Raw genomic sequence first — 55,660 nt, 5'->3', positions numbered from 1 at the left:
TGCCCTCGGCGGTCAGCCGCAGCACCTCGTGTTCGCGCTCGGTGAGCGGACTTTCGAGGCTGTCCCAGGCCGCCAGCGCCAGCTGCGAGTCGATGGCCCGGTGGCCGGCCGCGATCCGGCGTACCGCCTCGGCCAGTTCCTGCGGCGGGGCGTCCTTGGGCAGATAGCCCGCGACCTTCGAGGCCAGCGCCCGGCGCAGGACCCCTGGACGGCTGAGGCTGGTGAGGATCAGGGTGCGGCAGCTGGGGAGTTCTTCGGCGAGGCGTTCCGCGGCGCTCAACCCGTCGAGCCCGGGAAGCCCTATGTCGAGGATGGCGACATCGGGGCGGTGCTCCAGCGCCGCCGGCACGATCTCGTCCCCGCGCTCGACCTGGGCGACGACTTCGAGGTCGTCCTCCATGGTCAGCAGGGCCACCAGGGCTCCGCGGACCATGTGCATGTCCTCGGCCAGCAGTATGCGTATCACTTCTCAGGCTCCCCCCGGAATCACAACAAACCCGGATTGATCCTTTCACGAACCGGCGGTTCCCGGCCGTGACGTAGACCGCGTGGCCGGATCGGTGGTGGTCCGAATCGGGTCAGGTCCGGGTCAAGGACCGGCCGGGACGCGTGCGGTTGTCCGGAACCAGCCGTCGTCGCCCAGCTCCGTGGTGAGGCTCCCGCCGATGCGGGTGAGCCGGTGGGCGAGGTTGTGCAGTCCGCTGCCGCTCGCGCCGTCGCCGGTGTGGTCGCCGTACGGGCCCGGCGCGTCGTCCCCCGTGGTCACTCCGTCGTTGCCGAGCGAGAGCGTGACCATCCCGTCCTTCTCGGTGGCACGGATGTGGCAGTGCCGTACATGACTGTGCCGCAGCGCGTTGGTGACACCCTCGCGGAGCACGGTGGCGAGCACCGTGTCGATCTCGGGGGCCAGCGGCCCGACCGCTATGTGTGTCTCGACCTTTATCTCGGCCGCCTCCAGCATGGAGCGGGTGACCTCCGCCTCCTGGCGCAGTGACATGTCCCGGTAGCCGATGGCCACTTTGCGGACGTCGGCGAGCGACTGTCGCGACAGGCACAGCACGGACTCCACCTCCTCCCGTGCCCGCTCGGGCAGGTCGGGGGCGAGCCGCCGGATCAGTTCGGTCCTGAGCGTGATCGCGGAGAGGTTGTAGCCCAGCAGGTCGTGCAGATCGCGGGAGAAGCGCAGCCGCTCGCCCGCGACGGCCAGCCGGGCCAGTTCGGCGCGGTGGGCGTGCAGCCGGTTCACCAGGCCGGTGAGGCTGCTCAGACCGAACACGACGAGGCCGGTGACGAGCGTCGACTCCGCGAGGTAGGCGCTGTCGAGCAGCGAGCGGTCCCCGAGGAGGCTGTACGAGAACATGGACAGGCCGATCATCCCGTACAGCGGCCAGGCGGCCCGGCCGGGCAGCAGCAGGAGGACCGAGCCGGCGAGGAATCCGCCCATCGCTCCCCATGCCGTGTGGAACAGCGCCAGCGGGCCGTAGGTGAGAGCGGCCTGGAGCGCCAGGGTCAACGCGCGCCGGTGGGCCGGGGCGTGGCGGGCGCCGGGTGCCGAGTGGGCGACCTGGAGGGCGAGGACACCGGCCAGGCCGGCGAGCGCCACGACGAGACCGGACGGAGGCAGGTCCTCGTTGATGATGTTGAGAACGGTGATCATGGAGTAGCCGGCCAGGGCGGCCAGCAGGACGATGCGTGCCAGTCGCGGAGCCGGTACGTCCGAGTCTTCGCGGACGACGGGCGGGGCCGGTGAATCCGACTCGTCGCCGGACCGATCACGTGCGTTCATCGGGCGTGATGGCCTCTCTGCGGAGACTGATCGAGCATACCGGGACGATACCTCAGCGAGAGGTGTCGACGTCAGCGGCACTCATGCCGAGCGTCCCTTACCGGCGCGATGCCCCGAGGGACGGTCGGCGAGGTCCCGGGTCAGATGAACAGCGGTACGGGATTGAGCTGTTCATACGGTGTGGGGCGGGGGAGCCGGCCCAGCTCGACGGGCACGTCGAAGAGCCTGCCGGGGGCGAACCGCGGCCAGAAGTGGCGCATGCCCGGCATGACGACCTTCACCACCGGCAGCCCGATGTCGGGCCGGGTCTGATCCAGTACGAGCACGTCGAGACCGCGCCCGCGCGCGAGGGCAGTGAGAGCGGCGACGTCGTCCGCGAGGTCGGGGCGGGGAGTGGAGGACCAGGTGCCGGGGGTGCTCGGCGGAAGGGCCGGATCGGGTGGGAGATAGGGCGTGTTGGCGAGGGTGGCCCCGGCCCACCAGGCCCGTGCGTCGGGGTCGTCGATGGCGTAGCCCGAGCCGTCGGACCGGACGGCGGCGACCGCCGGGAGCAGTTGCCCCATCTCGGTGAGCGCCCGGCGCAGGGCGATCCGGGGATCCAGGTGGGCGCCGAAGCCGAACACGATGTCCTCGGCGGGTTTGTCGGTCCGCCGGGACAGTGCCGCGACCACCGGGATGCCGAAGTCGGAGGTCAGGTCGAGCGCCCAGATCTCCCGGCCGACCGAGCGGTAGCCGGTGCGGAGGCGTTCGATCCACTCCTCGGCGAAGGAGTCGAGGTCGATGCCGGGCGCGCGGGTGCGGTTGTACCACCACATGGCGACGGCGTCGCGCTCCACCAGCTCCAGGAAGCCCTGGACGAAGGCGTCCTCCTTGCTGGAGCCCGCGGCGTTGCCGTTGGAGTCCGCGCGCAGCGGGGCGGCGGGATCGGCGTCGTAGTAGAGGAGGGAGGTCGGCAGGAGCCGGTGGACGCCCTCGGTCATCGACCAGAGCGGAGTCCAGTCGATGACCCGGTCCTCGTCGAAGGGGTGGCCGACGTACTGGAAGGGCGAGCCGGACGCGTTCCAGCGCTGCCGGTCCCGGAGTTGGCGCGGGTCGTACAGCCGGCAGGCGTCGGGGTGCACGGCGGAGGCGCCAAGCGCCCGGAAGGTGTCCCGGACCACCGGTTCGTCGCCGTGGCGGGAGCCGCTGTAGCGCTCCACGGCCTCGCAGAGGGCACTCACCCTGGCCTCGTCCGGGGTGAGGCCCTTGCCGCCGCTCAGCGCGCGCAGCCCGGCGCTGTGCCCGGCCAAGGTGTGCGAGCGGACGGCGAGGTTGTGGCCGGAGAGATAGCTCTCGGTGAAGGCGGGGCTGCGCGGGTCACGCCGCAGCTCGCGGACGACACCGGTGACGCCGCCCACCACGTGGCCGTACTTCCGGAGCATCTGGGCGGGCGTCAGGGCGCGGTGGCCGTTGCCCGCGTCCGCCGCCTTGGGACGGGAGACCGGCACGAAGGGCGAGCGGACCAGCTCGGCGACGAGACCCGGGTCGCCGCAGGCGGCGCACTGGGGGCGGCGGGTCACCGGGTGGTGTGCTCCGGACAAGGTGAGGGTGTCCAGGACGTGGACGGCGTCCTGGGTCCGGTGGCGCACCCCGGCCAGCCACTTGGCGGTCTCCAGGACGGCGGCGCTCAGCCCGATCGCCCGGCCGGCCGGGAGCGACGCCTCGGGGCGCGGCAGTGGGCCGTCGAGCCCCAGGGCCCGCCGCAGGGGGTCCTCACTGCCGCGGTGGTGGCGCAGCCGGTCGGCGAGACAGGACCAGCAGGGCCCCTCACCGGGCCGGAAGACGGGTCCCGTCCAGATGTCCGGGCCACCTGGCTTCGCCGGCAGCCACGGCCGCCCGGCGGCGCGCTGCCGGGCGTCGATCCCGGCCAGCCGGGGATCGAGGTAGTCCGCGCAGAGGACCAGCGTGAACGTGCTGTCCGCCTCGTCCTCCACGACGTTCAGACCTGAGGCGGCGCAGGCGGCGCGCGCCTCGTCGTGCGTGACGAGGCCGTCGTCGAGCACGGTGAGGTGGACGGTGGCGGGGCGCTCGTCGCCGATCCGCCCACCGGGCACGCCGGCCAGGTCCCAGAAGGCGTCGGTGGCCGGGTGGGAGCTGTCCTCGGTGGCCTCGGGCCCGGAGCCGTACGTCCTGATCAGCTGGGCGCCGGACAGGTCGCGCAGTGCCTGCCAGAGCAGGTCCGGGTCGCAGCCCGGTGCCTCGGCGGCCTCCCGCAGTACGGCGGGGAGGGTGCGGGTGCCGTCGAGGAGGGGGGCCAGCGCCTCGGCGGGCGCGCCGCGCACGGCGGACACCCCCCGGGCGGAGACCAGATAGACGGCCTCGCCCGGGACCACGACGCCGCGCAGATGGCTCTTGAAGCCGATGCGCGGGCCTTCGTCACCGGGGGAGTGCGCAGGCGTCCGGCCCCCCTGCTCGGTCACGCCGCGCAGAGCTCGCTGGGCTCCGGCGCCAGGATGCAGACGGTGAACAGGGCCGTGGCGTCGGCGGGCGCCGCGTCCAGGTCCTCGATGGTGAGGGTGGCCGCCGGGGCGGCGGTCGCGGCACCGCCCTCGGAAGACACCAGGCCCAGTTCGGCGAGCGCGGTGTACGGGTCCGCCGTGCGGACGTGCTGCATGTCGGTTCCTTCCCTGAAGCGATCCATGAGTGATCCACGAGTGGGGGCAAGGCTCTGCGACCCAGTGCCTTGTCTGGATTCTCAGGACGCGAGACGGCCCGTGACCAGTGATTTCTTCATGACTTGGGCATGAGGGATTCATGCCCCCGGTCAGGACTTGGCCCGTACCAACTCCTCAATGGCCAAGGTCACATCGTGCGGGCTCGGCAGGGCGGCGATCTCCCGGCTCAGCTCCTCGGTACGGGTCCGGTAGGACGCGTTCTCCAGCAGCTCCTGGCACGCCTTGACGACGTTCTCGGGGGAGTCGTCGACGTTCTGCGTGAGCATGATGGCCGCGCCGTACTCCGCCAGCCGCTCCGACATGCCGACCTGCTTGGGCATGGCGGGGATGACCAACTGCGGGACCCCGCACACGATGGCGTGCAGCATGGTGTTGCCGCCGGCCCGGTGGACCAGCAGATCGCAGGTGCGCAGCACGACGTCCAGCGGCAGCCAGCCGGCGCGTACGTTGTCGGGCAGCTCGCCCAGGGCGTCGGCCATCTCCTGCGGAGCCGCGACCAGCAGCTCGACGTCGAGCCCGGCGACCTTCCGCACCAGCGCCTTGAGCGCGTCGAACTCGTAGTCGGCGGTGATCCGGCTGCCCGCCGAGACCAGGACGCGCGGCCGATCGCCCTTGGTGTACATCCAGGGTTCCAGCGCGCGCTGGGTGTTGAACGGGATGTATCGCATGAACTGCGCCGGACCCGCGTCCGGGCGCCGGGCGCCGGGCGGGCAGATGTCCACGAACATGTCGGGCGCCGGCAGGGCGTCCAGGCCCAGCTCGGCCAGTTCCGGGGCGAGTTCGGCCGTGGCGGAGAGGTCGATGATGGCGGGCTCGCCCATGTTGAGGGCCTGCCGGACCCACGGAATGCCGAACCGGTGCGCCACCAGCGGCGCCGCGTAGGACAGCGCGCCGGCCACCAGTACGTCCGGCCGCCACCGCTCCACCAGCGGGACCAGGCCCTCCATGCTGCCGACGGCGAGCCGGGCCATGCCGCGCCCGTTGAACAGATTCCGCTCGTGGGGGTCCTTGGGGATCTCCAGCGGATTGCCCTGCCGGTCCCGCTGCATGAAGTCGAACATGGTCCGCGAGGTGATCGGCGCGCCGGGCAGTCCGGTCGCCGCGACCAGCGGCATGACGTTCTCCGTCGCCCCCACGATCACTTCGTGGCCGGCGTTGCGAGCCGCCAGGGCGAGCGGGGTGATCGGGAAGACCGCTCCCGCGCTTCCTCCGGATACGAAAAGGAATCTCATGGGCGCGGACGTTAGGGCGGCGGGGTCGAGCCGCCCTGGAGAGGTACTGGAGGAGGTGGGCTCGGGGGTGGTGCCACGCGCGGGTGCGGCCGCGGGTGGGGTGCGAGTCCGAGTCGAGCGCGAGTCGAGCCCTAGGAGGGGCGCCCACAATCCCGCTTGACCTCTATCGCACTCGAGGTTTCATCCTTGAACCGACCCAGTGGCCTGGACCTGTCATGGCACAGCCTCCACCGCCGTACTTAAGGGAAGAACTCCGATGACTGACACAGCGAAGCCGGACGCGTCCGCGCCCGGGTCCGGCCTCTCCGCGGACGACCGGCGCAGAATCCGGTTGATCATGACGGGTCTGCTGCTCGGCCTCTTCATGGCCGCACTCGACCAGACCATCATCTCCGCGGCGTTGCGCACCATCGCGGACGACCTCAACGGCCTCTCGGAACAGGCCTGGGCCAACACCTCGTACATGATCACGTCGGTGGTGACCACCGCGCTGTACGGCAAGCTCTCCGACATCTACGGGCGGCGGCCCGTCTACTGCACGGCCGTGGCCGTCTTCGTCCTCGGCTCGGTGCTCTGCGGCCTCGCGCAGTCGATGACCTCCCTCGCGGTGTTCCGGGGAATCCAGGGTCTCGGCGCCGGCGGTCTGATGAGCCTCGCCTTCGCGATCCTCACCGACCTGGTGCCGCTCACCGAACGCAGCCGCTACCAGGCCTGGTTCGGTGCCGTCTTCGGCGTCTCGGCCGTCATCGGGCCCGTCGCCGGCGGCTTCTTCGCCGGGCTCGACAGCTTCGCGGGCGCCTCCGGCTGGCGCTGGGCCTTCTACATCAACGTGCCGATCGGCCTCGCCGCGGCCCTGCTGATCGGCACACTGGTCCGCGTCCAGCCCAGCCGTACGCCGCAGAAGTTCGACGTCCTCGGCCTGCTGGCGCTCCTCGCCTGCCTGCTGCCGGCGCTCTTCGCGGTGGAGCAGGGCCCCAAGTGGGGCTGGGCGGACAGCGGAACGCTCGGGCTCTTCGCCCTGGGCGCGGTGGGCCTCGTGCTGTTCCTGCTGGCGCAGAGGCGGGCCGGCGGCGCCGCTCTGCTGCCCACCCCGATGTTCCGCAATCCGCTGTTCTCCGTCTACAACGGCGTCAACGTCCTGGTGGGCGCGGCCGTCTTCGGAGCGCTGTCCGTCCTGCCGCTGTACCTGCAGATGGTCAAGGGACTCTCGCCCACCCAGGCGGGTCTGATGATGCTGCCGCAGACGCTCGGCATCGTCGCCGCCGGGCGGCTGTGCGGCCCGTTCGTCACCAAGACCGGCCGTTACAAGGCGATTCTCGTCGGCGGTGTCCTGCTGATGGTGATCGGGACCTTCTGGTTCGGGACGCTCGCGGCCAGTACCCCGCTGTGGCAGACCGGCATCGCCGCCGGTGTGATGGGCCTCGGTATCGGACTGTGCTGGCAGGTCATGCTGATCGCCATCCAGAAGGGCGTCGCGCCGCAGTACATGGGCGCCGGCATGGGGTCGTTCACCTTCTTCCGGCAGATCGGCGGCACGGCGGGCATCGCGGTCTTCCTGTCGATGTTCTTCGGGGCGGTGGGCGAGAAGGTGGCCGCCGCGTACCGGGCCGCCGCCTCCGACCCCGCCTTCGCGGCGGCCGCCTCCGACCCCGCGGTGGCCGGCCAGGCGGCCAACAAGGTGCTGCTCGACGGCCGCGACGGATCGGTCCCGCTGGACAACAGCTCGTTCCTCGAGCACGCCGACCCGCGCCTGGCCAAGCCGTTCCTCGAGGGCATGGCCGAGGCGATGCAGACCGTGTTCGTGGTCAGCGGTGTGCTGCTGCTGCTCGCGCTGGTCCTGGCCGTCATCCCCCGGGAGAAGCGGCCCGGCGCGGCGCCCGCCGGCGGCCCGGGGGGAGCGGCCAAGCAGCCCGAGACGACGGGCGCGAAGGCCAAGGACTGACGAGCGGGGGGATCACTCCCCTGATCCCGCCCCTCGTCCCACCCGACCCGCTCTCGTACGCATTCCCGTACGACGCGTCCACGAGGCTCCCTGCCGAGACAGGGGGCCGGCTCCGAGCCGGCCCCCTGCCGGCGTTTCCGGCCCCGACTCACCGCCCCGCGGCCGCGATAGGGCCTCGGCGGGGGTCCAGCCGGATTGGACCGGCTCTCGAGCGCCCGCTCGCAGAATCGAGCCGTAACGGAGAACCCCCGGGCGAAGGCGAGTGAAGGGTTGCCATGAAGGCGCTGATTCTGTCTGGAGGGACGGGGACCAGGTTGCGTCCCTTCACCTACTCCATGCCCAAACAGTTGGTGCCCGTCGCCAACAAACCGATCCTCATCCACTGCCTGGAGAACATCCGGGACGCCGGCGTCCGGGACGTGGGCATCATCGTCGGCGACCGCGCGGCCGAGATCCAGGCCGTCGTGGGCGACGGCTCGGCCCTCGGCCTCGACGTCACCTATCTGCGCCAGGAGGCCCCGCTCGGCCTCGCCCACTGCGTCGCCATCGCCGACGAGTTCCTCGGCGACGACGACTTCGTGATGTACCTGGGCGACAACGTGCTGGCCCAGGGCATCACCGAGGCCGCACGCCGCTTCCGCGAGACCCGCCCGGCGGCCCAGCTGCTGCTCACCAAGGTGGCCGACCCGCGTGCCTATGGCGTCGCCGAGGTCGACGACACGGGCAGGGTCCTCCGGTTGGTGGAGAAGCCGCAGCAGCCGCGGAGCGATCTCGCGGTCATCGGCGTCTACTTCTTCACCTCGGCCGTGCACGAGGCGGTCCGGGCCATCGTGCCGAGCGTCCGCGGCGAACTGGAGATCACCGACGCGATCCAGTACCTCGTCGAGCGCGGCGACGACGTCGTCGCCGACGAGTACACCGGCTACTGGAAGGACACCGGCAGCCCGGACGACCTGCTGGAGTGCAACCGGGTGCTGCTCGGTGACCTGGCACCCGGCACCTCCGGCGAGGTGGACGCGGCGAGCACCGTCGAAGGGCCGGTCGTGATCGAACCCGGCGCGGTCGTCGTCCGCTCACAGCTCACCGGACCGCTGGTGATCGGCGCCGGCAGCGTGGTGCGCGACAGCGCCCTCGGCCCGTACACCGCGCTGGGCCGCGACTGCCTGCTGGAGGACGCCGGAATACGCGACTCGATCGTCCTGGACGGGGTGTCGATCCACGGCGTGCGTGGGCTGTCCGGCTCGCTCATCGGCCGGTCCGCGGCGGTCCGCACCGGCGAGGCGGCCGACCGGCGGCTGATCATCGGCGACCACACCCAGGCCGAGGTGGCCGCATGAGGATCCTCGTCACCGGCGGCGCCGGCTTCATCGGCTCGCACTACGTACGCGAAGTCCTCGCGGGCAGCTACCCGGAGTCGGAGGGCGTCGACGTCACCGTCGTCGACCGGCTCACCTACGCCGGACGGCGCGAGAACCTCCCGGCGGACCACCCACGGCTGCGGTTCGTCCACGGGGACATCTGCGACCGGGACCTGCTGGACCGGGTCGTGCCCGGCCACGACGCGATCGTCCACTTCGCGGCCGAGTCGCACGTGGACCGCTCGCTCACCGGACCCGACGAGTTCATCCGCACCAATGTGGCGGGCACCCAACAGCTCCTCGACGCCGCGCTGCACGCCGGTGTGGGGACGTTCGTGCACGTGTCCACGGACGAGGTGTACGGCTCCATCGACACCGGCACCTGGACCGAGCAGTCCCCGCTGCTCCCCAACTCCCCGTACGCCGCCTCGAAGGCGTCCAGCGACCTGCTCGCCAGGGCCTACCAGCGCACCTACGGCCTCGACGTCCGGATCACCCGCTGCTCCAACAACTACGGACCCCACCAGCACCCCGAGAAGCTCATCCCGCACTTCGTCACCAGGCTGCTGACCGGGCAGCGGGTGCCGCTGTACGGCGACGGGCGCAACGTCCGTGAGTGGCTGCACGTCGACGACCACTGCCGGGCGCTGCACCTGGTCCTCACCAAGGGCCGGGCCGGCGAGATCTACAACGTCGGCGGCGGCACGGGCCTGAGCAACCGCGAGATGACCGGACGGCTGCTCGAACTCCTTGGCGCGGACTGGGACATGGTGCGCCATGTCGAGGACCGCAAGGGACATGACCTCCGCTACGCGATCGACGACTCCAAGATCCGCGAGGAGCTGGGCTACGAGCCCCGTTGGTCGCTCGAGAGCGGGCTGGGGCCGGTCGTGGACTGGTACCGCGACCACCCCGACTTCTGGCGCGCCCCCTGACCGGGACGCGGCGCCGCAGCACCACCCGGCTCCATCCATCTCCGCATCTCCATCACGACGCTGACGCGACGCACGCGTCACCGAACCAAGGGAACAGAACATGCCCGCACTGCGCACTCGTGCCGCCCTCCTCGCCCTGCCGCTGGCCCTCACCGGCCTGATGGCCGGCGCCTCCGGCGCCCACGCCGCGCCTGTGAAGACCTACTTCGACTGCCGTGTCGGCACCACGACCGGCCTCGCCTACAGCGCCTACGTGGACGCCGTCGCCCCCGCCACGGTCCGCCCCGGCGCGACCTTCGACGTCACGCTCGACCCGGCGCCGATCACCCCGAACCCGGCCTACAACAAGGAGGTCAAGAACGTCGCGCTGCAGTTCAAGCTGCCGGCCGGCGCCACCGTCGTCTCCTACCAGGTCGCCGGCGGAGACGAGGCGGGCGCTCCGACCCTCGAGGTCGAGGGCACCAAGGCCGTGCTGCGCGCCTCCGGCCCGTACGCCTCCGACACGCCCTTCGACCTGCCCAAGGTCACCTTCAAGCTGAAGGCGCCGTACACCCGCGGCACCCTGGAGACCGCCTTCGGCGGCACCTCGCACGACGACCCGGGCTTCACCTGGAACTTCACGCCGGTCAACTGGCCGACCGAGGGCACGCTCGCCTGCTGGCCCGACCAGCCGATCGCGCTGACCAAGACGGTCGTCAAGTAACCAGCGTCATTCCGCGCCGGTCTGCCCCTCCCCCCGGGGGCAGGCCGGCGCCTTCGTCGTGGTGACTTCTGCCTTGATTTCCACCTTGACCTCTACTTCGGTCGAGGTTTCATGCTGGACGGACAAGATCCACGAATCGCGATACGCATCCACGATCGGAGAGAATGTGAAGATCGAGATCTGGTCCGACATCATGTGCCCCTGGTGCTACATCGGCAAGGCGCGCCTGGAGAAGGCGCTGGACCGCCTGGGGAGCCGTGACGCGGTGGACATCGTCTGGCGCAGTTTCGAGCTCAGGCCGGAGCAGCCCCGGACCCCGGGAGCGACGCTCGGCGAGATGATGCGGGAGCGCCTGGGTCTCGAAGCGGATGCCACCGTCGAACTCTTCGAGAAGATCGAGGGACTCGGCCGCGCCGAGGGCCTGGACATCCGGCTCACCGGCGTCCGGCCGGTCAACTCCTTCGACGCGCAGCGCCTCGTCCACCTGGCCGCGGAGAGCGGCTCGGCGGGCGCCATGAAGGAGCGGCTGTTCCGCGCGTACCTCGGTGAACAGGAGAACGTGGCCGATCCCGCCGTACTGGTCCGTGTGGCCACGGACGCCGGCGTGGACCCGGTGGCGGCCGAGGCCGTGCTGCACAGTGACGCCTACGCGCGCGAGGTGCGGGCCGACGAGGAGATGGCCATGCGCCGGGGCGTCAGTGGCGTGCCGACCGTCTTCGTGGACGGCGAACGCGTGGCCACGGGCGTTCCCACGGTGGAGCAGTTCTACGGCTCGCTGGTCCGGGCCAGCTGACATGACGACCGCCCGGCCCGCGCACTCCGTCACCGAACTCACCGTCGGCCAGCTCTCGGCCCGCAGCGGAGTCGCCGTCACCGCGCTCCACTTCTACGAGTCCAAAGGGCTGATCCAGAGCCGCCGGACGCCGGGGAACCAGCGCCGCTACGCGCGCGACACGCTGCGCCGCGTCGCGGTGATCCGCGTCGCGCAGCGTATGGGCATCCCGCTCGGCGCGGTCCGCGAGGCACTGTCCGAACTCCCCGAGGGACGCACACCCAACCGTGCCGACTGGGCCCGGCTCTCGGAGCGCTGGCGCGCCGACCTGGACGCCCGCATCGAGCAGCTGGCGGCCCTGCGGGACGGTCTGACGGAGTGCATCGGCTGCGGCTGTCTGTCGGTGAGCGACTGCCCGCTGACCAATCCCTTCGACGTCCTCGGCGAGGAGGGTCCCGGCCCCCGACGTCTGCTGCGCGGGGCCCCGCGCGACCCGGCCCGCCTCGCCGGCCCGAGGGCCGGCGAGGCGGTGGAGGCGGAGCCGTGCGGAGGGACGAGCGCGGGGTGCCGGCCGTCGGAGGCGGCGGCCGGGCTGATGCCGGCGCCGGGAACGGCGTCGGAAGGCGAGCCGGGGGCGGTGGCCGAGGCGGGCGCGGGCACGGTGTCCGGAGCCGCCTCGCGATCCGCTTCGGGGGCGTAGGCGCGGCGCGGACGCGGTACGGGGCGGGCCCCGGCGGTCCCAGCCGCCGGGGCCCACCCCGTACCGCGTCCCTCCGGGCTCGTCAGCCCACCGGGAACACCTCGCGCGCGTACGCCTCCGCCGCGCTCTCGAAGCCCAGCACCACATGGCTGGCCGCCGAGTGGGCGTCCCGCCAGTGCCGTTGCAGCGGCGAGGAGTCCTGGTGGGCACGGGTGCCCGCCGAGGCGAACAGCCGGTCCACGGCCGAGGTCGCGAGTTCCGCGGCCACCGCGCAGTCCCTGCCGCTGCGGGCGATGTCGAGCGCGCCGACCTGGCCGTGGTCGGCGACCCGCGCGGCCCGGTCGAGGAGCAGCGCCGCCGCGTCCGCCTCGGCCGCGGCCCGGCTGAAGGCGGACGCCGCGGGGGCGGCCAGCCCGCTGGAGGCGGAGGTGAAGCGGGGCGCGATGCCCTCGCTCCACGCGGCGAGCGCGCCGCGCGCCGCGCCCAGCACGGGAGCCGCGAAGCAGAGGCCGTTCACGGCCTTGAGCGGTACGCGGTGGCAGGCGGCGGTGTCCTCCGTGTCGCCGGACGCCTGGGCGGCGTCGGGAGTACCGGTGGCCAGGGCGTCGCGGGTGAACGACAGCTCCTCGGGAACGAGGACATCGTTCACGTCGAGCGTGTTGCTGCCCGTGCCCCGCATTCCGACCGACGCCCATGTGTCCTCGGTGCGGTAACTCCCCCGGGGCAGCGCGAAGTAGCGGGCCTGCGGCAGGGTGTCCGTCGTCATCGCGCAGACCAGCGCCCAGTCGGCGAAGTCGACGACGCTGACGTAGGGCCAGGTGCCGCTGATCCGCCAGCCGCCCTCCTCCCGGCGGGCCCGGCCGAGCGGCATCAGGGCACCGACGACGAGGGTGTCCGGGCCGTCCTCCCAGATCCTGGCCTGCCCCTCCGTCGGGAGGTACGCGGCCATCCGTCCCACAGCCGCGGTCAGCGAGGCCGCCCACGCGGTCGAGGTACAGCCCTCACCCACGACGGCGACGGCGCGGGTGACCTCCTCGAACGTGCCGGCGTCGCCGCCCCAGCGCCGGGGTACGAAGTGCCGGGCGAACCCGGCGTCGAGGATCGCCCGTACCCCTTCGGGGGAGAGCCGGCGCTCGCGCTCGGCCGCGTCGGCCCGCTCGGCGGCGACCTTGGCGGCATCGGCGGCCGAGGCGACGATGCCGGAGTCGGGAGACGTGGTGGTGGGTGCGGGGCCGGCGTCCGCCGGTGTCCGGGTCGGCATCCTGGTCAGCTCCTTGGCTGGTGATGTGTGGTGTAGGGGAGTAGGGGTGGGGCGGTGGTGACGGGCCGGTGGCTCGCGGCCGTGGGGCCGGTGTCATCCGTCCCGTGCGAGTGCTCAGATCTCCGTGACCCGGGCGGCGCGGCGGATCTCCTCGATCAGCCGGGCCTGCCCGCGGGTCTCCTCTTCGCCCGCCCGTGGCCCCGGCCGCGCCGCCCCCGCCGCGCGCACCGCGCGGAGGAACGCGGCGACCCCGGCCGCCGCCTGGTCGTGGGCGGGCAGGCGCAGTTCTTCCCGGGCGCCGCCCCGCCCGACGGAAAGGACCGGCTCGTGATCGGCGGGTGGCGAGTAGGCGCGGTCGAGCGCCAGGCTCCCCTCACTGCCGAGCAGCTCCCAGCGGGCCGTGTACGCGTGGTCCATGCCGAAGGCGAGCTGGGCCGTGACGCCGTCGTCCGGGCGGTGCAGCAGGGCGGCGCCGCCCAGGTCCACACCGCGCGCCCGGTCGTGCCGGAGCGTGGCGCCGAGCACGTCCAGCCCGGGGCCGAGGAGTAGTTGGGCGAGCCGCACCGGATAGACGCCGATGTCGAGCAGGGCGCCACCGCCCAGGTCGGCGCGGTAGCGGATGTCGTCGGGCGGGCGCGGCGGGACGGTGAACGAGGCGGTCAGTGCCCGGGGTTCGCCGATCGAGCCGCGTGTGACGAGGTCCCGTACGGTCCCGTACGCGGTGTGGTGGACGAACATGTAGTTCTCGGCGAGGACCAGGCCGCGCGACCGGGCGAGTGTCAGCAGACGACGGGTTTCCCTGTAGCCGCCGGTCAGAGGCTTCTCGGCGAGGACGTGCTTGCCGGCGAGAAGGGCGCGTTCGGCCCACTCGGCGTGCAGGGCGACGGGCAGCGGCACGTACACCGCGTCGACGTCGTCCCGGTCGAGGAGACGCTCGTACCCCACGACCGGCTCGCCGCCGAACGACGCCGCCGTCGCACGGGCCTTGGCCGGGGTGCGGCTGGCGACCGCGGTCAGCCGGGCGTCCGGAGCGGCGGCGATCGCGGGCAGCATCCGGCGCACGGCGATGTCCGCGCAGCCGACGACCCCCAGGCGTACGGGTCCGGCGGCCGGGGCGGCGGTCATGCGCCGCTCTCCTCGCCCAGGGAGCGTACACAGGCGAGCAGGGTGCGCGCCTCGACATTGACGACGCCCCCGAGCCGGGCGGCCCGGGTCAGCTGGCGCACGCTCATCCACACGAAGTCCTCCGGTACGTCCCCGACGTCGGGCGCCGTACCGGTCGCGTCCACCAGCAGATAGCGGTTCTCCGCGTGGTAGAAGCGGCCGCCCTCCTCGGAGTGCACGGTGTCGAACAGCACCCGCTCGGCCGGTGCGGACAGGACGGCGTCCAGGAACGCCGGGCGCGGGCCGTCCTGCGGGAGGTTCCCGGGCCCGCACTGGACGGTGGGACCGAGCTCGACGGCGTCGAGGGTGCCGGCCTCGGAGCGCGCCCGCACCAGGAGATGGCGCACTCCGCCGATGTCCTTGCCGAGGAAGGCGATGACGCCCCGGCCGCGCGGCGCGAGCATCGGCTGCGACCAGGAGGTGACCTCACGGTTGTCGGCCTCGACGTCGACCCCGATGATCCGGAAGTACCGGCCGTCCTCGTGGGAGATCTCCGCCGGATCGAGGTGCCACCCCTTCACCTCGTTCATCGGTATGCGGCGGCGGTGCAGCCGGTGGCGCACCTTGGCCTCGGTGAACCAGTGCAGCAGCCGGGTGGTGTCGTGCAGCGGCCGCTCCGGGCCCCCGTGGGGAGGCCGCGGGACGGACGGCAGACCGGAAAGTACCGTCCGTGTGTCCATGTTGATCAGGTTCTCGACGCGCAGGAGGCGCGGGAGCAGATCCTGCGGGATCCAGCAGAAGTCCTCGTGGAAGGGGATCTCGTCGCTGGTCTCGACGACGATGTTCCGATTCCGTTTGCCGAGGAACCACGACCCCTGTTCACTCTGCAGCGCGTCATGGCGGACCTGACCGTGGCGAGGCGCGAGGAACTGCTCGATGTACGGCACCGAGCCGCCCCGGTGCACCCGGGTGTAGTTGCTGAACGTGGCCTGGACCGTCGGCGACAGCTGGATCGTGTTGATGTTGCCGGGCTCCATCTTCGCCTGCAGCAACAGATGCGGGACGCCGCCGAACCGCTTGACGAGGAGGCCCAGGATGCCGGTCTCCGGCTGGCGGATGATCGGCTGGCTCCAGGATTCCGGTACGGGCGCCTCGCGGTCGACCTCGAGCCCCTCCACGGAGAAGAAGCGGCCGGTGCTGTGCCGGATGTCGCCGGTCTCCGGGACGACGCGCCAGCCGTCGAGGGCGTCCAGCCGCGCCGGCGTGATGGAGTAGCGATGGGCCGCGCGCCGGTCCGCGAACCACGCGTGGAATTCCGCGAGATCGGTGATCGGCATCAGTTTTCCTCCCCGGGCGCTCCCGCGGTGGCGGACACCACGGACAGTTCGCGGACGGTGAACCGGACGCCCTGCCCGAAGACCCGGTCCGCGAGCAGGGCGAGGCCCGGCGCCAGCGCCTTGGGCCGTACGACGTCGAGGGGACCGGGGATCAGCCAGTCGGGGCGTACGGAGTCGGCCAGGGCGAGCCCGAGACGGTCCACGGCGAACACCTCCTCGCCGTCGAGCACCCAGCGGGCCCGGCCCCCGTCCGTGTCCACCACGAGGGCGCAGTCGTGGAACAGCCCGGGACCGCGCTCGGCGACCGGAATGCCGTACGAGAAACCGCCACGCGCGCCGTCCGGACCCGGGACCCGTCCGTACAGCGCCCACACGCGCGTGTTGGTGAGTGCGAAGTCCAGGATCAGCCCCGCCGTACGGTCCAGGGCGATGAGCGCCGCCGAGCCACGGCTCAGTTCGGTGTCGTTGTCGGTGTCGGACCGGACGTCGCGTCGGTCCGTGTGGAACAGCTCGGCGGACAGCGTCGCGGAGACGGTCAGTTCGCCGCCGACCGGCCCAAGGGGCGCATCGGACGCGGCGGGGACGGCCGGTGCGAACGCGGACCAGCGCAGATGGTCGACGGGTTCCCCGGCGGGCGGCTGGACGAAGGCGGGCAGGCCACTGGCAGGGTCGATGCCGCCGGGCTCCACCACGAGGCCGTCGGGCGTCGCCCGGGGCACACCGTCCCCGGTGGGCAGCGAGCCGGCGGGCCGCACGGCCCAGGGGGCGCCGGGGCCGCTGCTGCGCAGTCCCTCGGCGAAGGCGTCATGGAAGAGGACGGTCAACTCGGGCTCCTGCGGGGGTCGGTGCGTGGTCGGGGGAAACGTGGGCCGCCGGGGAGGCGGGGGAGTGGTCGTCAGTCGGCCGTGCCGGACCGCTCCAGGGCTTCGGCCGCCGCCCGCAGGATCCGCACCCGCCCCTCCGTGGACGTGGCGGCGGCGGAGACCATCACGCCGAGCGTGGTGACCCCGGCGTCGTCGTAGGCGCGCATCCGGTCGGCGATCCGGTCGACGGGGCCGATCAGGGCCGTACGGTCGATGAAGCCGAGCGGCAGGGCCGCGCCGGCCCCCGCCCGGTCGCCGGAGCCGAGCCGTTCGAGGAAGAGCGCGACCTCGTGCTCGTAGCCCATGCGCCGGGCCATCGCGCAGTAGAAGTTGCGGTCGGGTTCACCGATGCCCATGAGGTAGACGTACTGGCCCCGCAACGCGTCGGCGGCCTCCTCCGCGGTGTCGGCGACGGCGGTCGGCAGACTCGGCAGCACCTCGAAACCGCTCAGGTCCCGGCCGGCGGCGGCGCGCCCCGAAGCGATCTCGACGAGCGCCCCGGTGACGTCCTCGGGCGAGGTGAAGACCCCGAGCCAGCCGTCCGCGATCTCGCCCGCCAGCCGCAGGTTCCTCGGGCCGACGGCGGCGAGCAGCACCGGCAGCGCACGGCGCGGCCGTTCGGTGAGCAGATGGAGCGGGGCGGGCCCGCCGACCTGGAAGTGGCTGCCCTCGTACTGGACGGGCTCGCCGTCGAGCGCCCGCCGCACCACCTGCACGTACTCCCGCGTCCTGGCCAGGGGACGGTCGAACGGCACGCCGTACCAGCCGACCGAGACATCGGGGTTGGACACCCCGAGCCCGAGCGAGAACCGGCCGCCGCTGAGCGAGTCGAGCGTGGCGGCGGTCAGCGCGGTCATCGCCGGGGGACGGCCCGGGATCTGCATGACGCCCGAGACCAGGGTGATCCGCTCGGTGACGCCGGCGGCGAGGCCGAGGACGCTGGCGGCGTCCGAGCGGTAGCCCTCCGGTGCGAGGACCGCCGCGTAGCCGAACTCCTCTGCTCTGCACGCCAGTTCACCGGCGCCTTGATGGACGAGATTCGCGGCGAGCCGCACGGTGCACTTCCTTGGGCGAGAGCGGACGGGGTGGGGCGGGGCGGGGTCGGGACAACGGTGGCGTCAGATGAGATGAGCGCCGCCGTCGGCCAGCAGGACCTGGCCGGTGGTGTACATCGCGCCGACCAGGCTCAGAACGGCCTCGGCGACGTCCTCGGGCCTGCCGACGCGGCGCAGCGGGGTCGTGGCGCGGACATGCTCGGCGATCGGGGCGAAGAAGTCGCTGCCCTGCGTCCAGGGCGTCTCGATCAGACCTGGCGCGACGGCGTTGACCCTGACCTCGGGGCCGACGGTCTTCGCCAGCAGCCGGGTCATGTGCTCGATGGCCGCCTTGCTCACCGCGTACGGGATGGAGCTGCCCGCCGGGCGGCTGCCCGCGATCGAGGAGATGTTGACGACGGAGCCCGCGCCGGTGCGGGCCAGGTGGGGCATGGCGGCGACGGTCGTCTGCCAGGTGCCGATCACGTTCAGCCCGAGGATCTCGCGCCAGACGTCGGGGGTGGCCGCCGCCAGGTCGGCGTGCGGGATGGCACGGGTCCTCCCGGCGTTGTTGACGAGGATGTCCAGCCGTCCGTAGTGCTCGACCGCGGTGTCCACCAGACGCCGGGCGTCGGCCTCGTCGGAGACGTCGGCCTGGACGTAGAGGGCGTCCGGCAGGCCGGCCGCCGTCTCGAGTCCGTCCTCGACGGAACGTGCGGAGTTGACGACGACCCGGAAGCCCTCGGCCGCCAGGCGCTGGGCGACGGTGCGACCGATCCCGGACGAGGAGCCGGTGACGAGCGCGACCCGGGCTCCGGCGCCGCTGACCTCGCTGCCGGCCCCGCTGCCGGTGGTGCGGTGCGCTGCCCCGGACATCAGTAGTTCCCCAGCCCGCCGCAGACATTGAGCGCCTGCGCGGTGACCGCGGCCGCGTCGTCGCTGACCAGGTACTCGACCATGGCAGCGACCTCACGGGTCTCGACGTAACGGCCCATCGGCACCCGGGCGGTGATGCGGTCGAAGGTCTCCTCCTCGCTGACGCCCCAGATCCCCGCGTAGTGCTCGCGCACCCGCTCGGCCATCGGCGTCTCCACGAAACCGGGGCAGACGGCGTTGACCGTGATACCGGTCCGGGCCAGTTCGAGCCCGAGGGCCTTGGTGAGGCCGACGACGCCGTGCTTGGAGGCGGAGTACGGGACGGCGTGGACGACGCCCTGCTTGCCGCCGGTGGACGCGATGTTGATGATGCGGCCCCGCTGCTTGGTCAGCATGCCGCCCTGGTTGAGCACTTCCTTCGTCATCAGGAAGACGCTGTTGAGGTTGGTGTTGATCACGTCCAACCACAGCTCGTCCGGGATCTCGGCGGTGGCCCCGCCGCCGCTGCGGCCCGCGTTGTTGACCAGGATGTCGACGCTGCCGTACCGCTCGACGGCGGCCGCGACGAACGCGCGGATCTGGGCCGGGTCCGCGACGTCGCACACACTGCCGTCGACGTCGTAGCCCTTGTCCCGCAGCTCCCGCACCGTCGACCGGAGCTTCGCCTCGTCACGTGCGCAGAGGTACGTACGGGCCCCGAGGGCGGCCAGGCGCTGGGCCGTCGCCAGGCCGATCCCGCTCGTCGCTCCCGTCACGAGGGCCACCGGCTTCACCACCGGCGCCGCCGGGGCCCCGGTCTCCGCCGCCTTGTCCGTGGCCTTGTCCGTGGCCTTCTCCGTCGTCATGCGTCTGTCTCCCTTGCCCGTGCGGTCCGGTCTGTGAGGGAGCGTCGCCAGGGCGGCTCGAGCGAGGCTGGAAGCCGGATGGAGTGGGCGCCGCACCGGGCCAGGCCCGGGCCCGGCGAGCCGTCCCATCGGTCCGCGAGCCGCTCTCGAGCCGGGGGTCGGAGTCTGCCGTCGTGTCAGTGAGGTACGGCGGGCGGAAGGAGCCCTACGCGATGCCCAGCAGTTCAGGAGGCCGGCTGTGACCCGGCGGGTAGTGATCACCGGACTCGGAGTGCGCGCTCCGGGCGGGTCGGGGACGAAGGAGTTCTGGGACCTGCTCACCGCGGGCCGCACCGCGACCCGGGCCATCACGTTCTTCGACGCCTCGCCGTTCCGCTCACGGATCGCCGGCGAGGTCGACTTCGACGCGAGGGCGGAGGGATTCTCCGCGCGTGAGATCCGGCGCATGGACCGCGCCACCCAGTTCGCGGTGGCGTGCACCCGCGACGCGCTGGCGGACAGCGGACTGGAGCCGGGGGCGCTCGACCCCCACCGGATCGGCGTCGCCCTGGGCAGCGCCGTGGCGTCCGCGACCAGCCTGGAGAACGAGTACTTGGTGATGTCGGACGCCGGCCGGGACTGGCTGGTGGACCCCGCGCACCTGTCCCCGTACATGTTCGACTACCACAGCCCCGGCGTGATGCCCGCGGAAGTCGCCTGGGCGGCGGGCGCGGAGGGGCCGGTGACGATGGTCTCCGACGGCTGCACGTCCGGCCTCGACGCCGTCGGTTACGGCGTCCAGCTCATCCGCGAGGGAAGCGCCGACGCGGTCATCGCGGGCGCGGCCGACACCCCCGTCTCCCCGATCGTCGTCGCCTGCTTCGACGCCATCAAGGCGACCACGCCGCGCAACGACGACCCCGAGCACGCGTCCCGTCCCTTCGACGGCACCCGCAACGGGTTCGTACTCGCCGAAGGCGCGGCCATGTTCGTCCTGGAGGAGTACGAGGCCGCCAAGCGACGCGGGGCGCACATCTACGCCGAGGTGGGCGGCTACGCCACCCGCTCTAACGCGTACCACATGACCGGTCTGAAGAAGGACGGCCGTGAGATGGCCGAGTCGATCCGCGCCGCGCTGGACGAGGCGCGCCTCGACCGCACCGCCGTCGACTACGTCAACGCCCATGGATCGGGGACCAAGCAGAACGACCGCCATGAGACCGCCGCGTTCAAGCGGAGTCTCGGCGAGCACGCCTACGCCGTCCCGGTGAGCTCGATCAAGTCGATGGTCGGCCATTCCCTCGGCGCCATCGGCTCCATCGAGATCGCCGCCTCACTGCTCGCCATCGAGCACCATGTGGTCCCGCCGACCGCGAACCTGCACACGGCGGACCCCGAATGCGATCTCGACTACGTCCCGCTGACCGCGCGGGAGCAGCGCGTCGACACCGTTCTGAGCGTCGGCAGCGGATTCGGCGGCTTCCAGAGCGCCATGGTCCTGCACCGTCCGGAGGTGGCGGCATGAGCGGGGGTACGAGGACCGGGGAGACCGGGCGGCCCGTACGCACGGTCGTGACGGGCATCGGGGTCGTCGCCCCCGGCGGCGGTCTCGGCACCGAGAACTTCTGGAAGGCGCTGCTGGCCGGAGAGAACGGCATCCGTGAGCTGACCCGCTTCGACGCCTCGCGCTATCCGTCGAGGCTCGCCGGGCAGATCACGGACTTCGACCCCAAGGAACACCTGCCGAGCCGGCTGCTGCCGCAGACCGATGTGTCGACGCGGTTCGCGCTGGCCGCCGCCGACTGGGCGCTGGCCGACGCCGGAGTGGGCCCGGCGTCGGGCGCGGGCACCGAGTCGGAGCCCGGGGCCGGGCTCGCGGACTACGACATGGGTGTGGTCACCTCCACCGCCCAGGGCGGCTTCGACTTCACCCACCGGGAGTTCCACAAGCTGTGGAGCCAGGGTCCCGAGTACGTCAGCGTCTATGAGTCCTTCGCCTGGTTCTACGCGGTCAACACCGGCCAGATCTCCATCCGCAACGCCATGCGCGGGCCCAGCGCCGCCCTCGTCGGCGAACAGGCCGGCGGGCTCGACGCGGTGGGCCACGCCCGCCGGACCGTGCGCCGCGGCACCCGGCTGGTGCTCAGCGGCGGCGTCGACTCCGCGCTCGACCCGTGGGGCTGGTCGTCCCAGCTCGCGGGCGGCCTGGTGACGACGGCCACCGACCCGGAGCGCGCCTATCTGCCGTTCGACACGGCCGCGTCCGGCTACGTCCCGGGCGAGGGCGGAGCCGTACTGATCGTGGAGGACGCCGACTCCGCCCGGCGGCGCGGCGTGGAGCGGATCCACGGTGACATCGCCGGGTACGCCGCGACCTTCGACCCGGCGCCCGGATCGGGGCGCCCGCCGGGGCTGGCCCGCGCCGCCGAACTGGCCCTCGCCGAGGCGGGACTGGCTCCCGCGGACATCGGAGTGGTCTTCGCGGACGGCGCCGGAGTGCCGGAACTCGACCGCGCCGAGGCCGAGGCGATCCGCCGCGTCTTCGGACCGCGCGGAGTCCCGGTCACCGCTCCGAAGGCCCTCACGGGCCGGATGTACGCGGGCGGTGGCCCCGCCGACATCGCCACGGCCCTGCTGGCCCTGCGCGACCAGGTGATCCCGGCCACCGCCCACACCACCTCCGTGCCGGCGGAGTACGGCCTCGACCTCGTCGTCGGCGATCCGCGCGACGTGCCCCTGCGTGCCGCGCTGGTACTGGCGCGGGGCCGGCACGGTTTCAACTCGGCGGTCGTCGTGACCGCGCCGGCGCCGTGAGCCCCGGCGCCGCGACCCCCGGCCTTCCCCACCTTGAGGAGACAACTGCCATGGCCCAGCTGCTGACCCTTGACGAACTCCGCCGCATCCTCGTCGCCTGCGCCGGCGAGGACGACTCCGTCGACCTGACCGGCGACATCCTCGACGTCACCTTCGACGACCTCGGATACGACTCGCTCGCCCTGATGGAGAGCGCCGCCCGCATCGAGCGGCAGTTCGGAGTCTCCCTTCCCGACGACGAGGTCGGCGAGGCGAACACTCCCCGCGCGCTCCTGGACCTGGTGAACGGGTCCGTCACCCAGGCCGCCTGAGCAGCGCACGCGCAGGGGCCCGCACCGAGCCGTGCGGGCCCCTTCCCGTACGACCCGGACAAGGAGAACGCACGATGGCCCGTCCCACCCTCCACCGCAGTGAGCACACCCTGACCGTCGCCGCCCCGGCATCGGCGCTGTACGACCTCGTCGCCGACGTCACCCGCTGGCCCGCCGTCTTCGAACCGACCGTCCACGTCCGGCACCTGGAGCGCGGCGAGCGCGGCGAGCGGTTCGAGATCTGGGCCGAGGTCAACGGCGAGATCGCCCACTGGACGTCCCGGCGCGTCCTGGACCCGCGCCGGCGCTATGTCTCCTTCCGCCAGGAACACAGCCGCCCGCCGGTCACGTCCATGTCCGGCGGCTGGCTCTTCCGTGAACTGCCCGACGGCCGTACGGAGATCGTGCTGCGCCACCGCTTCACGGTCGCCGACGACGCGCCGGAGGCGGTGGCCCGTATCGAGGAAGCACTCGACCGCAACAGCGCCCGCGAACTGGGCGCTCTCGCCGCCCTCGCGGAGACCGGCCACCCCGTCGACGACCTGGTCTTCTCCTTCACCGACACCCTCACCCTGGCGGGCGGCGCCGAGGCCGCGTACACCTTCGTGGACCGCGCCGACCGCTGGGCCGACCTGCTGCCCCACGTCGCCAGAGTGGAGCTGACGGAGCCCGAACCGGGCCTGCAGTGGTTGGAGATGGACACGGTCACGGCGGACGGCTCGGCCCACACCACACGGTCGGCGCGGGTGTGCCGGGCGCCGGAGTGGATCGCGTACAAGCAGCAGCGCACCCCCCGGCTGCTCTCCGGCCACAGCGGCGAGTGGACCTTCACCGAAACCCCGGAAGGGGCGGTGGCCACGGCCCGGCACACCGTCGCCATCGACCCGTCCGGAGTGACGGAGGTGCTCGGCGCGGGGGCCACGCTGGAACAGGCCCGTACGTACGTCCGCGAGGCGCTCGGCCGCAACAGCCTGACGACGCTCCGGCACGCGGCGGAGGCGACGCCGCGGGGGTGAGGTCGGGCCGGGCCGGGGGCGGGGGCGCCGTTCCGCCTCCCGGGCCCGGCGGGTGGGGGGCGGTGGCGGCCGCGTGCCCCGCGATCGCCGGACGGGGCACACCGGCGAGGTCGGGCTGCCGTTCGGGCCCCGGCATCCCCCGGCACCCGGCATCCCCCGGCACCCGGCATCCCCGGCACCCGGCCCGGCCCGGCACCCGGCCCCCTTCCCTGGCACCCCCCTGCCCCCGGGCCCCTGGTGGTTACCTTCCCGGGGCCGCGGGCGCGCCCTGGAGCAGTTCGTGGACGGACAGCGTGGCGCTGCGGGCCCGCAGTCGGGCGCCCTGGCCGTATGTCGTCTCCGCGAGCAGACCGAGGCCGAGGGTGAGCCCGCGCGGGGCGACCCGCTCCTCGGGGCCGGGCGTCGAGCGCTCCAGATATCTCTGGGACGGCAGCCGCAGGCCGATCGACGGCACGGCGAACACCTCGACCCCGTCGAGCAGCCACCAGGCCCACCCGGTGGACGCGGACACCTCGACCGTGAGCCGGTGCCAGGCATCCGGGGTGCGTCCCGCGACCGGTACGGCATACGCGAAAGTGCCGTGCCGGGCGCCGGGGCGGGGCAGTCGCTCGTACAGCACCCACACCGCGTTGTTCGTCAGCGCGAAGTCGAAGGCCATGCCCGACTCCAGATCCACGCAGATCATGGCGGCCATGGCGCAGCGCGGACCGTCTCCCTCGGGGTGGCGGTCCGCGCCCAGGATCTCGGCCGACAGGACGGTCTCGGCGCGCAGCACTCCGGTGTCCGACGCCGCGTCGCTCGCGCCACGGCCGGGGTCCACGCCCACCGTCGGGGCATGCGCGCCCGGCTCCGGACGCGCGAACGCCGCCCACCGCAGATGGGCCGCGCCCTCCTGCCCCTCGGGAACCTCGCCGAAGGCCGGAGGCCCGCTCTCCGGGGCCACCGCACCGGACACCACGCTCAGCCCGCCGACCGTCGTCTCGACCCGGCCGTCGCCCCCCGGCAGCCACGGCAGCGGCCGCACCCGCCACCGCGAGCGCCGCCCCGGAGCCGCCCAGTCCTCCTCGAAGCCGTCCTCGAACACCACACGCCCTCGGCGCTCATCGTCTGCCATGGCCCGAGGCTCTGCGGCGGCGCTCGAGCCGCAGTGGAGGACACTTCGAGTCCGCCGCACAAGGCTGGCAGCCGTTCACCCGCTTCACGTACTGGAGGAACCGGTGACTGCCACCGACGTACGGACCGATGTCTACGCCCTGGTCCAGCACTTCTACGCCCATCAGATGCAGGCGCTCGACGGCGGCCGGTTCGCCGACTACGCCGCGACCTTCACCGAGGACGGGACCTTCCAGCACTCCCCGCAGGCCGAGCCGGCCGTCGGCAGGGACGGGATCGTCGCCGAACTGACCGAGTTCCACAAGAGGTTCGACGGCGACCCGGTGCAGCGGCGGCACTGGTTCAACCACATCGCACTCGAACCGCAGCCCGACGGTTCGCTGCGCTCGACGGTGTACGCGCTGGTCGTGACCGTACGCCCCGGAGGCAAGCCGGAGATCGCGCCGAGCTGTGTCGTGCATGACGTCCTGGTGGTGGGGGAAACGGGCGTGCTCGCCCGCTCCCGGATGGTCACGCACGACCAGATGCTCTGAGGCGGGAACACGTGCCACCGGTCCCACCGCCGCCCCTGCGGCTGACGCCCGAGGGTCCCTGGGCGTCTGTCCTGGAGTCCTTCGCGGCCCGTTCGGCGTCCGGAGGGGGCGACCCGGTGGTGGTGTACGGGACGACGGCGGACTGGGAGCCATCCCGCTCGGGTCCGCCGTACCCTCTCGGCCCCGCGGACGCGGAGCGCTGGCAGGCGCTGCGTGGCGAGGCGGTGCGCCGGCGATTCCTCGCCTCGCGCCGACTGCTGCGTACCCTCCTCGGCAACCTGCTCGGCCCGGCCACCGAAACCGCCCCCGGAACCGCGACCGCCCCCGGCACCGAGCCCTGCCCCGGCCCCTGCCCCGCGGAGCTGCGGCTCGCCCGCACCGCCCTGGGCCGCCCCTATGCCCCCGACTTCCCCGGCGTCGCCTTCAGCCTCAGCCACACGGGCCCGCTGCTGAGCGTCGCGGTGGTCAGGGACGGTGCGGTGGGGGTGGACGCCGAGCGGGCGGACCGGCGTGTGTCCGTACTGGAGCACCGCCTGTGCACCCCCGCGGAACGCCGGGCGGTGGAGGGCCTGCGGGGCAGTGAGCGGGACGGCGCCTTGCTGCGGCTGTGGACGCTGAAGGAGGCGTACACCAAGGCGTTGGGGGTCGGCCTGCGCCGTTCCCCGCGCACCTTCGGCTTCGACGGCCTGACGGCCGGGGCCCCGGACGGGCCGGTCCTGGTCGACGGCGAGGCCCTCCCGAATCCCGCCCCTTGGACGTTCTCCACCCACGTCGTACGGGAGGGACTGCCCCGCCCCTATGTCATCAGCGTGGCGGCGAGGCGGGGCGAAGCGGCTCCGGGCCCGGGCGGAGACCCGGGTCCGGGCGGGTTCGAGCAGGGCTCCAGCCGCTGAGCCGACGATGGGCCAGATCCACGATGTCGACGAGGAGGCCCATATGACTGGCCAAGTGTCCGCCCGGGTGACCACCCATGGGACGGGGAGCCCGGATGGCCGGACGCCCGAGCTGGAGCAGGTCGCCGACGGCGTCTTCGCGTATGTGCAGCCCGACGGCGGCTGGTGCCTGAACAACGCGGGGCTGATCGTCTCGGACGGCCGGGCCGCGCTCGTGGACACCGCGGCGACCGAGGCCCGGGCGCGCGCGCTGCGCGCCGCGGCGCTCTCCGTCGCGCCGACCGCCCCACAGGTCCTGGTCAACACCCACTTCCACGGCGACCACACGTTCGGCAACTTCGTCTTCCCCGAGGCGCTCGTCGTGGGGCACGAGCGCGTCCGCACGGAGATGGCCGGGGCGGGACTGCATCTGACAGGCCTGTGGCCCGACGTGGAGTGGGGCGAGCTCGAACTCGCCCTGCCCTCCCTCACCTTCCGGGACCGGCTCACGCTGCACATCGGTGACACGACGGCCGAACTGCTGCACCTCGGGCCCGCGCACACGACCAACGACACGGTGGTCTGGCTGCCCGGCCGGCGGGTTCTGTTCACCGGGGACCTGGTGATGAGCGGGGTGACGCCCTTCTGCCCCATGGGCTCGGTCGCCGGCTCCCTGGAGGCCCTGGACAAGCTGCGCGCGCTCGCCCCGGAGGTGGTCGTCACCGGACACGGCCCGGTCGCGGGCCCCGAGGTGTTCGACGAGACCGAGGGCTACCTGCGCCTGCTGCAGAGCCTGGCCGCGCAGGGCGTCGCCGCTGGTCTCGACCCGGTCGCTCTGGCGCGGGAGACGGACCTCGGCCCGTACGCCGGGTGGCTGGACTCCGAGCGGCTCGTCCCCAACCTGTTCCGGGCGTACGCCGAGGAACAGGGCGAGCCCGGCGGATCCCCGGTGGACATGAACGAACTCTTCGGCCGCATGGTGGAGTTCCACGGCGGGCTGCCGGCCTGTCACGCCTGAACGGCGATCTCTTCGGGCATCCGGTCCCACGAGGTGAAGGCCCCCCGCTGATAGAGCAGCGGGCGGCCGCCCTCACGGACCTGGGCGCTCTCCATCCGTCCGATCAGCAGCCGGTGGTCCCCCACGGGCACACTCCGCTCCAGCGTGCACTCCGCGTGCGCCAGCACACCCTCCCGCAGGACGGGACATCCCGGCACGACGCTCCCCGGCAGCCACGGCACCCGGTCGAACTTCCGCTCCGACCGCCCCGCGAAGACCCGCGCGAGCTCCGCCCCGTCGTCGGCGAGCAGATGCACGGCGAAGACCTCGGACCCGAGCAGTGCCGGAAGCGTCCGGGACCGCTCGTCCGCGCAGACCAGCAGCAGGGGAGGGTCGAGGGAGACCGCGGAGAAGGCGTTGCACGTGAACCCGAGGGGCCTCCCGTCCGGCCCCACCGTGGTCACCACCGCCACGGGCGTCGGTACGGACCCGAAGAAGTCACGGAACGCTGTCGGTCCCACTGCCATGTCTCTCACCGCCGTCACTCGAGCAGCCGGCGAACCCGACCACACCCCCCACGCTCCCGCCCCCCTCTGGAACCCACCTGGACTCCCACTCGAACCCCGGCACCCGAGCCCGGCCCCGCCCGCACCCACGCGAAAGACCCCCGGCCGCGATCGACCGGGGGTCTTCCGGCTCCGTACCCGGACAGGAGGGGCGCGCTAATCCACCTCGATGCCGTACTCCTGGACCAGTTCCTCCAGGCCGCCTTCGTACCCCTTGCCTCCGATGACGAATTCCCAGTCGCCGTTGGCCCGACGGCGGAAGGAACCGAGGACCAGGGCGGTCTCACGGGCGCGGCCGTCGGACACCTCCAGCCGGTCGAGTGGGGACCCGGAGGAGTCCAACAGCCGGATGCCGGCCCTGGTGAACCCGGAAAGATCAGCCCCCGGATTCGCCACCGGATCGACCGCGGCGATGATGACGAGGCGGTCGGCCCGGGCGGGCAGTGCGTCAAAGGAGACCTGGATGGCGGCCTTGTCCGGAGCGGCGGGGGCGAGCGCGCGGACCGTGCCATCGGGTGTGCCGGGGTTGTTGAAGAAGACGAAGTGGTTGTCGTCCAGGACCCGGTTGCCTTGGCAGACGAGCGCGCACACGTCCAGGGCGACACTGCCCGACCAGTACATGCCCAGCACGTTGTGGTCGTCCGTGCTGTCCCCGGCGTCCGGTGCGGTCCGCTGGGCGGGCACCGTGCCTTCGCCGTTGCCCAGTCGTCCACGCAGCCCGTGTCGGTGCAGCAGGTCGACCAGTTCGGAGCCCGCCACCAGTTCCAGGGGCTTGCCGTTGGCGAAGGTGTGCGAGCCGGGGCCGAACCCGGACGTCGTGACCAGCACGCCCTTGTTGGCGCCGGCGTCCTGGACGGTGCCGTACAAGTCGCGAACGGCTGTCGGTGGCACGGTGTGACGGTAGCGCTTGACCTGTACGACGATCTTGCCGCCGCGAATCGGGGTCGGGTCCAGCGCGTCGACGTCCACACCGCCGTCGTTGGAGCGCTGAGTCGTCACGGCCTGCATGCCCATGGCCCGGAACAGCTCCGCGACCAGCGACTCGAAGGCGAGGGGATCCATCTCGTACAGATCCGGTTCCTCGTCTCCTCCGTGCGTGACGACGCCATCGCCCATGTCCGCGGGCACCCGCCCGGGCCGTACCGTCGCGCCCTGATCGGGGCGCGACGACAATTGGCCCCGCAGGCCTTCCACCAGGCAGTCGACCGGGTTCACCTGCTCCAGACGCAACTCCGCGAAGGTCGCGCGCGAAGCCATCACGGTGGCCAGGAACATGTGCCCGCGCCTGCCGGTCACCGGGTCGTGATCGTCCACGAATCCGTTCAACGCGACCGAGTCCAGCGCGCCGAACTCATCCGCCGCGAACAGATCGTGCAGAACCAGCAGGAGACACTGGGCGAGCACGTCCCGGTACAGCGCACGGCGCTGGGTCACCGGCCGAGCTGTCTCCTTGTCCTGGTCGGCGGAAGGCATGTAGCGCACCGACTTCGTCTCCGGGATGACGTCGTACTTCGGCAATTCCCAGTTCAGTACCAACTGGCGTGCACCGGAGTCGTACGCGGCGGACACCTGACGCGGCAGATCCTCCGGCCACGCGGTCGAGGCGAAGAGGGCAGCGGAGAAGTACTCCACCGCGGCCTCGGGATGACCGCCGCGAAGGCCCGCTGTCATCTCGGTGATGACGGCGTTGTGCCGGCGGATCTCGCTCAGCTGAGCCAGGGCCCACTGGTCGTACTGAAGCTGGTAGGCGGCCAACTGCCGCTGACGCTGGGTTTCTGCGGCCTGCGCGGCCTGCCAGTCGTGCTCGAAGCGGCTCCGCGCCTCCGCTTGCGCCTGGGCTCTCCGGGCAGCTGTCCAACCGCCCTGCGGCTGGTACTGGTTCGGGTCCGGCATCCGGATCGGACGAGCGAGCGGGCCGGGGGAGAAGGGCTCGACCCGCTCAGGCCGGTTGAGCGTGCCGATCCTGAACGCCGGAGCCCGGCAGCCCACGGCCAACAAGCCCCGCAGCGACTCGACACGGGCCTCGAGTTCCTCTGTACGCCGTCGTGCGTCCGCCTCGCGCTGCTGCCGGTACGCCGCCCGCTGCTCCCGATGGCTTCGGGCCAACTCCCGTTGATGAACCCGTTGTTGTCGCTCCTGATCCCGCTGGTATCGCGCCTCGGCCTCTCGCTGGCGCTGCTGTTGGCGTTGTGCCTCGGCCCAGATACCGACCAACCCATTGGAACGACGACTCATGCTCTACAGGCCCTCCCCCACCAAGGACTCGACACACGTCTGCCCGTCCTGGCCCCATGACCGACAGTAGTGAGGCGACTCTAGTGGGCGATCAGGAACCTGCTCATCCACTTTGCGCAGATCCTTCCCTTACGCCACGGCACACGTGCGATCGCCCGGATCGACGTCTGCTCGGTCCGAGACGCAGACCGCGTGGCGCGGTTCGCCATGACCAACAACGAGATGTCTCTCATGCTGATGGAACCGGGCGGCCATCTGCTCGCCATCGTGGTCGGCGACGGCCGCCAGGCCCAGCTCATGCTGCTCGATCCCTCGCGGGACGACCTTCCCAAGGAGCGTGTCTGCCGTCGCCGGGATTGGGAGTTCACCGACTGGTCACGGTTCGCCGAGACGGTCGCCGGCGTGTGACGTCTCCGAGGAGGGATGCCGGATGGAGGGCCACCGGCACGGGGTGCGCCTGACCGTGCGGGTGTGCCGCGCGGTCGCTCCGTAAGCCGGGGGCTGGTGTGTGCGGGCCGAGGGCGTCTCGAGGACGACGGCATGGGCCGCGTGGACGTCAGGCGGGTCGCGGCACGATCTTCACGGCCCGATAGGCGTACCCGTCCTGTGCGAAGCCGGGGGCTTCCCACTGGAGGTCCACCCGCTGTCCCGGGGACAGCATGCGGAAGCCTTCCATCTGGATGTGGGAGTAATGCCCCCAACATCCGCCAGGAGTCTCGGGGGAGTCGAGGACACCCCACCCTTCCTCGTCGCGCCACTCGCGGACAGTCGCAGACACCATGAGTGGGACCTTATGGGGTCGGTCTCTGCCGGCGTACTGGCGTCTCATGACTGAGCAGCGCCCGCACCCGAAAGCCCCGGCGCCGGCCTCACCCTCTGCCAAGTCCTCGACACGCTCCAGGAGATGCCGAGGTACTGGCCCGGCATCCGCACCACTTGCCGCCGCGCCTCTCACGCCTCCTTCGGGCCAAGGTCCGAGAGCGCGGCTCCCAGCCGACGTGCCCCCTCGGTCAGCTCGGCGTGATCGGCGGTCGCGGCGAACCCGATACGCAGGTGAGCCGCCGGCGGCTCGGTGGCGAAGTAGCGGCTGCCGGCGCTCGCGCCGACGCCGCGTTGCCGGGCGGCATGCCGGACGTCCTTGAGCTCGCCCATCTCCGCAAGGTCGTCGACACTCAGGATCAGCTGCCCGCAGTAGCCCTGGTACTCGGGCTTGAGGGCGGCCCGCATCAGCGACTCAAGGCGGTCGACCAACTTCTCGTACCGGCGCCGGGCCAGGTCATCCTTGACGGGCATCCTGCACAGCTCCCCACCGTCCGCGCGCATATGTGTGCCATATGTGTGCTGCAAGCGCAGGAGCCCTCCCGTCCGCTGGACGGAAGGGCTCCTGACCTGGTGCTCTGCTGTGCCCCCGGCAGGATTCGAACCTGCGACACCCGCTTTAGGAGAGCGGTGCTCTATCCCCTGAGCTACGGAGGCGGGGGGATCTGTGATCCGGGGACAAGGGTAGCGGATGCGGCCTCCCGACCCCGCAAGAATCTTGTTCGCCCAGCTCAGAGGCGAACCGAGTGTGGCCGTCGCCTCACGTCTACCGGACTGAATGATGCGTGGTGTCCGAGTATGGCGTGCTTTGTACATGCGCCGCGTCGGTGACCGGGGGTCCGGGCCGCACAGATTTTCTCAATCGGCGTCCATCGAACAGTGGATCAGACATACGGTCTACCGGCATGATCCAGATCAGTGGCATCTCATGGGGGCCCAGGGCGTAGGGGAGTTGAGGTGAGGGGGGCAGCGGTGGCAGGAGCGGAGATGGTCGCGGCAAGGGGGCTCGGGGCGAGCCGGTCTACGCCGGAGCCGCGCAAAGCCCCCGTCGCGCGAACCGCTCGGGCGGGCTGTGTCGCCGTCGCGCCGAACGGCACCCGGACGCAGGTGGCGGTGAGGGCTGAACAGGCGATCAGGCGACCCCTCGATCGACCTGCTCCCACCCTTTCGGGTGCGCGCCACCTCCTTCACGCGTGCGCCGACGGGTTAAATGCCCGGCGCTGAATCCGCAGCGGTGATATTCATCCCTCGGCAACAGGTTGAATTGTTTCATGTAAGGGAAAGTATGCATACTGAGTCGAACGAACGATTCGCTGAGGCGGAACTCGCGCAGGCCCGAATGGAGGACGAGCGGGAGCGTGCAATCCACGCGCTGACCCAGTTGCTTTCCTCGAGTGCGCTGGACGAGGTGCTGCGGTCCCTGGGTGGCCGCGAGGCAGGTCTGGCTGATTTGCCCCCGCTCAGCGCGGCACTGGCGTTCCGGGACGCGGCGCTGGAGCTGGCGAGGTCTCAGGGGCTGACCGGTGAGCGCGTACGGGAGCTGGGGGCCGCTGTGGCGCGCAGCCAGACGCGGGAGGCTGTCCCAGAACCTCAGCCGCTGTTCGACCGGGCGATCTTCATCTTCGGCTTGCGCCGTGGCGCGAACCATGCGATTTCCGAATGGATCCGCGGACACTTCGACGAGTCGGAGGTGCGGTATCTCAATAGTGCCGAACTCTCCCTCTTCGAGACGGATGGCGAATTCCTCACGGTGGACCGCGACAAATACAGTCGAATGTCCATATCCCCGAAGGAGCGCACCCTGATAGTGGGATACGAGAATGTCGATCCCGCTGCGTTCCCCCTCCACCACAATATGCGGGTGGCACGCCGCTCTGACGTGGTGGTAGTCCTTCGCGACTATCCCAATACGGCTGCCAGCATTGTCCGCCAGGCGCATGACGACCCTTCCTTCGCCTATCGCTACCGCATCCGCGATCTCCTGGACCTCTGGAAGCGGTACGCCCACTACCTCGAGAACCGGTCCTTCGGCTACACCTACCTCACCTTCAACGCCTGGTTCAGTGACGCCGATGAGCGGCGCAGGGTCTCCAACGCACTGGGGCTGGAACACTCCGACCGCGGGCTGAACAGCGTGAGCGCCTACGGCGATGGAAGCTCTTTCGACGGGCTGCAGCACGCCGGCCGGGCGCAGGACATGGCTGTCCTGAACCGATGGGAGACGATGCTCGAGGACCGTCTGTTCCAGTTCGTGCTGCTCGCCGACGAGGAAGCCCTGGAAGCCAACGACAGGATTTTCGGGGGCTTTCCCCACACCCGAGCCGATCTGCTGGCCCGCTGGCGTCTCGGAGGCCCTGGTCGGTGAAGGTGCTCCATGTCATCAAAGAAGTGACCGACGGCGGCGCCAGCATGGGTCTGCTGCGGATGTGTGCGGGTACGCCCGCCGAGGTGACTCCCACGGTTGCCTCACTGGTGCCTCCCCGCACGGAACACAGGGCGGCATTCGAAAGCGCGGGTGTCGAGGTCGTCGGAGGTGTGGAAGAGGCGCTCGCTGCCGCGGCGGATGCGGACGTCGTGCAGGTCGAGTGGTGGAACAACCCGTACGTGAATAACTTCCTGGTGAACACGGACCTGCCGGCCGGCAGGGTCCTGTTGCACTCCCGAGGGCATTTCGACGCACCTCTGATGTGTCCCAGCGAGGGGTTGCTCTCCCGGGTCGACGGCTGCACCGTCACGGTTCCGAGTGCCGCGGCGAACCCGCGCTTCGAGAAGAACCGGCTGCTTGCCGGTCTTCCGCCGGCCCGTTGTGTGTTCTCCGCCGCCGGCCTTGGCGTGGGCCCGGGTGGCGTCGCCGGAACGGGAAAGAGCCCTGACGGTCGGATCACCATCGGCTACCTCGGCACGGTCGAACCCATCAAGATGCACTCGGCCATGCTGGAGATCGCCGCGCGCGTCATTCATGCCGCGCCGGAGGTCGACTTCGAGTTCGCCGGAGACGGCCCGCTGGACGTCTACCGTGCGGAGGCCCGTCGGCTGGGCCTGGAGGGCCGGGTGCGCTTCCTGGGCTTCCAGGCGGACCCGGCCGCGTTCCTGAACCGCCTGGACATCTTCTGCTATCCGCTCAATCCGTACACCTACGCGACCAGCGAAAAGGCCCTTCAGGAAGCGATGCTGGCCGGGTTGCCCTGTGTCGCCCTTCCCGTGGGCGGTGTACGCGACCTGCTCACGCCCGACAGCGCCTTGCTCGTCCGGACGCCGGAGGAATGTGCCGACGCCTGTCTGGATCTTGTGCGCTCGGAGGAACTGCGCCGAGCGTACGGTCTGCGGGCAAGGGACCGGATCGACAGTCTCACCGTGCGCCAGGCATGGCGCACCGAACTCGCCCGAGCCCGGGCCGAAGTGATGTCCCGTCCGGCCCGGTCTCGCTCCCGACTCAATGTCCGGCCGGAAGACCTCTTCGACTTCTGTACCGACCAGCGTGCCTGCCCCAGGGAAGACCTGGACAGTGATCAGCAGGCGGACTTCGACAGTGTGGCCGCTTTCGTCCACGAGGACTACGCGGCATGGCTGGGCTCGACTACAACGGCCACGCACGCACCCACCAACAAAGCAGAGAGGATACCCACATGAGCGACACACTTTCCTCGTTCTACGGCATCGAGAGCGTTCCCTACCCCCGGCTCAGCCTTGATGAATTCCTGTCCTGGGGCCCCGACGCCATTATCAGGGCCGATGTCCCCGCGGTGATCGATGTCCTTCCGCCGGCCGAGCCGGGCTTCTACCGGACCGCCGTGCTCGAGAAACTCGGCGACATCACGGTCGCTCTGGTCAAGAAGGATCGCGCCAGGGAGAACGAAACGCGCGCCGAGATCAAGAAGGTCCCGCTTCGGGATTTCTTCGAGCTCGAACCGTACAAGTCGAATACGGACGGCACGTATCGCATCGTTTCAAACATCAAGAATCACCCCAAGGTCATCAGTGATCTGCTCGGTTTCGACACCGAGAAGATGTTTGACTATCGGGCTCCGTTGAGCTCGGCCAATCTCTGGGCGAATTACGGTGGGATGCGCTCGCGCAACCACTTCGACGACCTCGAGAACTTCAACGTTCAGCTCGAAGGGCGCAAGCGTTTCGTCGTGATGCCGCCTGGATTCAAGAACTACTACATTCGGTCGGCTCTGCAAGGCTTTGCGAACACTTCGCACACCGTCAGGGTCGACAACGTCGATCTCGCGCGTTATCCGCGAATCGCGGCCGCGGTTGCGCAGCGCCGGGACATCGTTCTGGAGCCGGGCCAGATGCTGTACCTTCCCATTGGTTGGTGGCACCAGGTCGACGCCGTTGACGAGATGAACATCAACCTCAACTTCTGGCTGTACAACAAGAAGATATTCCGTCGGCCTCTCGTGCTGGCCGACTCGCTCTACAAGAACGTTCACCGAAAGGTGAAGGGTCTGTACAACTATCAGCCGGAGGATTCGCTGATGGGTGGAAAGAAGTGACCGGCTCAAAAACCATTCAGCCGACCAACCGATTCCGCAACAATGATAAGTCGGTCGGTATCGGAAACTCCTTCTGGGACATGTCGGAACGCAGTGGCGTGGCAGGCATCGTCGCTGACCTCGAAGATGGCGTCCTCCGTACCGAAGCGGGCCACGAGTTCATCAACTTCAGTTGCTGCTCCTACCTTGATCTGGACTCCCATCCCCAGGTGATCGAGGGTGCAGTCGCCGCACTGCGCAAGTACGGTGTGCTCGACCACTGCATTCCGCGCAGCCGGGTGCAGATCCCCGCTCTGCTGGAGCTGGAAAATTCGCTCGGGGAGTTGTTCTCGGCCGATGTGGTGTCTGCCATCTCGGCCAGCGCCGCGAGTGCCGGGCTGCTGCCGTTGATCGCCTCCGGGCATGTCGGCGACGGCACACGCCCTTTGATGATCTTCGACAAGAACTGCCATGTCTCGATGGCGCAGGCCAAGCCCATGTGCGCGGATGAGACGGAGGTCGTCACCTGCCGACATCACGACCTGGACTTCATCGAGGACCGGTGTAAGGAGTATTCCCAGGTCTGGTACATCTGCGACGGCAGTGACAGCCTGGGCGGCTACGCCCCGGTCAAGGAACTCGCCGCCCTGCAGGACAGATACGGTCTGCGGGTGTTCTACGACGACTCCCACTCCCTCTCGGCGTACGGCACGCGCGGCATCGGTTACGTCCGCTCCAACAGCCCTGTCCTGGACGACAGGACCATCGTGGTGGCCACGCTGAACAAGGCCTTCGGGACCAGTGGCGCGGCTGTACTGCTCGATGGGCACCCCAAGGAGACGCTGCGTGTCATCGAGCGCTTCGCCGGCGCGCTCAGCTACTCGCAGCCGCTGAACACCGCTGCGGTGGGCGCCGGACTCGCGTCGGCCGAGATCCATCGGACCGCTGAACTCACCCAGCTTCAGGACCGGTTGCGGGAGAACATCGCACTCTTCGACTCCCAGGTCGAGACCGAGCAGTCGGGCTCGGCCTTTCCCATCAGGCTGGTCCCGATGGCGGATGACGTGGTGATCGAGGCAGGCCGCCGGGTGTTCGAGGCGGGCTTCTACGTGTCACCGGTCTTCTTCCCCATCGTCGCCCGCGGCACAGCCGGACTGCGGGTCATGATGCGAGCCGGTCAGAGCGAGGCGCAGATCCGTGATCTGGCTGCGGTGCTCGTGGAGTTGGGCGCCCGACAGGCCCCCTTGGCGCAGGCGAGGGCAGAGGGATGACCACCACGGCGCGCGCCCTGGCGCGCAGCATCCTCTACACCCCCGCGCTGTCCTTGGACCGGGTGCTGGCCGCGCGATCGTACGACGCCGACGTTCATCTGATGGACCTGGAAGATTCGGTGCCCGCCCCGGCCAAGCGGCAGGCACGGGAGATCTGCCGAGTGGCGCTGGACCAGGCGTCCGACACCACGAACGTCGCCGTCCGTATCAACCCCCTGGGTTCGATGGAGGCGGTCCACGACATCGCATGGCTCACCGAGGGAGCGGCGAAGCCCGGGTTCGTGTTCATGACCATGGTCAGGACGCCGGCTGAACCGACGTTGCTGCGGGAGACGTTCGCCTCGGCCGGATGGCATCCCGAGATCTTCGTGACAGTGGAGACCGTTCAAGCGGTCGACGAGCTCGACGGGATCGCGGCTGCCAGTGACGGACTGATCCTGGGCTCGGCGGATCTGGCTGCCACTTTGGGCATCGAGATCAACTGGGCCGGACTGCTGGCCGCCCGGCAGGCCATGGCACTCGCCTCTGCCCGCCATGGAATCGCCTGCATCGACACCGGCAACTTCCAGCTCGCCGACGCGTCGGTCCTGCGCGAGGAGATAGAGCAGGTACGCGCCCTTGGCTTCCACGGCAAGGGCACGGTCCACCCGAAGGAGCTCGAGGCCATCAACCGGGGCTTCCGCCCGGACGAGGTCGAGATGAAGGAAGCACGGCGGGTGATGGACGCGGTGCGTACGGCAGGTGACGGCGTCACCTTGGTGGACGGACGCATGGTGGGTCCTCCGTTCGTGCGCAAGGCCCGGCAGACCCTCGCCCGCGGCGAGGCATGGGCGGCACGCTTCGGGCCTGACCGCCCGTCCGGCCCCGGCTCGTCCGTCTCGCACACGGAGGAATCCGCATGACGCTGCGGCACGTCGGTGACAACGAGTACGTCGAAGAACACGGCGGCGACTACGAGGACTTCGAGCCCGGCATGGTCATCAAGCACTGGCCGGGCCGGACGCTCTCGGAGGCTGACAACACGTGGCTCACGCTGCTGCTCATGAACCAGCATCCGCTGCACTTCGACGAGCACTACGCGGCGGGCACCGGGTACGGACGGGTTCTGGTGAACAGCTCGATCACTCTGGCCCTGGTGGGCGGGATGACCGTACAGGCGCTGTCGGCTCGCGCGGTGGCCAACCTGGGCTGGGATCGCGTGCGGTTGCACGAGCCGGTGTTCGTCGGTGACACGCTCTACGCGACCAGTCGGATCCTGAGCAAGCGGTGGTCACAGTCGCGCCCGGGCCAGGGCATCGTGGCTGTGGAGACCACGGGGACCAAGTCCACGGGCGAGACCGTCATCGTGTTCGAGAGGTCGTTCCTGGCCTGGTCGCGGGAGGCTCGACCGGATCGGACCAACCGCTGAAGGACACGGGGCCCCGTGACCGGCCGCATCGCCGGTTACGGGGCCCCACGCACAGCGTCGTAGACGGCTGCCGCGGCGGCCGTGTCCTCGATCGACAGGCCCACACTTCGATACACGGTGGTCTGGCCCGGCTCGGGCGAGGCCTCTCCGTCGAGCAGTGCGCCCAGCTCGTGGAGGTGGGCAGAGCCGATCAGACCGTCGGCGACCGCCGCCCGGATCTCGCCCGCGTCCTCCAGTGCGTCGGCCTGCTGCTCGACCGCCACGAACGCCGTCGCCAGCAGCTGCGGGGCAATCTCGAGGGCATCCTCGTGCGTACCGCCGATGACGTTGAGATGGGCCCCGGTCGCCACCCAGTCGGCCTCGATCAACGGTGTCGTGCTGTCGGTGGACGTCGCCGTGCAGATGATCTCGGCGTCCCGAACGGCTGACCGGGGGTCGTCGCACACCGTCACGGTCGCCAGGGGGCCAAGGAGCTCCCGGGCCCAGTCTCCGAGCGTCTCCGCCCTCGCCCTCGTCCGGGAGTACAGGCGAACGGAGCGGATGGGACGTACCGCGGTCATGGTGCGAAGCAGCGCGCGGGCCTGGACCCCCGCGCCGATCACAGCCAGATCACCGGCATCCTGCGGCGCGCAGAGCCGCGTCGCCAGACCGGCGACGGCCCCCGTACGAAGGGCGGTCAGGGCGGCACCGTCCACGAGTGCCGTCACCTTGCCCGTCTTCAGGTCGATTAGCGCGACGATGCCGTGGATCAGGGGCAGATCACGGCTCGGGTTGTCCGGAGTGAGCGTGGTGATCTTCAGTCCGGCGACTCCGCGCTGCTCCCACGCCGCCGGGCTGATCAGGAGCTGATTGCGTGGCTCGGAGCCTGTTTGGAGCAGAGTGCGGGGTGCGCTCTGTGCCTGGCCGGCGCGTAGCGAGCGGAAGGCATCTCCCAAGGCCTCGATGACGGGCAGGAGCAGGTCGTCCCGCTCGAGCACCTGCCCGTCGATCATCCGCGGCGCCCAGTCGGCGCTCACAGCGTGACCTCTCCTCCGTCCACGGCGATGTCGCCGCCGGTCATCCATCCCGACTCGGCGGACGCCAGGAACACCGCGGCGCCCGCGATGTCTTCCGGCCGGCCGGGCCGCCCCAGGGGAATGTCCTTGCCCCGCTCGCGCCAGAGCTCAGGGTCGTCACGCCACTGCGAGGCGTTGGACTTGGTGGCGGTCAGCCCCGGCGAGATCGTGTTGACGCGGATACCGAAGGGAGCCAGCTCGTAGGCCGCTCCCCGGGTGAGCATGGAGAGGCCGGCCTTGCTGCTCTGGTAGTGGGCCATGGCGCTGATGGCGCTGGTCGCACTGAGTGAGCTGATGTTGATGATGCTTCCCGAGTTGCCGGCGGAACGGAGCCGTGCGGCGAACGCCTGCGTGGCGAAGAACGGGAAGCGCAGGTTGACTGCCATGACCTTTTCGTACTCGTCCTGGGTCAGGTCGAGGAAAGCCGTCCTGGTGGCCGTGGCGGCGTTGTTCACCAGGACGTCGGCCATCCCCAGCGTCTCCGACGCCCTGTCCATCAGGCGCGTGACGGAATCCGGATCGGCGGCGTCCAACAGCATGTACTCCGCCCGCACGCCGTGCCCGCGAAGCTCCTCGCGGGTCGACTGGGCTGCGGCCTCATCGGCCAACGCCGTGAAGAACACGTCACAGCCCTCGCGGGCGAAGGCGGTGGCGATGCCCCGCCCGATACCGTTGGCACCGCCGGTGACTATCGCGCACTGCCCGGTCAGTCGTCCCATGGGATGGATTCCGTCTCTCGATTCAGATCTTGGGCGGGCACTCGACGTGACAGAGTTGCAGACCGTTGACCAGGACCGACTGCACGGACTTCGTGATCAGCAGTCGGAACTCGTTCGCCTGGTCGCCCTGCAGAACGGGCGCGCTCGCGTAGTACGAGTTGTAGATGCCGGCGATGTCGAGCAGGTGCCGGACAAGGACGGCAGGGTTGTCCTCTTCAGCCGCCTTGGCCACCTTCTCGGGAAACTCCAGAAGGCGCAGGATCAGGAGTGCTTCCTGGCCGTTGACGTCGAAGGAGGCAATGTCGGAGGCCTGCGGCAGCGGCCTGTTGTACTTGCGCAGGATCGCCCGCGCCCGGCAGGCGGAGTAGACGAGGTAGGCGCCGCCCGACTTCTCGAACTCGGAAATCGTGGAGTTCAGATCGTCCTTGGCGATGCTGACCGACGTCTTCATGTCCTTCTTGAGGTCATTGAAGACCACCGAGCCGACGGCGAGCTGGTGAGCGGCCTCGTCGATCTCCTCTTCGGTCATTCCGCCGCTTCCCTCGGTCCTGGCACGGAAGTGCTTGACGGACTCGGCGAGCAGCTCGGTGACGCTGGCGACGCTGTCGCGGCTGGACAGTTTCTTGCCGGACTGCGCGTCGACGTAGAAACCGAAGTAGGTGTGCTTGAGGTTCAGCTCATCGGGCTCGGACAGACCGAGCACCTCGGAGGCCTGGAACAGCCGGGAGAAGTGAACGCGCTGCTCCTGGCCCACCACGTAGTTGATGTCGGTGGGGTCGAAGATGTCACGCCGCAGCTTGATGGCGCCCACGTCGCGGGTGGCGTAGATGCTCCGGCCGTCGGAGCGACGGACCACCATCCGTTCGCCTCCGGGCAGCGGCACCACGATCGCGCCGAGGTCCTTCTCCAGAAGGGCGGTGGCCTTGGCTCCCACCTCTGGCGTCATCTCACCATCGGCGACGGCGCGGTTGATCTGCTCGACCTCGGTGAGCACCATCTCCCCGGTGAGCTGGTAGGCCCGACCGGTGCGAATCGCCTCGTCGACGACCTCGTTTCCGGCATCGAGGTAGAAGCTCTCCCCGATGAGAACGTCGATGTTGATGTCGAGTGCGTCGTAGAAGGACCGGAAGTCGGCCAGGCTCCACTCGACCATGCGAAGCCAGAGGTCCACCTCCTCCGGGTCGCCCTCCTCCAGGCGCTGGAACCGTGCGTCCGAGGCGTGGACGAAGTCCTCGTAGGCCTTCCGCAGCGCGGCCGCGTCGGTCGCTCCCGGGAAGTAGGTGGCGATGACCTCGCGGTCGGACGGGGCGGCGGCGTCCAGGTCCGTTCCGGCGGCAACCGTGCGCTCCAGGCTGCGGCGGATGGCGTAGATGGAGAGCAGCCGGTCGTTGTTGCCCATCTCCTGCGGGAAGAGGGCCTCGAATCGGCGGTAACCCTCCAGCATGAAGCCGAATCCGCCGAAGTCGTTGATGTGGTTGACCCGGTAGACGAGCGCGCCACTGGCTTCGTAGAGATTGCTCAGTACGTGCCCGATCATGGTCGACCGGAGGTGACCGGCGTGCAGCACCTTGGCCACATTGGGCGAGGAGTAGTCGACGATCTGCGTACGACCGGAGCGGGTGTCATTGTGACCGAACCGGTTGCCCAGGTCGATGATCGACTGGACGCTGGACAGGTAGTAGTCGTCGGTCAGCCGGAGGTTGACGTAGATCCCCTTGTGGCTGACCTCGCTCACGACATCCTGCATCGAGGGGGAGCTCAGGGCCTCGATGATCCACGGCACATGGGAGCTGATGTACTCCTTCGCGCCACCCTTCTGGAGAAGGCCGGTCACCCGCACCGCCAGGTCGGCACCGAACCGGGAGCGGTCGAGGACGTCGACCTCCCAGGGCGTTACGTCCTCCCCGGACCGCTCGCGGAGGGCCTGCTCGATCCGCGCTTTGATCTTGGCCAGCGGATAGTCCCCAGCAGCCGGAGGCGTCGAGGCGCGTCGCCGCTCCTTGACGGCATCACGCAGTGCGACGACTTCCTGGCGACGGGTTTCGTTCTGCTTGGCCAACATGTTCATGGGATCGATTCACGCACCGTAGCAATAGTCGTTTTCGGGTGACTGACATGTTCTGTGCGGACTGTCACCGGACGGTCAAAGCCGGGCAGGCTCTCGCCCCGATCCGCCATGACCGCGGATCTCGCTGGTGGTCCGCAGCTCCATGACGACATCGACGATGAGGTCCTCCTGCCCCGCGGTAACCTGCCGTCTGCCCAGTTCGAAGAAGACATCGCGTGGATCGACCCCCGCGCGGCGGGAGGCATCCAGTACCCGGGTTTTGAAGCCCGAGAATACCCCAGAGAGGCCGCTGACGATGCTCTCCGAGCTGATCGTCGGCGGTGCCGGCATCAGCTCCCGCTCCGCGAGGTCCGCCGCGTCCAGCAGGGTGTACAGATCGATTCCCGTCGAGTAGCCCATGCGCTCCAGCACCGGCACCAGGACTTCCAGCTGGGTGTTCCCGGCCCCCGCGCCGAAGCCCCGTGCGCAGGCGTCGATGATCCCGGCCCCGGACTCCGCCGCGGCCACCGAGTTGGCCACGGCCATTCCCAGGTTGTTGTGGCCATGGAAGATCACCGGAACCTCGACGGCGTCGGTGATCGCGGTGATCCGCTCGGTGACGTCGGAGGGCAGGAAGTGGCCGGAGGAGTCGAAGATGCCCACGGCCTGCGCGCCGTACCCCACGAGGGCCGCACACTGCTCGGCCAGTCGCCCGGGGTCGGTCATGTGGCTCATCAGCAGGATGCCCTGCGCCTCGACGCCGGTCTCGCGAAGGACACCCAGGTGGCGCTCGGTGACGTCGCTCTCCGTGCAGTGGGCGGCGATACGGACCACGTCGGCGCCGTGCGCCACTGCCTTGTGCAGGTCGGCGGTGGTACCCCAGCCGGGCAGCATGAAGACGCCCATCCGGCTGTTGGGCAGAGCCTCTCGTACGGTCGACAGCATCTCGTCGTCGCTCAGTTTGGCCCGGCCGACCTGGAGGGAGGACGCCCCCAGTCCGTTCCCGTGGCCCACCTCGACCACGGGGACACCGGCGGCGTCGGCCGCTGCCGCGTAAGCGCGCAACTGTTCACGATCAAGCTGGTGACGCACGGCGTGGTGGCCGTCGCGCAGCGTGGGATCGTGGATCAGCACCTGCCGCAGGGCGTGATTGGCATCCCCTGGGACCTGGCTCATGACAGTTCCTTCCCGGCCCCCACCAGGTCCTGGCTCGTGGCGTATTGCTCCGCTATCAGCACAGCGGCTGAGTTGATGATGTCCAGGTTGCCGGCGTACTTGGGTATGCGATCACCCGAGGCCGTGACCTCGACCGCCACGAACACCCGATCATCGGCCACTGTGCAGGCCGTGACCTTGTATCCGGGGGCGTACACGCGGACCTCCTCGGCGGCCGCGTCGACGAGCGCGCGCACCGTTTCGGCGGTGGCGTCCGGGATCACCAGGGACATCGCGACCCGGAATGGCGCGGGCGGCTTCGCCGGGCTCAGGTTGACGATCGCCTTGACGTCGCTCACGCCGGTGAACGTCCGTACGGCGTCCTCCGTCGCCGCGATGTACTCGTCCAGGTTGAGACGGGTGGCCCGGCCCACGCTGGGACTGGCGGCGGTGGTGACCACCTCGACATAGGACGGCGTGTACAGCTTGGCGAGCGCATGCAGGATCGGGATGGAGGCCTGGCCACCACAACTGATCAAGTTGACATTGCCGTGCCGCAGCGCGTCGTCGCCGTTCACCGTGGGCAGGACCATGTGCCCGACCCGGCTCGGGGTGAGGTCGATGACCAGCGTCCCCAGAGGCTGGAGCCGGACCCAGTGCTCGGCGTGCGCCGTCGCGTTCGTGGCGTCGAAGACGATGTCGAACGGGCGGGGCGCCGCGAGCACCGAGTGGATTCCGTCAGCCGCCGTGGCGCAGCCGAGAGCGGCAGCCTGCCGCAGTCCCCGGGCTTCGTTGTTGCGTCCCACCACCAGCCCGCAGCTCAGTGACCGCGAGCGGCCGATCTTGCTGACCAGGTCGATGCCGATGAGTCCCGCGCCGAGGACGGCGACGTTCAGGGTGTCATGCCGGGGCATGCGCAGAGGTCCTTCCGCCGGCGAACAGCAGCCGCTCCGAGAGAAGCTCTCGGACGACCTGAAGGGCCTCGGCTCGTTGAGCCGACTCCACGCAGTGCAGCTTGAGCAGGTTGTGGAGCGGAGTCGCGCCATCGGCAGCCGCCAGCAGGAGGAAGGCGGAGAGCGGGAGATTCCTTACCACTCCGCCCCGGGGCCGGCTGGTAAGCCGGTACTCGGGGCCGTGCTCACCCACTGCGGCGGAGAGTTCCACGCCCGGGGCGAGGGACAGCGTGGCTTCTTCGACGACCTGGGACGCCTGGGCGGTCGGGGCGACCACGCGGTCCTCGATGACCAGGGCGTCCATCTGGGTGCCCAGCAGCACGTCGATCGCCTGACCGGGCGTCTCGACGATCGGTTCGCCGCGCACGTTCATGCTCGTGTTGACCAGGACCGGTATGCCCGTGCGCTCCCCGAACGCGGTGAGCAGTGCGTGCCAGCGAGGGTTGCGTACACGGTCGACCGTCTGGACACGGGCCGAACCATCGACGTGGGCCACGGCGCCCAGCCGCTCACGCCACTCCGGGCGTACCTGGACCACCCGCAGCATGTAGGGACTCTCCGGATCCGGTCCCATGTCGAAGAACTTGTCGGCGACCTCGATGGGAACGATCGGAGCGTAGGGCCGGAACTCCTCGCGGTACTTGATCGAGCGATTGAGGTGCTCCCACATTCCGCGTTCGAATGGGGCGGCCATGATGGAGCGATGGCCGAGCGAGCGCGGGCCGAACTCCGAGCCGCCTTCGAACCAGCCGACCACCTGACCCTCTGCGAGGCGCTCGACGATCTGTGCCTGCTCGTACGCGTCAATGTCGAGGACATCGCTCCACGGGTGCAGCGCCGCGTCGACTTCCTCGGGACGGTAGGACCTGCCCAGGAAGTCGTTGGTGACCGGCAGTCCCTTGGTCTCGCCCGTCAGGAGGTAGTGGGCCGCGGCCGCCACGCCGATGGCGATTCCGGCATCGTGGCTCGCCGGCATCGCGTAGAACTTCCGCACTCCCGACTCACTGACGATGCGCTGATTCGCGACGCTGTTGAGCGCCACCCCGCCGGCGTAGGCGAGGTCACTCTCGCCGGTGAGCTCCAGGACGCGTGAAGCGCGCTCAAGCAGCGCCACCTCGAGATCGGCTTGCACCCTCGCCGCCAGATCGCGGTACTCCATGGGGTTACCCCGACGGTTGGCGCGGCGGAGCCCCTGCTTCCACTCACTGGTGAAGCGGGACCTTCCGGAGTCGTCCTTCGTAAGCAGACTCTCCCCGAATCTCGAGGCGTCACCGTATGGGGCGAGGCCCATGAGCTTTCCGCCCTCCTGCCAGTCGCCGAAGACGTACTGGGAGGTGGACGCGTACGTCTCACCCAGCGAGGACGAACCGCACATGGGGTGGAAGGAAGCCGCTACGGCTCGATCCACGAGGCGAAAGCCCGACCGGTCGAACACGTAGGCGGACTCGACGTGGTACGGCGGGCGAGGGGTGGGCAAGGGCCTGTTCACATACTCGGCAAGTTCCGGACCTCGCAGGAGAAGGTCATCGGCACCGATCACGCTTCCACCGGAGCCGTCGACCACCCACACGGCGGCTTGGTCGAAGGGGCTACTGAAGAACGTGGCGAAGGCGTGAGCCAAGTGGTGGGAAACGAAAACCGAACACTCGCCAACCGGGTCGAAGAGATCGAAACTCTCGTCGGCGAGGGGGAAGTTCAGTCCCACCTGGGTAGGCACCAGGTTCTGGGTGTTGAACGCGAACAGGTCGACGTCGTCGTACGTCAGGCCCGCAGCTTCCAGGCAATAGTCCGCTGCAGCACGTGTGTTGAGATAAGGACGGCCGTCACGCTTGACCCGCGTGATGCGTTCGAGCTGGATGGCACTGACAAGCTCACCGCCACGCAGCAGGCACGCCGAGGCGTCATGACTGCACGAAATCCCGAGTATGACAGGGCCGCCCCCGGCCTCGCTGGACACCATGGAGGACATGACCACCTAAGAGAGTTGCTGATGCGGTGAGCGAAGGGGTTCGGTCGAGCCGTAGCGTGACGTCTGCTCTGAACTCTTCGGCTGCGAGTAATAGTTGATGACCGTGGCGAGCCGGTCGTGGTCAGAGCTGTTCTGTGCGCTGGCATGTACGGTCAGCACGTCCAGGAACAGCGCATCGCCGGGCTCCATGATGGCCGGACGGACCTTGGTCAGATCCAGGGTGTCCTCGCGCACCTGGTAGTCGTCCAAGTCCTCGTGCGGGAGCAGATGACGCTTGTGGGAGCCGGGCAGGAGTTCCATGCCGCCCCGCTCGGGCGTCGCGGGGTCAATCGCGCACCACAGGGTCACCTGACGCGCCGACATGTCGGTCCAATACGCTTGATCCTGGTGCATGGGCTTGCGTCGACCGCTTCGGGCCGGCTTGAAGATGAGCTTCGACGAGTGCAGGTAGATGCTGGGGCCGATGAGGTCCTCGACATGATCCAGCGTGCGCGAAGAGCCGAAAATCTCCCGGAATCCCGGATCGTTGTCGAAGGGGGCAGGCACCCTTCGGAGCACGGGTGCCGCGCTCTGGTCAGTGTCCCACGCCGTAGTGCCCTGGGGCGCCGCCTGAGGTGACTGGGCGGCCGCGGCGCGCCGGTAGTAGTCCTTGATATAGGTGAGATCGCTGGGGCTGAGGAAGCCCGGAACTATGCAATATCCGTCATCGTTGAACTGCTCCACCTGACTGGCGGTGAGGGCTTTGAGCGTCATGTGGCTGAGAGTACTTCGGGGGCTCCCCATGATCAATGGCGTTATGAGCAGGCGCCGTTAACCACGTCATGTGCCGGAGCAGCCATGCCCGCAGGGCGAGAGGGCCTCGCTCGAACGGAACTTCGCCCTCACGAGCCTCTGTGCGAGCGTCGCCCTACACTGACCCGAAATTGCCAACTGATCAACGGAGGAAGTGCCTTGCGGTCGCTCGACCCCAACCCCCGCTGCCCTGGCGCGTGTCGGTGATGGCCGGTGAGGTGCCCGCGGCCGGCCCCGCAGGCCATGCCGCGGTCATCTGCGGCCTGGGCCACTGGCTGCCGCCGAACGTGGTGACCAACGCGGACCTCCAGGCCCGGTTGGACACATCGGAGGAGTGGATCTACAGCAGAACGGGCATCTCGTCGCGCCGGGTGGCTCCTGCGGGTATGACCACGTCCGACCTGGCGGTGGAGGCCGGGGCCAGGGCGCTGAAGTCCGCAGGCGGTGCCGGCGTCCAAGCTCTGGTTCTGGCCACGACGACGCCCGACCGGTCGTGCCCCGCCACGGCTCCGGAGGTGGCGTCGCGGCTCGGACTGGCCGGGATCGCCGCTTTCGACGTCTCTGCCGTCTGTACCGGCTTCCTCTACGGGATGGCGACGGCCGCCGGGTTCATCGCCGCCGGCCTCGCGGACCGGGTGCTGCTCATCGCGGCTGACACCTTCTCGGTCCTTCTGGACCCGGAGGACCGCACCACCGTCCCCATCTTCGGCGACGGCGCGGGCGCCGTGGTGCTGCGCCGGGGGTCCGTGGGGGAGCCGGGTGCGATCGGGCCGATGGTGCTGGGGAGCGACGGGGATCGCAGTGATCTGATCGCGGTCGAGACCGGAGCGCCGGGGCAGGAGTCGGCAGGTCCGGCCGCAGCGCGGTCGGGGTACTTCCGCATGCGTGGTCGCGAGGTCTTTCGGCACGCGGTGGAGCGGATGACCGAGGCATCCACCGAAGCGGTGGAGCGCGCCGGCTGGACCCTCGACGAGGTCGACCGGCTGGTCGCGCATCAGGCCAATGCCCGCATCACCTCCGTCGTCGCCTCGGAGCTGGGCATCTCGCCAGACCGCAGAACGCAGAACATCGAACACGTGGGCAATACTGCTGCCGCATCGGTACCCGTCCTGCTGTCACAGGCGACAGCCGACGGTTCCCTCGCCCCGGGGCACCGAGTCCTGCTCACCGCCTTCGGTGGTGGCCTGACGTGGGGGGCCACGACCATGGTCTGGCCCGAACTCGAGAGCATCACGTAAGACTCCTCACAGCCGTCCGACCCGCCACTCGCGACCAATAGCGCGCAAGCCTTCTACGGAGAAGCCGTGTACGAAGATCTCAAGTCCATCCTGATCACTGACCTGCACCTGCTGGAGGAGGAGGTGCGGCCGGAGGCCGGCCGGGAGGAGGCCGGGCTGGATTCGCTGGCGATGGTGGAGCTGTCCATGGTGCTCAGCAAGCGGCTCGGCATCGAGATCAGCGATGACGAGTTGCTGGAAGCCGCGACTGTCGGGGACATCGCGGAGCTGATAGAGCAGCGACGCGCGAAGCTCCAGCCCGGGGCGTAGTATCGCCAGGAACTGAGCGGGCGCTTAGGGAGGGCTGTCGTGGTGGAGGTGAAGGAGGCCGTGGCGCGGCTGACGACCGCGGGCGCGCCCTTCGCCGTCGAGGACGGTGTGTACGTGGACGGCCCGAGGACGCTGCGCGAGTTCGTCGAGGTGACCTGGGCGTACGGGGACACGATGTTCCTGGTCGGCGAGGAGCGGAGCTACACCTACGGAGAGTTCTTCGCGGAGGCCTGCTCCCTCGCCCGGCGCCTCGCCGACGTGTACGGGCTGCGCCCCGGCGACCGCGCCGTCGTCGCGATGCGCAATCACCCCGAGTGGCAGATCGCCTTCTGGGCCGCCCAGTTGGCCGGCCTGATCGCCGTACCCCTGAACGCCTGGTGGACCGAGGGCGAGTTCGGCCACGCCCTCGACGACTGCCGGCCGGGTGTCCTTCTCGTCGACGGGGAGCGCTTGCCCCGCGTCCGGGCCTGGGCGCGGCGGGAAGGCGTCGGGGGAGTGGTGTTCCACGGGAGCGCGGAGGAAGGGTTCGAGGCGTACGACGACCTCCCGGCCGCCGACCCGGCGCTCGGGCCTCCGGACGTCGACGTACGGCCCGAGGACGACGCCACGATCATCTACACCTCGGGCACCACCGGCCGCCCCAAGGGCGCGGTCGCCACCCACCTCGCGCAGACCGGCGCGGCGATGAACCCCCGCTACTACGCCGCCGTCTCCGCGCTGCGGCGCGGGACGATTCCGGGGCAGGGGGCAGCGCCCGTCTCCATGACGACGTTCCCCTTCTTCCACGTCGCCGCGTTCACCTCCTTCTACTCCGTCATGTCGGCCGGCGGCACGCTCGTCCTCATGCGGAAGTGGGACGCCGAAAAGGCGCTGGACCTGATCACCAGGTACAAGGTCACGCACTACGCCGGAGTGCCCACCACCGCCCTCCAGCTGCTCGATCTGGCCGAGCGCACCGGCGACCCGCTCGCCTCGCTGACCATGCTCAACACCGGGGGCGCCGCCGCGCCGCCGGACCTCGTCGCCCGCCTCACCCGGCTGTACGGGCAGCGCGTCGAACCCCGCAACGGCTACGGCCTCACCGAGACCTGCGGCGGAGTCTTCGCCAATTTCGGTGACGAGTACCGGGAGAACCCCGGCAGCGTCGGGAGCCCCACGCCCGTCACCGAAGTGAGGATCCACGCGCCGGACGGGAACCCGGTCGGTGAGCTGTGGCTGCGCGGCCAGAGCCTGGTGCGGGGGTACTGGGGCGACGAGGCCGCGACCCGGGACGCCTTCACGCCCGACGGCTGGTTCCGCACCGGCGACCTCGCCACCCTGCGGGACGGGCGGGTCAGCATCGTCGACCGCGTCAAGGACATGGTGATCCGCGGCGGCGAGAACGTGTACTGCGTCGAGGTCGAGGCCGCCCTCCACGACCACCCGGACGTCGTGGACGCCGCCGTGCTCGGTGTTCCCCACCCCACGCTCGGCGAGGAGGTCGGCGCGGTCGTCCACCTCCGGCCGGGGGCCGGCGCCGGCGTCGAGGCGCTGCGGACGCATGTGGGCGCGCGACTCGCCGCGTTCAAGGTGCCCGCGCACATCCTCGTGGAAGACGGGCCGCTGCCCAGGAACGCCACCGGAAAGGTCCTCAAGCGGGAGCTGCGGACCCGCCTCTTCGCCCCGGCGGCCCCGGCGGCGCCGGTGTCCACACGGGACACCCCCGCCCAGCACGCTCCCGCTGATCGCGACCAGTAGCAGTCCCCCTCCGGCCGAGAAGCCCCGCCCGCGCCCCCGCCTCGCACCTTCGCCCCCGCACGCCTCTCGCGCCCCCTCGCCTCAGCCGCGTGTGATCCGCACCCGGTAGTTGCCCTCGCGGTCCGCGCTCAGCACCGAGATGCGTACACCGTTCTCCCGGTCCGTGAACGTCTCACCCGGCCGGTACGGCGCGTCCGAGAGTTCCGCGTGCACATTGGGGCGGCGGGTACAGCCGCCGCTGCGCTCGTCGCTGTCCGCGACGGTGACTGGGCCGTGCCCGGTGTCCACGTCCGAGTCGACGCGGTAGATCAGTACGCCCGGCTCGCAGACCGCCTCGTCGTTGCCGTCCCGGGTGCGGACCTCCACGGCGTACCCGGACCGCTCGGTCAGCGGGACGAACGCGAGCTTGCGGCCGCCCCTCATGGCCAGCGGGGTGAGCGTGTACTCGCTCCTGCCCTCCGCCGAGGCGCAGCCGACCTGCTCGTTGTCGAGCCAGCCGAGCTTCCACTTGTGCCAGCCGAGGAGGTCGTTGTTGGCCCCCCAGTCCTCCGACATGATGTCCCAGTGCCCGACGGTGCCGCCGCCGTCGACCGTGTACAGGTCGGGCAGGCCGAAGACATGGCCGTTCTCGTGCGGCAGCACCCGGTAGCCGGTCTCGGCGTACGACCCCGAGCCGTCGTCCTGGCGGCTGTAGACGAAGGACGTGTTCGAGAGCGGGACCCCGTCTGCGTAGGGGGCGTCGTCGTTCCCGGAGAAGGTCACGGACAGGACGGTGTCCAGCGCCGAAGGCCCCGCGTTCGGGGTGACCAGGATGTTGACCAGGTCGTACGCGCTGAAGTCCACCTTGGGGTCGGCCGCGGTCACGATGTCCTGGACGAGCTTGCGGTAGCCCGGTTCGTAGGGCGAGCCGCGTTCTATGCCGTACGCAGCGAACGGCATCGGCATCCGCAGCCAGTCCTCCAGCGGGGCCTCGGGCCGGTAGGTGAGCCGCCCGTACGAGCTGGTCCTGAACCACTCGGCGGTCTGCGGGAAGAACTCCGAGAAGCGGTTCATCGCCGGGCCGGTGCCGGGAGCGTCCGGGAAGTCGACCATCAGGTTCAGTGCCCGCACATGGCCGGTGGAGCGGGTGTACCCCGGGGCGGTGGGCAGGCCCTCGGACATCTGCACGCCCAGGGTCGTGGTGATCCGGCACGGTTCGAGCGGGCGCTCGGCCGCCGGGTTGGAGACCGGTCCGGCGGAGGCCTTGCGGGGGCCGGGAAGGCTGGTGCTCGCGGTGGCCAGCGCGGCGAGCGTCAGCGCGGTGGCCGCGGCGAATGCCACGGGTCTGCGTATCCGCCGGCGGGGCTGCTGCATGCGGTCGCCTTCGGGTCCGCGGCAGCCGGCCGGGTCCGTGCTGCGCTCAGTGCGATCAGCCTGTGACGGGTGGTGCGAGTGCGCGCGCCGGGTGGCCCGATCGTGGGTTTTCCCGACACGGGAGAGTGACTCAGGTCACAGCTATGTAAGGAAATAACCGGGGACTGGATCCCCGTTTGCACCTGTGTCCCCGACAAGCGGGGAGTCGGTCCCCGGTTACGGGACTGGGTAAGGATCGCAATCAGCCAGAAGGGTGGAGTCGTGGGCAGCTCACTCGACACCGCGGACGCCACGGGCGAGAGCACCGCGGACGCCACGGGCGAGAGCACCGCGCGCCGCGTCCCCAGGCCGCGGGCCGATGCCCTGCGCAACCGGGAGCGGATCGTCACGGCGGCCCGCGAGATGTTCGTCGAGTTCGGCCCCGAGGTTCCGCTCGACGAGATCGCCCGCCGCGCGGGCGTCGGCAACGCCACGCTCTACCGGCACTTCCCCGAGCGCGCCGCGCTCGTCCACGAGGTCGTCGTCTCCGTCATGTCCCGCACCGCGGAGCGCGCGCGTGAGGCGGCCGAGGAGGAGTCGGACACCTTCGAGGCGCTGCGGCGCTTCACGCACGCGGCCGCCGACGAGCGGATCGGCGCCCTGTGCCCGATGCTCGCCGGCGCCTTCGACACGGACCACCCCGAACTGCACGTCGAGCGCGAACGGTTGGAGGAGGCCGTCCAGGGCCTCGTCGACCGGGCGCAGCAGGCGGGCAGGCTCCGCGCCGACGTCGCCGTCGGAGACCTCCTGGTGGCCCTCTCCCAGCTGACCCGGCCGCTGCCGGGCACCGGCTGCCTCAATATGGACCGCTTCGTCCACCGGCACCTGCAGCTGTTCCTGGACGGTCTGCAGGCACCGGCGCGATCCGTCCTTCCCGGCTGCGCCGCGACCATGGAGGACCTGCGCGGGACCTCCTGACCCCCCGGACCCGGGCGTAAATCGCTTGCGGGGAACCGGACTTCAGTACAGCGTTACGCACACCACCACGCCCTTTTTGATCACTTCGCACCGCTAGGTGGCTACTCCCATGCCAAAAATGCCCGAGACCTCTCTCCCTGACCCCAGTCGCTGGAAAGCGCTGGTCTTCATAGCCCTGGCCCAGCTGATGGTCGTGCTCGACGCGACGATCGTGAACATCGCGCTGCCCTCCGCCCAGCAGGACCTGGGGATCTCGGACGGCAACCGCCAATGGGTCATCACCGCCTACGCGCTCGCCTTCGGTGGCCTGCTGCTCTTCGGTGGTCGGATCGCCGACCTCTGGGGCCGCAAGCGCACCTTCGTGGTCGGTCTGATCGGCTTCGCCGCCGCGTCCGCGCTCGGTGGCGCGGCCACCGGCGAGGCGATGATGCTCGGCGCCCGCGCGCTCCAGGGCGCCTTCGGCGCGCTGCTCGCCCCGGCCGCGCTCTCGCTGCTCGCGGTGATGTTCACGGACGCCAAGGAGCGTGCCAAGGCGTTCGGCATCTACGGTGCGATCGCCGGTGGCGGTGGCGCCGTCGGCCTGATCCTCGGCGGTTTCCTCACCGAGTACCTGGACTGGCGCTGGACGTTCTTCGTCAACATCCCGTTCGCGATCGTCGCCGCCCTCGGCGCGTACTTCGTGATCCGCGAGCCGGCCGGCGCCCGTAACCGCTCGCCGCTCGACATCCCCGGCGTGGTCCTGTCCACCCTGGGTCTGGTCTCGCTGGTCTACGGCTTCACCCGCGCCGAGTCCGAGGGCTGGTCGGACCCGACGACGATCGGCCTGTTCGTCGGCTCGGCCGTGCTGCTCGCCGCGTTCGCCCTCGTCGAGTCCAAGGTGAAGTCCCCGCTGCTGCCCCTGCGCGTCCTGACCGAGCGCAACCGTGGCGGTGTCTACCTCTCGCTGGGTCTGGCCATCATCGCGATGTTCGGTCTGTTCCTCTTCCTGACCTACTACCTCCAGGTCGTCAAGGGGTACTCGCCGGTCAAGACGGGCTTCGCCTTCCTGCCGATGATCGCGGGCATGATCACGGGCTCGACCCAGATCGGTACGCGGCTGATGACCCGCGTCCCGCCGCGCTGGCTGATGGGCCCGGGCTTCCTGACCGCCGGTGTCGGCATGCTGCTGCTGACGCAGCTGGAGATCGGCTCCTCCTACGCCGGTCTGATCCTGCCCGCGCAGGTGCTGCTCGGCCTCGGTATGGGTACGGCGTTCATGCCGGCCATGTCCCTGGCCACGCACGGGGTGAACCCGCAGGACGCGGGTGTCGCCTCCGCGATGGTCAACACCTCGCAGCAGGTCGGCGGCGCGATCGGTACGGCGCTGCTCAACACGATCGCCGCGTCGGCGACCACCGCGTACCTGACCGACCACGCGGCCGCCGCGACCACCCCGCAGGCGCAGAAGCTGCTGCAGCTCCAGGGCATGGTCGAGGGCTACTCGGCCGCGATCTGGTGGGCCGTCGGCATCCTGGCGGTCGCCGCCACGATCGCCGTGACGTTCATCAACACCGGGCGGCCGGGAATGGGCGCGGTGGCCGGCTCGGGTACGGGCGAGGGTGCCGGCGCGGGCGTCGAGGACGAGGTGAAGGTCCCCGTCATCGCCCACTGACCCTCCGGCGTGCCGGCCACCTGCCGTGGTGGATGTGTTTCCTGCCCTGGCTCCTCAGCGGAGCCAGGGCAGGTCCGCGTTCGCGTCCCTGGGCTGGAGCCCCTCGGCCATCACTTTCATGATCTCGCCGAGCTGTTCCACCTGTTCGGGGGTGAGCCGGTCGAAGAGTGCCTCCCGTACGGCGGTGACATGGCCGGGCGCGGTCCGCTTGAGGACGTCGAAGCCGTCGTCCGTGAGGCAGGCGTTCTGGCCGCGCTTGTCGGAGGCGCAGTCCTCGCGGCGTACCCAGCCGTTCTTCTCCAGGCGGGCGATGGCGTGGGAGAGCCGGGAGCGGGTGATCTTGGCGTCCTTGGCGAGCTCCGTCATCCGCATCCGGCGGCGGGGCGCCCGGGAGAGCTGGACGAGCAGGCCGTAGTAGATGTGCGGCATCCCGGCGTCCCGCTGCAGCTGGCGGTCCAAGTGGTCCTCGAGGAGGGTGGTGGCATGGCGATAGGCCTGCCAGACGTGCTGCTCCTCGTCGCTGAGCCAGCGGGGCGCCTCGTGCCCGCCGTCGTCCCTGGGTGCCGTGGTCATGCGTCCAGCTTACGGCCACTCCTTGAAAGTTGAACTAAATAGCCTTAAGCTCGTCATGTCAGATGAGCTTGAACTTTAAAGTAGTGCTGCGAAGCAGGTGGGACCCATGAAGACCACGCCGGAGCGGATGCCCGCCCTCTATCTGTCCCACGGCGCCCCGCCGCTCGCCGACGACCCGGTCTGGCCCGGTGAGCTCGCCGCCTGGTCCGCCGGGCTGCCCCGGCCCAAGGCCGTCCTGATGGTCTCCGCCCACTGGGAAGACGCCCCGCTCGCGCTGGGCGCCACCGGGACCGTGCCTCTCGTGTACGACTTCTGGGGCTTCCCCGAGCACTACTACCGGGTCCGGTACGCGGCGCCCGGTGCTCCCGAACTCGCCGCGTCGGTGCGGAAGTTGCTGCGCGCCCCTGGAATGCCGGTCCAGGACGTCCCGGACCGGGGCCTCGACCACGGCGCGTACGTCCCGTTGGTCGAGATGTTCCCCGACGCCGACATTCCCGTCCTGCAGATCTCCATGCCGACCCTCGACCCGCGCCGGCTGATGGACATCGGCCGCGCGCTGGCGCCGCTGCGCGACGAGGGCGTACTGATCGTGGGTAGCGGATTCTTCACCCACAACCTGGCCGCGCTGCGCCACACCGGGCCCGGAGTCCCCAGCTGGTCCGCCGAGTTCGACGACTGGGGTCGGCGGGCGCTGGAGGCGACGGACGTCGACGCGCTGCTGGACTTCACGCACACCTCCCCGGCGGGCCGGCTCGCCCACCCGCGCACCGAGCACTTCGCGCCGCTGTTCGTGACGCTGGGCGCCGCAGACGCGGCCGGAGAGCTCGACGGCGGGCGCAGTGTCATCGACGGCTTCTGGATGGGCCTCGCGAAGCGCTCGGTGCAGTTCGGCTAGACGCCGCGGCCGGCCGAGCGGGCCCGGGGCTCCTGGGCCCGCGCCACCCAGCCGCGTCGGGACGGGAGGCAGGGCTTTCCGGACACGACCTAGTTGTATTGACCCGGAGGGTTGTTGACGCGGTTGATGGGTGGGTGTCCGTCGAGTGCGGTGTGGCTGCGGTGGTGGTTGTAGGTGTGGAGGAAGTCTGCCAGCGCTGCTGTCCGTTCGGTGTTTGAGGTGTAGGGCCTTAGGTAGGCCCACTCCTCGAGCAGGGTGCGGTTGAAGCGTTCGACTTTGCCGTTCGTCTGCGGCCGGTAGGGCCGGATCTTTTTATGCCGGATGCCGGCCTCGGCGAGGGTCTGGGTGAACAGCTTGGACTTGTAGCAGGCGCCGTTGTC

Annotated in this window: 54 protein-coding genes and 1 tRNA gene (1 of these 55 cut by a window edge); 26 read left to right on the top strand and 29 right to left on the bottom strand. The window is 70.3% G+C overall.

Features of this window, described 5'->3' with window-relative positions; translation table 11 throughout:
* The 5 genes from ACZ7J0_RS20855 to ACZ7J0_RS20835 form a co-directional block, all read right to left on the bottom strand.
* On the bottom strand, positions 1–466 hold the 5' portion of the coding sequence (locus ACZ7J0_RS20855; protein ID WP_470889396.1) for a response regulator transcription factor. Its footprint begins 143 nt before the window's first position; the window shows 466 of its 609 coding nt (coding positions 1–466); the start codon lies at positions 464–466; the stop codon falls past the left edge of the window.
* A gap of 123 nt (positions 467–589) precedes the next feature.
* Positions 590–1,786, bottom strand: coding sequence for a sensor histidine kinase (locus ACZ7J0_RS20850; RefSeq protein ID WP_470889394.1), 1,197 nt, complete (start codon positions 1,784–1,786; stop codon positions 590–592).
* 140 nt (positions 1,787–1,926) lie between these two features.
* The gene (locus tag ACZ7J0_RS20845) at positions 1,927–4,245 is read right to left on the bottom strand and encodes a TOMM precursor leader peptide-binding protein (RefSeq protein ID WP_470889392.1); all 2,319 of its coding nucleotides are present in this window, start codon (positions 4,243–4,245) and stop codon (positions 1,927–1,929) included.
* Positions 4,242–4,439: a hypothetical protein gene (locus ACZ7J0_RS20840; protein WP_468710504.1), complete on the bottom strand. Its 198-nt coding sequence runs from the start codon at positions 4,437–4,439 to the stop codon at positions 4,242–4,244. The genes ACZ7J0_RS20845 and ACZ7J0_RS20840 overlap by 4 nt, the downstream gene beginning before the upstream one ends.
* Before the next feature lie 150 nt (positions 4,440–4,589).
* A complete protein-coding gene (locus tag ACZ7J0_RS20835; protein ID WP_470889390.1) occupies positions 4,590–5,732 on the bottom strand; it encodes a glycosyltransferase in 1,143 nt (380 codons plus the stop codon).
* Between the two features lie 256 nt (positions 5,733–5,988).
* On the opposite strand from ACZ7J0_RS20835, the gene ACZ7J0_RS20830 reads away from it, so the two are divergent.
* From ACZ7J0_RS20830 to ACZ7J0_RS20815, 4 genes are all read left to right on the top strand, one after another.
* Positions 5,989–7,674: an MDR family MFS transporter gene (locus ACZ7J0_RS20830; RefSeq protein WP_470889388.1), complete on the top strand. Its 1,686-nt coding sequence runs from the start codon at positions 5,989–5,991 to the stop codon at positions 7,672–7,674.
* Between the two features lie 275 nt (positions 7,675–7,949).
* The gene (locus ACZ7J0_RS20825) at positions 7,950–9,011 is read left to right on the top strand and encodes a glucose-1-phosphate thymidylyltransferase (RefSeq protein ID WP_470889386.1); all 1,062 of its coding nucleotides are present in this window, start codon (positions 7,950–7,952) and stop codon (positions 9,009–9,011) included.
* Positions 9,008–9,967, top strand: coding sequence for a dTDP-glucose 4,6-dehydratase (gene rfbB, locus ACZ7J0_RS20820; protein ID WP_470889384.1), 960 nt, complete (start codon positions 9,008–9,010; stop codon positions 9,965–9,967). The genes ACZ7J0_RS20825 and rfbB overlap by 4 nt, the downstream gene beginning before the upstream one ends.
* 100 nt (positions 9,968–10,067) lie before the next feature.
* On the top strand, positions 10,068–10,670 hold the full coding sequence (locus ACZ7J0_RS20815) for a hypothetical protein (protein WP_470889382.1): 603 nt from the start codon (positions 10,068–10,070) through the stop codon (positions 10,668–10,670).
* 6 nt (positions 10,671–10,676) lie between these two features.
* On the opposite strand, the gene ACZ7J0_RS20810 is transcribed toward ACZ7J0_RS20815, so the two are convergent.
* Positions 10,677–10,862, bottom strand: a complete 186-nt coding sequence (locus ACZ7J0_RS20810) for a hypothetical protein (protein WP_470889380.1) — start codon at positions 10,860–10,862, stop codon at positions 10,677–10,679.
* Between ACZ7J0_RS20810 and ACZ7J0_RS20805 the strand changes: the two genes are divergently transcribed.
* Together ACZ7J0_RS20805 and soxR are read left to right on the top strand one after the other, a co-directional pair.
* Positions 10,837–11,463, top strand: coding sequence for a DsbA family oxidoreductase (locus ACZ7J0_RS20805; protein ID WP_470889378.1), 627 nt, complete (start codon positions 10,837–10,839; stop codon positions 11,461–11,463). The genes ACZ7J0_RS20810 and ACZ7J0_RS20805 overlap by 26 nt on opposite strands.
* Before the next feature lies 1 nt (position 11,464).
* Entirely contained in the window at positions 11,465–12,142 is a 678-nt protein-coding gene (gene soxR, locus ACZ7J0_RS20800; protein WP_470889376.1) for a redox-sensitive transcriptional activator SoxR, read from the top strand.
* A gap of 82 nt (positions 12,143–12,224) precedes the next feature.
* Here the strand turns inward: soxR and ACZ7J0_RS20795 are convergent, their stop codons facing one another.
* From ACZ7J0_RS20795 to ACZ7J0_RS20765, 7 genes are all read right to left on the bottom strand, one after another.
* Complete coding sequence (locus ACZ7J0_RS20795; RefSeq protein WP_470889374.1) at positions 12,225–13,403, bottom strand: acyl-CoA dehydrogenase family protein; 1,179 nt, start codon at positions 13,401–13,403, stop codon at positions 12,225–12,227.
* A 114-nt stretch (positions 13,404–13,517) separates the two neighbouring features.
* Entirely contained in the window at positions 13,518–14,528 is a 1,011-nt protein-coding gene (locus ACZ7J0_RS20790) for a Gfo/Idh/MocA family protein (RefSeq protein ID WP_470889372.1), read from the bottom strand.
* On the bottom strand, positions 14,525–15,844 hold the full coding sequence (locus ACZ7J0_RS20785; RefSeq protein WP_470889370.1) for an NDP-hexose 2,3-dehydratase family protein: 1,320 nt from the start codon (positions 15,842–15,844) through the stop codon (positions 14,525–14,527). The genes ACZ7J0_RS20790 and ACZ7J0_RS20785 overlap by 4 nt, the downstream gene beginning before the upstream one ends.
* Positions 15,844–16,668: a DUF6081 family protein gene (locus ACZ7J0_RS20780; RefSeq protein ID WP_470889368.1), complete on the bottom strand. Its 825-nt coding sequence runs from the start codon at positions 16,666–16,668 to the stop codon at positions 15,844–15,846. Before ACZ7J0_RS20780 ends, ACZ7J0_RS20785 begins: the two co-directional genes overlap by 1 nt.
* Positions 16,669–16,739: 71 nt before the next feature.
* Positions 16,740–17,762 (bottom strand): LLM class flavin-dependent oxidoreductase, encoded by a 1,023-nt coding sequence (locus tag ACZ7J0_RS20775; RefSeq protein ID WP_470889366.1) that lies wholly within the window; start codon positions 17,760–17,762, stop codon positions 16,740–16,742.
* A gap of 63 nt (positions 17,763–17,825) precedes the next feature.
* The gene (locus tag ACZ7J0_RS20770) at positions 17,826–18,617 is read right to left on the bottom strand and encodes an SDR family NAD(P)-dependent oxidoreductase (protein WP_470889364.1); all 792 of its coding nucleotides are present in this window, start codon (positions 18,615–18,617) and stop codon (positions 17,826–17,828) included.
* Positions 18,617–19,462: an SDR family NAD(P)-dependent oxidoreductase gene (locus ACZ7J0_RS20765; protein WP_470889362.1), complete on the bottom strand. Its 846-nt coding sequence runs from the start codon at positions 19,460–19,462 to the stop codon at positions 18,617–18,619. Before ACZ7J0_RS20765 ends, ACZ7J0_RS20770 begins: the two co-directional genes overlap by 1 nt.
* Positions 19,463–19,700: 238 nt before the next feature.
* On the opposite strand from ACZ7J0_RS20765, the gene ACZ7J0_RS20760 reads away from it, so the two are divergent.
* The 4 genes from ACZ7J0_RS20760 to ACZ7J0_RS20745 all read left to right on the top strand — a co-directional run bounded on the left by ACZ7J0_RS20760 (position 19,701) and on the right by ACZ7J0_RS20745 (position 23,582).
* On the top strand, positions 19,701–20,966 hold the full coding sequence (locus ACZ7J0_RS20760; RefSeq protein ID WP_470889360.1) for a beta-ketoacyl-[acyl-carrier-protein] synthase family protein: 1,266 nt from the start codon (positions 19,701–19,703) through the stop codon (positions 20,964–20,966).
* On the top strand, positions 20,963–22,255 hold the full coding sequence (locus ACZ7J0_RS20755) for a ketosynthase chain-length factor (protein ID WP_470889358.1): 1,293 nt from the start codon (positions 20,963–20,965) through the stop codon (positions 22,253–22,255). Before ACZ7J0_RS20760 ends, ACZ7J0_RS20755 begins: the two co-directional genes overlap by 4 nt.
* Before the next feature lie 50 nt (positions 22,256–22,305).
* A complete protein-coding gene (locus ACZ7J0_RS20750; protein ID WP_470889356.1) occupies positions 22,306–22,566 on the top strand; it encodes an acyl carrier protein in 261 nt (86 codons plus the stop codon).
* Positions 22,567–22,640: 74 nt separating this feature from the next.
* Entirely contained in the window at positions 22,641–23,582 is a 942-nt protein-coding gene (locus tag ACZ7J0_RS20745; protein ID WP_470889355.1) for an aromatase/cyclase, read from the top strand.
* Positions 23,583–23,823: 241 nt separating this feature from the next.
* On the opposite strand, the gene ACZ7J0_RS20740 is transcribed toward ACZ7J0_RS20745, so the two are convergent.
* Positions 23,824–24,696 carry a DUF6081 family protein gene (locus ACZ7J0_RS20740; protein ID WP_470889353.1) on the bottom strand — a complete coding sequence of 291 codons (873 nt, stop codon included), beginning with the start codon at positions 24,694–24,696 and terminating at the stop codon, positions 23,824–23,826.
* A 103-nt stretch (positions 24,697–24,799) separates the two neighbouring features.
* Here ACZ7J0_RS20740 and ACZ7J0_RS20735 point away from each other — a divergent pair, with 103 nt between their 5' ends.
* From ACZ7J0_RS20735 to ACZ7J0_RS20725, 3 genes are read left to right on the top strand one after another with little or no spacing between them, the layout of a single operon-like run.
* Positions 24,800–25,228, top strand: a complete 429-nt coding sequence (locus ACZ7J0_RS20735) for a nuclear transport factor 2 family protein (protein ID WP_470889352.1) — start codon at positions 24,800–24,802, stop codon at positions 25,226–25,228.
* 11 nt (positions 25,229–25,239) lie between these two features.
* On the top strand, positions 25,240–26,121 hold the full coding sequence (locus tag ACZ7J0_RS20730; protein ID WP_470889350.1) for a 4'-phosphopantetheinyl transferase family protein: 882 nt from the start codon (positions 25,240–25,242) through the stop codon (positions 26,119–26,121).
* A gap of 43 nt (positions 26,122–26,164) precedes the next feature.
* Complete coding sequence (locus ACZ7J0_RS20725; RefSeq protein WP_470889349.1) at positions 26,165–27,118, top strand: MBL fold metallo-hydrolase; 954 nt, start codon at positions 26,165–26,167, stop codon at positions 27,116–27,118.
* On the opposite strand, the gene ACZ7J0_RS20720 is transcribed toward ACZ7J0_RS20725, so the two are convergent.
* Together ACZ7J0_RS20720 and ACZ7J0_RS20715 are read right to left on the bottom strand one after the other, a co-directional pair.
* A complete protein-coding gene (locus tag ACZ7J0_RS20720) occupies positions 27,109–27,624 on the bottom strand; it encodes a flavin reductase family protein (protein WP_470889347.1) in 516 nt (171 codons plus the stop codon). The two genes, ACZ7J0_RS20725 and ACZ7J0_RS20720, sit on opposite strands and share 10 nt — an antisense overlap.
* A 195-nt stretch (positions 27,625–27,819) precedes the next feature.
* Positions 27,820–29,898 (bottom strand): restriction endonuclease, encoded by a 2,079-nt coding sequence (locus tag ACZ7J0_RS20715; RefSeq protein ID WP_470889345.1) that lies wholly within the window; start codon positions 29,896–29,898, stop codon positions 27,820–27,822.
* 207 nt (positions 29,899–30,105) lie between these two features.
* Here ACZ7J0_RS20715 and ACZ7J0_RS20710 point away from each other — a divergent pair, with 207 nt between their 5' ends.
* Positions 30,106–30,306 carry a hypothetical protein gene (locus ACZ7J0_RS20710; protein ID WP_470889343.1) on the top strand — a complete coding sequence of 67 codons (201 nt, stop codon included), beginning with the start codon at positions 30,106–30,108 and terminating at the stop codon, positions 30,304–30,306.
* 148 nt (positions 30,307–30,454) lie between these two features.
* Here the strand turns inward: ACZ7J0_RS20710 and ACZ7J0_RS20705 are convergent, their stop codons facing one another.
* The 3 genes from ACZ7J0_RS20705 to ACZ7J0_RS20695 form a co-directional block, all read right to left on the bottom strand.
* Positions 30,455–30,679, bottom strand: a complete 225-nt coding sequence (locus tag ACZ7J0_RS20705) for a cold-shock protein (protein WP_470889342.1) — start codon at positions 30,677–30,679, stop codon at positions 30,455–30,457.
* A gap of 170 nt (positions 30,680–30,849) precedes the next feature.
* Entirely contained in the window at positions 30,850–31,191 is a 342-nt protein-coding gene (locus tag ACZ7J0_RS20700) for a hypothetical protein (protein ID WP_470889340.1), read from the bottom strand.
* A gap of 110 nt (positions 31,192–31,301) precedes the next feature.
* A tRNA-Arg gene (locus ACZ7J0_RS20695) sits at positions 31,302–31,374 on the bottom strand.
* A 628-nt stretch (positions 31,375–32,002) separates the two neighbouring features.
* Between ACZ7J0_RS20695 and ACZ7J0_RS20690 the strand changes: the two genes are divergently transcribed.
* From ACZ7J0_RS20690 to ACZ7J0_RS20665, 6 genes are all read left to right on the top strand, one after another.
* Positions 32,003–33,082 carry a hypothetical protein gene (locus ACZ7J0_RS20690; RefSeq protein ID WP_470889338.1) on the top strand — a complete coding sequence of 360 codons (1,080 nt, stop codon included), beginning with the start codon at positions 32,003–32,005 and terminating at the stop codon, positions 33,080–33,082.
* 170 nt (positions 33,083–33,252) lie between these two features.
* Complete coding sequence (locus tag ACZ7J0_RS20685; protein WP_470889336.1) at positions 33,253–34,347, top strand: glycosyltransferase; 1,095 nt, start codon at positions 33,253–33,255, stop codon at positions 34,345–34,347.
* On the top strand, positions 34,344–35,219 hold the full coding sequence (locus ACZ7J0_RS20680) for a cupin-like domain-containing protein (RefSeq protein WP_470889334.1): 876 nt from the start codon (positions 34,344–34,346) through the stop codon (positions 35,217–35,219). The genes ACZ7J0_RS20685 and ACZ7J0_RS20680 overlap by 4 nt, the downstream gene beginning before the upstream one ends.
* Positions 35,216–36,469, top strand: a complete 1,254-nt coding sequence (locus ACZ7J0_RS20675) for an 8-amino-7-oxononanoate synthase family protein (RefSeq protein ID WP_470889332.1) — start codon at positions 35,216–35,218, stop codon at positions 36,467–36,469. Before ACZ7J0_RS20680 ends, ACZ7J0_RS20675 begins: the two co-directional genes overlap by 4 nt.
* Complete coding sequence (locus tag ACZ7J0_RS20670) at positions 36,466–37,371, top strand: HpcH/HpaI aldolase/citrate lyase family protein (protein ID WP_470889330.1); 906 nt, start codon at positions 36,466–36,468, stop codon at positions 37,369–37,371. The genes ACZ7J0_RS20675 and ACZ7J0_RS20670 overlap by 4 nt, the downstream gene beginning before the upstream one ends.
* Positions 37,368–37,877 (top strand): MaoC family dehydratase, encoded by a 510-nt coding sequence (locus ACZ7J0_RS20665; RefSeq protein WP_470889328.1) that lies wholly within the window; start codon positions 37,368–37,370, stop codon positions 37,875–37,877. Before ACZ7J0_RS20670 ends, ACZ7J0_RS20665 begins: the two co-directional genes overlap by 4 nt.
* Before the next feature lie 35 nt (positions 37,878–37,912).
* On the opposite strand, the gene ACZ7J0_RS20660 is transcribed toward ACZ7J0_RS20665, so the two are convergent.
* The 7 genes from ACZ7J0_RS20660 to ACZ7J0_RS20630 form a co-directional block, all read right to left on the bottom strand.
* Positions 37,913–38,893, bottom strand: coding sequence for an ornithine cyclodeaminase family protein (locus ACZ7J0_RS20660; protein ID WP_470889326.1), 981 nt, complete (start codon positions 38,891–38,893; stop codon positions 37,913–37,915).
* The gene (locus tag ACZ7J0_RS20655) at positions 38,890–39,651 is read right to left on the bottom strand and encodes an SDR family NAD(P)-dependent oxidoreductase (RefSeq protein ID WP_470889324.1); all 762 of its coding nucleotides are present in this window, start codon (positions 39,649–39,651) and stop codon (positions 38,890–38,892) included. Before ACZ7J0_RS20655 ends, ACZ7J0_RS20660 begins: the two co-directional genes overlap by 4 nt.
* A 22-nt stretch (positions 39,652–39,673) precedes the next feature.
* Positions 39,674–41,719: an arginine--tRNA ligase domain-containing protein gene (gene argS, locus ACZ7J0_RS20650; RefSeq protein ID WP_470889322.1), complete on the bottom strand. Its 2,046-nt coding sequence runs from the start codon at positions 41,717–41,719 to the stop codon at positions 39,674–39,676.
* Between the two features lie 75 nt (positions 41,720–41,794).
* The gene (dmpG, locus tag ACZ7J0_RS20645; RefSeq protein ID WP_470889747.1) at positions 41,795–42,841 is read right to left on the bottom strand and encodes a 4-hydroxy-2-oxovalerate aldolase; all 1,047 of its coding nucleotides are present in this window, start codon (positions 42,839–42,841) and stop codon (positions 41,795–41,797) included.
* A 29-nt stretch (positions 42,842–42,870) separates the two neighbouring features.
* The gene (locus ACZ7J0_RS20640) at positions 42,871–43,767 is read right to left on the bottom strand and encodes an acetaldehyde dehydrogenase (acetylating) (RefSeq protein ID WP_470889320.1); all 897 of its coding nucleotides are present in this window, start codon (positions 43,765–43,767) and stop codon (positions 42,871–42,873) included.
* Positions 43,754–45,766, bottom strand: coding sequence for a carbamoyltransferase family protein (locus ACZ7J0_RS20635; RefSeq protein WP_470889745.1), 2,013 nt, complete (start codon positions 45,764–45,766; stop codon positions 43,754–43,756). Before ACZ7J0_RS20635 ends, ACZ7J0_RS20640 begins: the two co-directional genes overlap by 14 nt.
* Positions 45,767–45,781: 15 nt before the next feature.
* Positions 45,782–46,528, bottom strand: a complete 747-nt coding sequence (locus ACZ7J0_RS20630) for a phytanoyl-CoA dioxygenase family protein (RefSeq protein ID WP_470889318.1) — start codon at positions 46,526–46,528, stop codon at positions 45,782–45,784.
* Between the two features lie 245 nt (positions 46,529–46,773).
* On the opposite strand from ACZ7J0_RS20630, the gene ACZ7J0_RS20625 reads away from it, so the two are divergent.
* From ACZ7J0_RS20625 to ACZ7J0_RS20615, 3 genes are all read left to right on the top strand, one after another.
* The gene (locus ACZ7J0_RS20625) at positions 46,774–47,805 is read left to right on the top strand and encodes a beta-ketoacyl-ACP synthase III (protein ID WP_470889316.1); all 1,032 of its coding nucleotides are present in this window, start codon (positions 46,774–46,776) and stop codon (positions 47,803–47,805) included.
* A 66-nt stretch (positions 47,806–47,871) separates the two neighbouring features.
* Complete coding sequence (locus ACZ7J0_RS20620) at positions 47,872–48,114, top strand: acyl carrier protein (protein ID WP_470889314.1); 243 nt, start codon at positions 47,872–47,874, stop codon at positions 48,112–48,114.
* Positions 48,115–48,153: 39 nt separating this feature from the next.
* Positions 48,154–49,851 (top strand): class I adenylate-forming enzyme family protein, encoded by a 1,698-nt coding sequence (locus tag ACZ7J0_RS20615; RefSeq protein ID WP_470889312.1) that lies wholly within the window; start codon positions 48,154–48,156, stop codon positions 49,849–49,851.
* 81 nt (positions 49,852–49,932) lie between these two features.
* On the opposite strand, the gene ACZ7J0_RS20610 is transcribed toward ACZ7J0_RS20615, so the two are convergent.
* A complete protein-coding gene (locus tag ACZ7J0_RS20610; protein ID WP_470889310.1) occupies positions 49,933–51,204 on the bottom strand; it encodes a M6 family metalloprotease domain-containing protein in 1,272 nt (423 codons plus the stop codon).
* A gap of 363 nt (positions 51,205–51,567) precedes the next feature.
* On the opposite strand from ACZ7J0_RS20610, the gene ACZ7J0_RS20605 reads away from it, so the two are divergent.
* Both ACZ7J0_RS20605 and ACZ7J0_RS20600 read left to right on the top strand, forming a co-directional pair.
* Complete coding sequence (locus ACZ7J0_RS20605) at positions 51,568–52,161, top strand: TetR/AcrR family transcriptional regulator (protein WP_470889743.1); 594 nt, start codon at positions 51,568–51,570, stop codon at positions 52,159–52,161.
* A 118-nt stretch (positions 52,162–52,279) separates the two neighbouring features.
* Positions 52,280–53,812, top strand: a complete 1,533-nt coding sequence (locus tag ACZ7J0_RS20600; RefSeq protein WP_470889308.1) for an MFS transporter — start codon at positions 52,280–52,282, stop codon at positions 53,810–53,812.
* A 54-nt stretch (positions 53,813–53,866) separates the two neighbouring features.
* Here ACZ7J0_RS20600 and ACZ7J0_RS20595 read toward each other — a convergent pair whose 3' ends face one another.
* A complete protein-coding gene (locus ACZ7J0_RS20595) occupies positions 53,867–54,385 on the bottom strand; it encodes a MarR family winged helix-turn-helix transcriptional regulator (RefSeq protein ID WP_470889306.1) in 519 nt (172 codons plus the stop codon).
* 106 nt (positions 54,386–54,491) lie between these two features.
* Between ACZ7J0_RS20595 and ACZ7J0_RS20590 the strand changes: the two genes are divergently transcribed.
* On the top strand, positions 54,492–55,280 hold the full coding sequence (locus ACZ7J0_RS20590; protein WP_470889304.1) for a dioxygenase family protein: 789 nt from the start codon (positions 54,492–54,494) through the stop codon (positions 55,278–55,280).
* Between the two features lie 89 nt (positions 55,281–55,369).
* On the opposite strand, the gene ACZ7J0_RS20585 is transcribed toward ACZ7J0_RS20590, so the two are convergent.
* Positions 55,370–55,660: integrase core domain-containing protein (locus ACZ7J0_RS20585; RefSeq protein ID WP_470889302.1), on the bottom strand; the 291-nt coding region annotated here is incomplete at its 5' end.

This window comes from Streptomyces sp. NPDC038280 (genome assembly GCF_055600045.1).
Note: the sequence above shows the minus strand (reverse complement) of the source record. Positions and strands in the feature narration are given on the sequence as shown.

Excerpts from the sequence above, each read along its gene's own strand:
- ACZ7J0_RS20850 (WP_470889394.1), bottom strand. The coding sequence starts at position 1,786 with ATGAACGCACGTGATCGGTCCGGCGACGAGTCGGATTCACCGGCCCCG.
- ACZ7J0_RS20840 (WP_468710504.1), bottom strand. The coding sequence starts at position 4,439 with ATGCAGCACGTCCGCACGGCGGACCCGTACACCGCGCTCGCCGAACTG.
- ACZ7J0_RS20835 (WP_470889390.1), bottom strand. The coding sequence starts at position 5,732 with ATGAGATTCCTTTTCGTATCCGGAGGAAGCGCGGGAGCGGTCTTCCCG.
- ACZ7J0_RS20830 (WP_470889388.1), top strand. The coding sequence starts at position 5,989 with ATGACTGACACAGCGAAGCCGGACGCGTCCGCGCCCGGGTCCGGCCTC.
- ACZ7J0_RS20825 (WP_470889386.1), top strand. The coding sequence starts at position 7,950 with ATGAAGGCGCTGATTCTGTCTGGAGGGACGGGGACCAGGTTGCGTCCC.
- rfbB (WP_470889384.1), top strand. The coding sequence starts at position 9,008 with ATGAGGATCCTCGTCACCGGCGGCGCCGGCTTCATCGGCTCGCACTAC.
- ACZ7J0_RS20815 (WP_470889382.1), top strand. The coding sequence starts at position 10,068 with ATGCCCGCACTGCGCACTCGTGCCGCCCTCCTCGCCCTGCCGCTGGCC.
- ACZ7J0_RS20810 (WP_470889380.1), bottom strand. The coding sequence starts at position 10,862 with ATGTCGGACCAGATCTCGATCTTCACATTCTCTCCGATCGTGGATGCG.
- soxR (WP_470889376.1), top strand. The coding sequence starts at position 11,465 with ATGACGACCGCCCGGCCCGCGCACTCCGTCACCGAACTCACCGTCGGC.
- ACZ7J0_RS20795 (WP_470889374.1), bottom strand. The coding sequence starts at position 13,403 with ATGCCGACCCGGACACCGGCGGACGCCGGCCCCGCACCCACCACCACG.
- ACZ7J0_RS20790 (WP_470889372.1), bottom strand. The coding sequence starts at position 14,528 with ATGACCGCCGCCCCGGCCGCCGGACCCGTACGCCTGGGGGTCGTCGGC.
- ACZ7J0_RS20785 (WP_470889370.1), bottom strand. The coding sequence starts at position 15,844 with ATGCCGATCACCGATCTCGCGGAATTCCACGCGTGGTTCGCGGACCGG.
- ACZ7J0_RS20770 (WP_470889364.1), bottom strand. The coding sequence starts at position 18,617 with ATGTCCGGGGCAGCGCACCGCACCACCGGCAGCGGGGCCGGCAGCGAG.
- ACZ7J0_RS20765 (WP_470889362.1), bottom strand. The coding sequence starts at position 19,462 with ATGACGACGGAGAAGGCCACGGACAAGGCCACGGACAAGGCGGCGGAG.
- ACZ7J0_RS20755 (WP_470889358.1), top strand. The coding sequence starts at position 20,963 with ATGAGCGGGGGTACGAGGACCGGGGAGACCGGGCGGCCCGTACGCACG.
- ACZ7J0_RS20750 (WP_470889356.1), top strand. The coding sequence starts at position 22,306 with ATGGCCCAGCTGCTGACCCTTGACGAACTCCGCCGCATCCTCGTCGCC.
- ACZ7J0_RS20745 (WP_470889355.1), top strand. The coding sequence starts at position 22,641 with ATGGCCCGTCCCACCCTCCACCGCAGTGAGCACACCCTGACCGTCGCC.
- ACZ7J0_RS20740 (WP_470889353.1), bottom strand. The coding sequence starts at position 24,696 with ATGGCAGACGATGAGCGCCGAGGGCGTGTGGTGTTCGAGGACGGCTTC.
- ACZ7J0_RS20725 (WP_470889349.1), top strand. The coding sequence starts at position 26,165 with ATGACTGGCCAAGTGTCCGCCCGGGTGACCACCCATGGGACGGGGAGC.
- ACZ7J0_RS20720 (WP_470889347.1), bottom strand. The coding sequence starts at position 27,624 with ATGGCAGTGGGACCGACAGCGTTCCGTGACTTCTTCGGGTCCGTACCG.
- ACZ7J0_RS20715 (WP_470889345.1), bottom strand. The coding sequence starts at position 29,898 with ATGAGTCGTCGTTCCAATGGGTTGGTCGGTATCTGGGCCGAGGCACAA.
- ACZ7J0_RS20710 (WP_470889343.1), top strand. The coding sequence starts at position 30,106 with ATGACCAACAACGAGATGTCTCTCATGCTGATGGAACCGGGCGGCCAT.
- ACZ7J0_RS20705 (WP_470889342.1), bottom strand. The coding sequence starts at position 30,679 with ATGGTGTCTGCGACTGTCCGCGAGTGGCGCGACGAGGAAGGGTGGGGT.
- ACZ7J0_RS20700 (WP_470889340.1), bottom strand. The coding sequence starts at position 31,191 with ATGCCCGTCAAGGATGACCTGGCCCGGCGCCGGTACGAGAAGTTGGTC.
- ACZ7J0_RS20690 (WP_470889338.1), top strand. The coding sequence starts at position 32,003 with ATGCATACTGAGTCGAACGAACGATTCGCTGAGGCGGAACTCGCGCAG.
- ACZ7J0_RS20680 (WP_470889334.1), top strand. The coding sequence starts at position 34,344 with ATGAGCGACACACTTTCCTCGTTCTACGGCATCGAGAGCGTTCCCTAC.
- ACZ7J0_RS20670 (WP_470889330.1), top strand. The coding sequence starts at position 36,466 with ATGACCACCACGGCGCGCGCCCTGGCGCGCAGCATCCTCTACACCCCC.
- ACZ7J0_RS20665 (WP_470889328.1), top strand. The coding sequence starts at position 37,368 with ATGACGCTGCGGCACGTCGGTGACAACGAGTACGTCGAAGAACACGGC.
- ACZ7J0_RS20655 (WP_470889324.1), bottom strand. The coding sequence starts at position 39,651 with ATGGGACGACTGACCGGGCAGTGCGCGATAGTCACCGGCGGTGCCAAC.
- argS (WP_470889322.1), bottom strand. The coding sequence starts at position 41,719 with ATGAACATGTTGGCCAAGCAGAACGAAACCCGTCGCCAGGAAGTCGTC.
- ACZ7J0_RS20640 (WP_470889320.1), bottom strand. The coding sequence starts at position 43,767 with ATGCCCCGGCATGACACCCTGAACGTCGCCGTCCTCGGCGCGGGACTC.
- ACZ7J0_RS20635 (WP_470889745.1), bottom strand. The coding sequence starts at position 45,766 with ATGGTGTCCAGCGAGGCCGGGGGCGGCCCTGTCATACTCGGGATTTCG.
- ACZ7J0_RS20630 (WP_470889318.1), bottom strand. The coding sequence starts at position 46,528 with ATGACGCTCAAAGCCCTCACCGCCAGTCAGGTGGAGCAGTTCAACGAT.
- ACZ7J0_RS20625 (WP_470889316.1), top strand. The coding sequence starts at position 46,774 with ATGGCCGGTGAGGTGCCCGCGGCCGGCCCCGCAGGCCATGCCGCGGTC.
- ACZ7J0_RS20610 (WP_470889310.1), bottom strand. The coding sequence starts at position 51,204 with ATGCAGCAGCCCCGCCGGCGGATACGCAGACCCGTGGCATTCGCCGCG.
- ACZ7J0_RS20600 (WP_470889308.1), top strand. The coding sequence starts at position 52,280 with ATGCCCGAGACCTCTCTCCCTGACCCCAGTCGCTGGAAAGCGCTGGTC.
- ACZ7J0_RS20595 (WP_470889306.1), bottom strand. The coding sequence starts at position 54,385 with ATGACCACGGCACCCAGGGACGACGGCGGGCACGAGGCGCCCCGCTGG.
- ACZ7J0_RS20590 (WP_470889304.1), top strand. The coding sequence starts at position 54,492 with ATGAAGACCACGCCGGAGCGGATGCCCGCCCTCTATCTGTCCCACGGC.